A 40,983-nucleotide genomic window follows, 5' to 3' on the forward strand; every position below is an offset into this window, starting at 1 on the left:
ACGGCCCCGCCGGCACCCGCCTCTACCGCACCGGCGACCTCGCCCGCTTCCTCCCCGACGGCACCCTCGAAACCCTCGGCCGCATCGACAACCAGATCAAAATCCGCGGCTACCGCATCGAACTCGGCGAAATCGAAGCCCGCCTGCGCGAACACCCCCACATCACCGACACCGTCGTCACCGTCCGCGAACCCAGCCCCGGCAACAAGCGCCTCACCGCCTACCTCATCACCGACACCACCACCGACACCGCCATCGACACCGCGGCACTGCGCACCCACCTCGCCGACAAACTCCCCGAGTACATGGTCCCGACCGCCTACCTCACGATCGACACCATCCCCCTCACCCCCAACGGCAAGATCGACCACCGCGCCCTCCCCGCCCCCGACCTCGACACCCTCACCACCACCCACTACACCGCCCCCCGCACCCCCCTCGAAGAACGCCTCGCCGCCGTCTGGGCCGAGGTCCTCGGCCTGCCCCAGGTCGGCGTCGAAGACAGCTTCTTCGACCTCGGCGGCGACTCCATCCGCGCCGTCCGCCTCGTCGGAGCCCTCCGCGCCGCCGGCTACGACGTCACCATCCGCGACGTCTTCCAGCAGCGCACCATCACCGCCATGGCCGCCGCCCTCCCCGGCAACGGCACCGGCGAATCCCTCATCACCGCCGTCCAGCCCTTCGCCCTCATCGGCGCCGAGGACCGCGCGGCCCTCCCGGCCGACATCGTCGACGCCTACCCGCTCTCCCAGATCCAGACCGGCATGCTCGTCGAGATGCTCACGGCGGACGGCGGAAACAGCTACCACAACATCAACTCCTTCCGTCTGCCGGACGCGAAGGCCTTCGACGCCGCAGCGATGAGCGAGGCCATCGGCCTGGTCACCGCCCGCCACGAGATCCTTCGGACCTCGGTCGACCTGACCGGCTACAGCCGGCCGCTCCAGCTCGTCCACGCCGACGTCGAGATCCCGTTCGTCGTCGAGGACCTGCGCGGCCTGACCGAGTCCGAGCAGGAAGCCCACGGCCGCGCGTTCGTCGCCGCAGCCCGGACGGCCGGGTTCGACCTGGTGAATGGCCCGCTGCTGCACCTGGCGGTCCACCTCGAGTCGGCCGAGGCCTGGCGCCTGACGGTCAGCCACCTGCACGCGGTGACCGACGGCTGGACGATCAACTCCTTCCTGATGGAGCTGGTCGGCTGCTACCAGGCGCTGCGGGACGGCCGCGAGCCGGCCGCCCACGTGGCCCCGGCGGTCCGCTACGCCGACTACGTCGCCGCCGAGGAGGCCGCGCTGGCGAGCACCGAGGAGCAGGCCTTCTGGCAGGACGTCGTGGACGGGTACACCCCGCTGCGGATCCCGGCCACCTGGGCCGGCGCCGAGGACTCGGAGCAGCGCCACTCGATCGGCGTGCCGTTCGCCGACCTGGAGGAGGGCCTGCACAGGCTGGCGGCCGAGGCGAAGACCTCGCTCAAGAGCGTCATGCTGGCCGCCCACCTCAAGGTGATGGGCAGCCTCACCGCCGAGGACGCCTTCCACACCGGCGTCGTCTACCACGGCCGCCTGGAGGCACCGGGCGCCGACCGGGTGCTCGGCATGCACCTCAACACCCTGCCGTTCCCGACCACCCGGGGCGCGAAGACCTGGCGCGAACTGGTCGAGCGGACCTACGCGACGGAGACCGAGATCTGGTCCCACCGCCGCTACCCGCTGCCCGCCGTCCAGCGCGCCGCCGGGAACACCCGCGACCTGCTCACCGTGCTCTTCGACCACCAGGACTTCCACCAGGTCGACACCGGCACGGTGGACACCGGTGGTGGTCTGAACGACGGCCGCAACGAGTTCGGCCTGATGGCGATCGCCGGGGTCGGCCGGCTCAGCCTCGGGGCCGCGGTCTCGACGATGAGCCGGGAGAACCTGGAGCGGCTGGGCGCGATGTACCGGTCGGTGCTGGAGGCGATGGCCGCCGACGTCGATGGTGACGCCCTGCCCGTCCCGCTCGCCGAGGCCGACCGCCGGCTCGTCCCGGTGCTCCGGGCACCCGTCGAGCAGCAGGCCGCCGGCTGCCTGCACGAGCTGTTCGCCGTCCAGGCCGCCCGCACCCCGGACGCCGTCGCGCTGACCAGTGGCGATCAGAGCCTCACCTACGCCGAGCTGGACGAGCGGGCCAACCGCATCGCCCACCACCTGGTCGCCCTGGGCGCCGGGCCGGAGCGGGTCGTCGGCCTGTCGCTGGAGCGCGGCCCGGACCTCGTCCCCGCCCTGCTGGGCATCCTGAAGTCCGGCGCCGCCTACCTGCCGCTGGACCCGGCCAACCCGGCCGACCGCCTCGCCTACATGCTGGCCGACGCCGAGGCGCCGATCCTGGTGACCCATTCCGCCCTGGAGCCGATCGAGTTCGCGGGCGCCCGGGTGCTGATGGACGCCGACCGGGCCGCGATCGACGCCCGGCCGGCCACCGCCCCGGCCACCGGGGTGCGCCCGGACAACCTGGCGTACGTCATCTACACCTCCGGTTCGACCGGTCTGCCGAAGGGCGTCGGCACCGCGCACGCCAACGTGCCGCGCCTGTTCGGCGCGACCCGTGCGGACTTCCCGTTCGCCGCGGACGACGTGTGGGCGCTGTTCCACTCCTACGCCTTCGACTTCTCGGTCAAGGAGATCTGGGCCCCGCTGCTGCACGGCGGCCGCCTGGTGGTCGTCCCCGCGATGGTCGCCCGGTCGCCGCAGGAGCTGGTCGAGCTGCTGGTGGCCGAGCGGGTCACCGTGCTCTGCCAGACCCCGTCCGCGTTCCGCTCGCTGACCGGGCTGGTGCAGGAGGGCGACCCGCGCGTCGACCGGCTGGGGCTGCGTGCGGTCGTGTTCGGCGGTGAGCGCCTGGACATGTCGCAACTGGCGTCCTGGACGGCGAAGTTCGGCGTGCGGACGGCCCTGATCAACATCTACGGGCCGACCGAGACCACCGTGCACTCGATCTACCACCGGGTGACGGAGTCGGACCTGCCCCGGACGGCGTCCCCGATCGGCCTGCCGGTCGCCGACACCGTGATCCACCTGCTGGACGCCAACGGGCACCTGGTGCCGGACGGCGTGCCGGGCGAGATCCACGTGGGCGGCCCGGGCGTGGCCCGCGGCTACCTGAACCGCCCCGGGCTGACCGCCGAGCGGTTCGTGCCGGACCCGTACGGCCCGGCCGGCTCCCGCCTGTACCGCACCGGCGACCTCGCCTGGCGCCTGCCCGACGGCCGCTACGAGTCGCTGGGCCGGATCGACGGCCAGGTGAAGGTCCGCGGCTTCCGGATCGAGCTGGGCGAGATCGAGGCCCGGTTGCGCGAGCACCCGCTGGTGGACGAGGCGACCGTGATCGTGCACCGGAACGAGGCCGGCGAGAAGTCGCTGGTCGCCTACCTGGTGCCGGCCGGCTCCGCCGCCCCGGACCTCGCGGCGGTGCGGTCGGACCTGGCGGCGGCGCTGCCCGGCTACATGGTGCCGGCGGCGTTCGTCACCCTGGCGGGGATCCCGCTGACCACCAACGGCAAGGTGAACCGCCGGGCGCTGCCCGCGCCGGAGCAGGCGGTGAGCGTCGTGGGCGAGCACCACCTCGCACCGCGCACCGAGCTGGAGGCCGCCCTGGCGGCGGTCTGGGCCGAGGTGCTGGGCCTGGCGCAGGTCGGTGTCGAGGACAGCTTCTTCGACCTCGGCGGCGACTCGATCCGGGCCGTCCGCCTGGTCGGCGCACTGCGCGAGGCCGGCCACGACCTGACCATCCGCGACGTGTTCGAGCGGCGGACCGTCGCCGCCCTGGCCGCGGCCCTGCCCGGCGGCGACGGCCGCTCGCTGATCACCGCCGTCGAGCCGTTCGCGCTGGTCGACGAGGAGGACCGGGCGGCCCTGCCCGCCGACGTCGTCGACGCCTACCCGCTCTCCCAGATCCAGACCGGCATGCTCGTCGAGCTGATGGCGGGCGAGGGCGGCACGGCCTACCACCACATCAACTCCTTCCGGATCCCGGACACCCGGCCGTTCGCCGAAGCGGCGCTGCGGCGGGCCCTGGCACTGCTGGCGGACCGCCACGAGCTGCTGCGCACCTCGGTGCACCTGACCGGGTTCGGCCGGCCGCTCCAGCTGGTGCACGCCACCGCCGAGGTCCCCGTCACCGTGCACGACCTGCGCGGCCTGACCGAGGACGAGCGGGCCGAGCGGGCGCGCGGCTACGTGGCCGAGGAGCGGGCCCGCGGGTTCGAGCTGACGGCCGCGCCGCTGCTGCGGATCGCCGTGCACGTCGAGTCGGACGAGGCCTGGCGGGTCACCGCGAGCCACATCCACGCCGTCACCGACGGCTGGACGCTCAACTCGCTGCTGATGGAGCTGCTCGACACCTACCGGACGCTGCGCGACGGCGGGACGCCGGCCGCCTACCAGGCCCCCGCGGTCCGGTACGCGGACTACGTCGCCGCCGAGCTGACCGCCCTGTCCGACCCGGCCGACCAGGCCTTCTGGCAGGACGTGGTCGACCGGCACAGCCCGCTGGAGCTGCCCGCCACCTGGCGGGACCGGAGCGCCGGGTCGCTGCTGCTCAACGTCGAGTACGCGGACCTGGAGGAGCGGCTGCGGGCGCTCGCCGTCGGCGCGAACACCTCGCTCAAGACCGTGCTGCTCGCCGCGCACCTCACGGTGATGGGCTCGCTGAGCACGGCCCCGGCCTTCCACACGGGCGTGGTCTACCACGGCCGCCTGGAGGCGCCGGGCGCGGAGCGGGTGCTCGGCATGCACCTCAACACCCTGCCCTTCCCGGCCGCCCGGGGCGCGAAGACCTGGCGCGAGCTGGTGGCGCGGGTCTTCGGCACCGAGACCGAGCTCTGGTCGCACCGCCGCTACCCGCTGCCCGCCATCCAGCGGGCGGCCGGCCCCGGCCGGGCGGCGCTGAGCGTGATGTTCGAGTTCCTCGACTTCCACCAGGTCGACCGCGGCGCGGTGGACGTCCGGGCCTCGATGAACGACGGCTCCAACGAGTTCGCCCTGACCGTGATCGCCACCGGCGGCCGGATCGGGCTCAGCACCGGGGCCGGCGCGCTCGGCCGGGCGCAGCTGGCGCAGCTCGTCGCGATGTACCGGCTGGTGCTGGAGGCGATGGCCGCCGACCCGGACGGGGACGCGACCGCCGGCTACCTGCCGGTCCCCACCGCGTCGGCGGGTGCGCCCGCGGCCGAGCTGGAGCAGCCGTTGCCGGTCGGGCTGATCGCCGAGCAGGCGGCCCGCACGCCGAAGGCGGTGGCCGTGGTCGCGTCCGGGCGCACGCTGAGCTACCGCGAGGTGGACGAGTACGCCGACCGGATCGCGCACCACCTGACCGCGCTCGCGGTCGGCCCGGGCGCGGTGGTCGGGGTCGCGCTGGCCCGCCGGGCCGAGCTGGTCCCGGTGCTCCAGGGCGTCTGGCGCGCCGGCGCCGCGTACCAGCTGATCGACCCGGCCGCCGCGGCGGAGCAGGTCGACCCGCGGGTCACCTTCCTGATCACCGATCGGGCGGTGGCCGGGGGCTTCACCGGCGGGGTGCTGCGGCTGGACGACGAGGCGGCGCCGCTCGCCGCCCGGCCGGCCGGGGCGCTGCCGCTCGCGGCCTCGCCGGAGGGGGCGGCCTGCCTGCTGGACGGCGTGCTGGTCGACCACCGTGAGCTGGGACGGCTGCTGGAGAAGGTCCGGGCCGAACTGGGCGGGATCCGGCGCGGCGCCTGGCTGGCGGCCGCTCCGGGGGCCGGCCTGCGGGCGGCGGCGGAGCTGCACCTGCCGCTCACCGGCGGCGCCCGGGTGGTACTGGCGTCCGAGGCCGAGGCCGCGGACCCGGCGGCGCTGGTCGCCCTGGTGGACGCGCAGCGCGTCACCCACGTGCAGGCCACGCCGGAGGACTGGCGGCTGCTGCTGGCGGCGGGCTTCGACAGCCACGCGGTGACCGCCCTGGTGTCCGGCGGGTCGGCGCCGGACTCCGAGGGCGTGCTCGACGAGCTGCGGACCCGCGCCCAGCGGGTGGTGGCCGGCGTCGGCACCGTCCACTAGCGGCGGAACGCCCGAGGGCCCCCGCGGTCGGTACGACCGCGGGGGCCCTCGGGGCGGAACGGGCCCGGGCGAGCCGGACGGCGCGGGGCCCTCGGGGCGGACCGGACCGCGCGGCCCGACCAGGCCCGACCGGGCTCGGGGACCCAGTCCGTCAGCGCCCTTCCAGGAAGCGCAGCACGGCGCGGACCCGGCGGTGGCCGCCGGCGTCCTCGCGGGGCAGGTCGAGCTTGGTGAGGATGCTGTTGATGTGCTTGCCGACGGCGCTGTCGCTGATCACCAGCGCGGCGGCGATGGAGGAATTCGACTGGCCCTCGGCCATCAGCGCGAGCACCTCCCGCTCCCGCTCGGTCAGCCGGTCGAGCGGGCCGCTCTGCCGGCGCAGCAGCAGCTGCGAGACGACCTCGGGGTCGAGCGCGGTGCCGCCGGCGGCGACCTTGCGCAGCGCGTCCACGAACTCCTCGACGTGCGCGACGCGTTCCTTCAGGAGGTAGCCGATGCCGCTGGGGTTGGTGGCGACCAGGTCGGCCGCGTAGCGCTCCTCGACGTACTGGGAGAGCAGCAGCAGGGCGGTCTCCGGCCAGCGACGGCGGATCACCAGCGCGGCCCGCACGCCCTCGTCGGTGTGCGAGGGCGGCATCCGGACGTCGAGGATGGCGACGTCCGGCCGGTGCTCCTCGACGGCGAGGAGCACCTCCTCCGCGTCGCCGACGGCGGCGGCGACCTCGAAGCCCATCGTCTCCAGGACGTTGGTCAGGCCGACTCGCAGGAGGACGGAGTCCTCGGCGATCACGACGCGCACGGCAGCTCCACGGTGATGGTGGTCGGGCCCCCGACGGGGCTGGATATCCGGAAGGTGCCGTCCACCGAGCGGGCGCGACGGCTGAGGCCGGCGATGCCGGTGCCCCGGCTCTGGTCGGCGCCGCCGACACCGTCGTCGGTGACGACGACGCGCAGCAGGTCGGCGACGCGGTCCACCCGCACGGCGGCGCGCTCCGCGCGGGCGTGCTTGGCGACGTTGTTGAGCGCCTCGGCGACGACGAAGTAGGCGACGGACTCGATGGCCGTCGCGGGGCGGCGGTCCACCGTGACCGCCAGGTCGACGGGCAGCGGGGCGCGAGCGGCGACCCCGGACAGCGCGGCGTCCAGGCCGCGGTCGTCCAGGACCGCCGGGTGCAGGCCGCGGACGAGGTGCTTCAGCTCGGCGATGGCCTCCAGCGCCTCCCGGTGCGCCTTGTCGATGACGCCCTTCGCGTTCGGCCCGGCGTCGGTCAGGGTGGCCCGGGCCAGGCCGAGGGTCATCGCCAGGGCGACCAGGCGCTGCTGGGTGCCGTCGTGCAGGTCGCGCTCGATCCGGCGCCGTTCGGCGTCGGCGGCGGCCACCAGGCCGTCCCGGCCCTCGGTCAGGTCGTCGACGCGTTCGGCGAGCCGCTCGGCCCGGCTGGGCCCGAGCAGCCGGCGGGCCAGGTAGCCGTCCGCGCCGACCACCAGCGCCGTCACCCAGGGCATCACGAGGACGAGCAGCAGGCCGCCGGCGGTGAACACGGCGGCGCGCTGGCGGACCTGCTCGGGCAGGGCCCAGATCCAGCCGTAGGCGCCGGCCAGGGCGATGGCGTAGAGCCAGCCGGCCAGCACGGCGAGCCCGGCGAGCCCGAGCACCGGCCCGACCAGGACGTGGTAGCCGAGCTGGCGCCAGGCGGCCTGCGAGCGGACCGAGGTGGCGAGCCCGCGCCAGCTGAGCCGGATCGTGCTGTGGGCGGCACGCGGGATCGACTCGCCGAGCAGGTAGCGGAACCGGCGGTGCTGCGCCTCGTTCAGGGCGGTGACCGAGAGCAGCAGGAAGGCGAGCGGTCCGACCACGGTCAGCATCAGCTGGGTGGTCTCCAGCGGCCAGTAGAGCCAGTCGTCGGCGGGTTCGACGAACAGCAGCCAGGGCACCGCCACCAGGGAGAAGGAGGCCAGCTGGAGCGGGACGCCCAGGCAGAGGAACACGATGTCCCGCCAGACCCGCACCGACCACGGCGCGCGGCGGAGCGCGAGGGTGAGCAGCCGCCGCGGGGCTGTGCCGGTTGTCATGCGCCCACCGTAGTTGGCAGGCCGAAGGAGTGTCATGTCGCGCCCGTTCCGGGGAAAAGGGAAGGTGGCACCCCTTGTCGAGAAGGAGTGCCACCGGTGTGGAGCCCTGTGGTGATCAGGTGATCGGGACCACCTGGGGGCGAGCCAGCCGCAGGTAGTCGGCCGACTTGATCGCGACCGACCGGTCCAGCCGGGCGGCGTTGAAGTACAGCTCCGGCTGGTCGAAGAGGGCCGGGTCGGCGAGGACCTGGAGGTCCGGGTGGAAGGAGAACGGGGTGATCGTCCCGCTCACCGTCGCGCCGAGCGCCTCGGCGACGCCCTGTTCGGCGAACCGCGCCTTGCCGCCGCCGGCCACCCGGGCGACCTGCTTGAGGTCGACCCGGCAGTCGCCGGGTATCACGGCCAGCACGTGGCGGGCGGGCCGGCCGCCCTTGGTGACGGTGACCACCATGCACTTGGCGGCGGCGGAGAGCTCGTGGCCCCGCAGCTCGCTGGCGAGCGTGGTCTGCCCCTCCGGCGGGTGGTCCATCAGCCGGTAGGCGATGTCACCCCGGTGGAACAGGTCGAGGAGTCGTCGGTAGGTGGACGGCGGGGCGAGGTCGGCCGGGTCGGGGCGTTCCAGCAGGCCCACCGCCGCGGACTGTTCGGACGTGTCGACGAGCATTGGTCCTCCACGCTTGGTTGGCTGGGTCAGACGACGAGCCGGTCCAGCGAAGGATCGACGATGATCTTCGCGTGGCGGTCCGGCTCGCCCAGTTCTGCGATCGCCCCGGCCAGTCCGTCCAGGCCGGTCACCCCGGTGATCACGGCGCCGGCGTCGATCCGGCCCTCCGCGATGTCGCGCAGGGTCTGGCGGTACTCGGTCGGGCTGCCACCGAAGGAGCCGCGGATGTCCAGCTCCTTGCCGACGGCCACGCCGGGGTCGAAGGTGTCCGGGCGCAGGCAGACGCCGACGAGCACGATGCGGGCGCCGGCCGGTGCCCCGTCCACGACCCGGGCGAGCATGCCGGGCGTGCCGACGCACTCGAAGATGACGGCGTCCTTGATCCGCACGCCCCGGTACTCGGCGGCCATCCGGTCCATCATTCCGGGGATCACCCCGAGCGAGGTCCAGCGGTCGTACGGGGACTCGACGGCCGGGTCGATCAGGATGTCGGCGCCGAGTCGCTCGGCGAGGGCCCGGCGGCGCGGCGAGAAGTCCACCGCGACGACCGGGCCGAGGCCCCTGGCCTTGAGCACCGCGACGATGCCCAGGCCCACCGGGCCGAGGCCGATCACCACGGCGACCGAGCCGGGGGCCGCCTCGGCCCGCCGGACGGCCCGGGCGGCGATCGAGAACGGCTCGGTGAGCGCGGCGGTCTTCGGGTCGAGCCCGTTGGGCACCGGCATGGTGAAGGCCTCGGAGAGCAGCATGTACTCGCCGAAGCCGCCGGGGAAGGCCGGCGTGTAGCCGATGATCCCGCTGCCCTGCGGTCCGAAGCCGATCGGCGGGCCGCACACCACGGTGCCGGTCGGCAGGGCCCGGACGGTGCCCGGGCCGTAGTCGACGATCTCGGCGGCGAACTCGTGGCCGAGCACGAGGCCCTCGCGGATGTCGTGGGTGCTCCCGCCCGTGCGGCGCATGACGTCGCCGAACGCGTCGGGGTCGTCGAGGGCGTGCAGGTCCGAGCCGCAGATGCCGCAGGCCAGGGTGCGGACCAGCACCTGTCCGGCCTGCGGCACCGGGTCCGGGACCTCCTCGACGACGAGTGCGCCCCCACGGGTGATGGCGGCACGCATGGTCGTCCTCCTCTCTGCCGGTGCGGGGTCAGGCCCGCTCGGCGATCTTCTCGGCGAGCAGTCCGGAGAGGGCGTCGATGGTGGGGTAGTCCCAGGCCAGGGTGGGCTCCAGCTCGACCTCGAACTCGTCCTCCGCGTCGCCGCACAGGGCGAGGGCGTAGACCGACTCCAGGCCGTACTCGACGAGCTTGACGTCGGGCCGGATCTGCTCGACCGGGATCTCCAGGTAGAAGGCCACCCGCTCGGTGAGCCAGGCGCGCAGCTCGGTGAGGTTGTGGGTCTGCTCGATGGACGTGGTCATGGTGGTAACTCCTCGGGAGGGTCGGAAATCGTGGGGGTGGTGACGGGATGCCGGTCAGTCCAGCGAGGCGGCGAACTCGGCCAGCGCGGCGGTGACTTCGGCGGGGCGCTCCTGCTGGGTCCAGTGGCCGCAGCCGGGCAGCAGCACGCTGCGGTGCAGCCGGGGCGCCCAGCGCCGCAGCTCGTCCGCCAGCCGGTCGGGGTCCTGGCCGCGGACCACGAAGTCGTCCGTACCGGCCAGGTAGAGCGCCGGGACCTGGATCGCGGCCTTGTTGAGCGGCGCGGTGAGCTCCCAGTTGCGGTGCAGGTTCCGGTACCAGTTCAGGCCGCCGGTGAAGCCGGTGGCGCCGAGCGCCTCGGCGTAGACGGCGAGGTCCGGCTCGGTCAGCCAGCCGGGCAGCCGGTCGGGCTCCGGGTACAGGTCGAGGAAGCCGCCGCCGTCCGGCACGACCGGGTCGAAGGGCGGCGCGCCGCCGCTGGTGCCGGCCAGCAGCCGGCGCAGTGCGGCGGGCACGTCGCGTTCCAGCTCCCGCTCGGCCGCGCCGGGTTCCTGGAAGTACAGCATGTAGAAGCGTTCGCCCATGGCGCGCCGCATCGCGGGCAGCGGCGGCAGGCCGGCCCGCGGCCGGTAGGGGATGCTCAGCCCGGCCACGCCGCGGACCAGGTCCGGGCGCATCAGCGCGGTGTGCCAGGCGACCTGGGCGCCCCAGTCGTGCCCGGCCACCACCGCCCGGTCCGCGCCGAGCGCGCCGATCAGCGCGACGACGTCGCCGACCAGGTGGTGGATGGTGTACTGGTCGGCCTCGGCGGGGCACTCGCTGAGGCCGTAGCCGCGCATGTCGGGGGCGACCACCCGGTAGCCGGCCTCGGCCAGCCCGTTGAGCTGGTGGCGCCAGGAGTACCAGAGTTCGGGGAAGCCGTGCACCAGCACGATCAGCGGCCCCTCGCCGGCCTCGGCGACGTGCATCCGCCGGCCGGCCACCCGCAGGGTCCGGTGGACGATCTCAGCCAACGCGCCGCCCTCCCCCGCCGGTGGCGAAGCCGAACATCCGGTCCATCGCGGCCGCGTCCACCAGGGTCAGGCGCGCGACGGCGGCGTCCGGGTCGGCCAGGGCCGCGTCGACGGCCCGGACGAAGTAGCCGGCGAACCGCTCGACGGTGGCCTCGTCGAACAGGTCGACGTCGTAGCGGAAGTCGACGGCCAGCGAGTCCACGCTCTGCCGCACATTCACCGCGAGGTCCAACTGGCCTTCGGCCTGAGGGAGTTCGAACGGCGCGATGCGCAGTCCGGCGAACTCGGCCGGTGCGCCGTCGGCGGCGTCCAGGAGCAGCCGCAGCAGCGGGTCGGGGCTGCTGGTGCCGATCATGTTGAAGGTGATCCGGCAGAGCGCGGAGCCGGCGCCGGTCCGCGGCCGGTTGACCGTCCGGGTGAGCAGCTCGAACGGGTAACCGACCCGGCCGAGGCCCGCCTTGACCTGCGCGTCGGCGGCCCGGGCCGCGTCGCGGAAGCTCGCCCCCGGCGCCAGGTCGGCCCGGAACAGCAGGGTGTTGATGAAGTTCCCGACCACCTCGCGGGTCGCCGGGCTCAGCCGGGTGGTGGTCGGCGCGCCGACCAGGAAGGCGTTCTGCCGGGTGTAGCGGTGCAGCAGCCCCTGGAGGATCCCGAGCAGGAGGGAGAACAGCGAGACCCCGTCGGCCAGCGCCAGCTCGCGCAGCCCGGCCACCCGCGGGCCGCTCAGGTCCAGGTGGTGGGTGCTGCCGCGGTAGCCCGGACTCGTCGGCCGGGGGCGGTCGGTGGGGATCTCGGCCGGGATCGCCCCGGCGCAGAAATCGTGCCAGTACTGCTCCATCCGGGCGCCGCGCGGCGAGCCGAGCAGGTCGCGCTCCCGGGCCGTGTAGTCGTCGTAGTCCGCGGTGAGGGGTGCGAGGTCGGGCTCCCGGCCGTCGACCAGCCGCCGGTAGCTCTGCAGCAGGTCGCGCAGGATCAGCCAGTTGGAGGTGGCGTCGGTGCCGATGTGGTGGCCGGCCATCAGCAGGACGGCGTCCTCGGCGCCGCGGCGCAGCAGGACGAAGCGGAACGCGCCGTCGCGCTCCAGCCGGAACGGCTCGCGCAGCGCGTCCCGCACCGCGGTGCGGAACCGCTCGTCGGTCAGCCCCGGCAGCTCGCGCAGTTCCAGGCCCAGCGGGTGCCGGTCGGCGACGGTGCGGGCGGCCCGGCCGTCGTGCTCGGCGAAGAGCGAGCGGAGCATGTCGTGCCGCTCGGCGGTCGCCTCGATCGCCCGCTCCAGGGCGGGCAGGTCGACGGCGGAGCGGACGGTGAGGGCCACCCCGGTGTTGTAGACCGCGGCGTCCGGCGCCAGCCGGTAGAGGAACCAGAGCGACTGCTGCGCGTGGGAGAGGGGGTGCAGGCTGGACATCGACGTCCTTCGTTGCGGTGGGTGGGCGGGTCAGTGGCCGATGAACCGCGGGGGTTCCCCGGCGAGGTGTGCCCGCAGGCCCTCCCGCTGGTCGGCGGTGGCGAACAGGGCGGCGAACCGGTGCCGTTCGAGGTCCAGTCCCTCGGCCAGCGGCCGGCCGAGGCCCTCGTCGACGGCCCGCTTGGCGGCGCCCAGGGCGGCTGTCGGCCCGTCGGCGAACCGCTCCGCCAGCCGCTGGGCCGAGGCGTGCACCTCGGCGTCCGGGACGACCTCGTCGACCAGGCCGAGCTCCAGCGCCTCGGCCGCGTCCAGCTGCCGTCCGGTCATGATCAGCCGCTTGGCCCGTGCCGGGCCGATCAGCCGGGGCAGCCGCTGGGTGCCGCCGGTGCCGGGAATGATCCCCAACCGGATCTCCGGCAGGCCGAGCACGGCCCCGGACCCGGCCACCCGGAAGTCGGCGCAGAGCGCGAGTTCGAGCCCGCCGCCCAGGGCGAAGCCCACGATCGCGGCCACCACCGGCTTGGGGATCGCGGCGATCGCGGCGAACCCGGCGTGCAGCCGGGCGGTGTACGCGTCCACCTCGGCGGGGGTGCGCTCGGCCATCGCCGCGAGGTCCGCGCCGGAGCCGAAGATGCGCCGGCCCCCGGTGAGGATCACGGCCCGGACGGCCGGGTCCGATCCGACCCGCTCGGCGGCCTCGGCCAGCTCCGCGGGCAGCACCGGGTCGGCGCCGCTGATGGTCGGGCGCAGCAGCCGGACGGTCGCCACCGGCCCGGCCTCCTCGACCCGTACGTACTTTCCCATGCTCTCTTCCTGTCACTGGGCGTCATCGGCGGCTCCCGCCGGGAGCCACCGGTCCGCGTGCGCGAGGTGCCGGCCGGTCAGGCGAGGTGCCGGCCGATGAGGTCGAATCCGGCGCCGCTCTCGTAGCGGTCGAGCAGCTCGCGGAAGACCGCCGGACGGACGGCCTCCGCCCCGGGCACCGGCGGGCAGCCGAGCCGGGCGGTGAGCCGGGCCAGCGCCGCGACGACCCACTCGGGCCGGCGCGCGTACGCGCCCGGGTGGTCCGGGTTGTTCAGCCACACGCCCAGGCAGCAGGCGGCGGCCAGCAGCACCGCGTAGCGGTGGGTGAGTTCGAAGCTCACCGGGCCGGCCAGCGGGGTGCGGTCCCGGGGCGCGAGCTCCTGGCAGGCCTGCTTGAGCGCGGTCAGCTCGTCCACCAGCTGGGCGGTGAGCCGGCCCAGCACCGGTTCGTGGCGCACCCGGGCGGCCGCGTCCACCAGGCTCCCCAGCAGCGGGTCGTACCGCCCGGCGGTGGTGCTCAGCCGGTCGAAGTCCAGCTCGGGCAGGTCCCCCGCCAGGTGGAAGACGCCGGCCGGGGCCGGTTCGCCGACCAGCCAGGCGGCGCGGGCCAGCCGGGGCAGCTGCGGGATGACGGTGGCCTGGCAGACCGTGCCGCCGGCGTGCACCAGCGAGGCGACCGGCAGGTCCCGGGCGTGCTTCTGGAACACCGCGTGCGGCCCCTCGCGCAGGAACGAGCGGGCGCCCAGCACCTGGCCCAGGGCGTCGACGGTGTCCTTGAAGAGCAGCGGCACCAGGTACTTGACGGCCGCCGCGTAGACGCTCGTCTGCCCGGGCAGCAGGTGCAGCGCGCGGCAGACCGTGGTGGCGAAGGCGTCGGCCGCCTGGAGGTCCACGAAGGCGTCGGTGAGCACCGAGCGGGCGTGCGGCAGGTCGGCCACCGTGCGGTGGTACAGCCGCCGGCCCAGCGCGAAGCCGGTGACCGTGCGCAGCTGCTGGTCCACCGCGCCGAGCGCGGCGGCGGGCAGCACCGCCCGGGTGACCTGGAAGGACCGCAGGATGGTCTCCATGGCCGCGCCGACCTCGCCGGCCACCGCGGTCACCGGCACCGGGCAGTGGTCGAACTGCAGCCCGCCCAGGTACATCGCGCGCACCCCGACGGTGCGGTAGCGCGGCAGGAAGCGCAGCCGGTCGCGCGGCGCGGTGGCCATGTCGACCAGCACCATCGAGTGGCTGCGGCTGCCGGGCTCCGGGCTGGTGCGGGCCAGCACGGTGACGGCCTCGGCACGGGCCAGGTTGTTGATGATCTCCTTGCGGCCGTCGAGGACGAGGTGGTCCTGCCGCAGGGTGCCGCAGAAGGCGGTGTTCGAGACGTCGTTGCCGGTGGACATGTCGGTGTAGGCGGCGGCGATCCGGCCGTTGCGGCACAGGACGTCCGCGAGCCACCGCTGCTGCTGGTCACCGCCCTGGGCCCACACGTTGACCGCGCCGACCAGGTTGCTGGCGCCGTGGCCGAGGCCGAGCGCGGCGTCGCGGCGGAACAGCGGGCGCAGCACCCGGGCCAGCCGGTCGGCCCGGTCGAGCCGGCCGCCGAGCCGCCGCGGCACGAACTCGGCGCCGAGCCCGTAGGCGTCCAGGACGCGCTCACCGGCCGGGAGCAGGTCGCCGCGCTCGTCGGCGGCCACGAAGGCGGCGAAGCCCAGCGGGTTGTCCTGGTACTCGGGGTCGCCGAACAGGGCCTCCAGCGGCGCCGGGTTGCCGAGGTCGGCGTAGCAGTCGGGGGTGGTGGCCGTGGTCATCGGCTGCTTCCCTTCACCAGGGGGTAGGACAGCAGGGACGGGAGGAGGCCGCTGCGTTGCTGCTCCTCCAGGAAGGGCACCAGGCGCTCCAGCAGGTCGTCGCCGGCCACCGGGCGCCGCGGGCCGTGGCCGAGCCGGGTCAGCACCCGGGCCAGCGCCGCCTCCAGCCAGAGCCCGTCGGCCCACAGGCCGCCCTGGTGTTCGGGTGCCTCGTGGTTGCGCAGCCAGAGCTGGACGGCGGCCGCGCCCGCGTACAGCAGGGCGTACCGCTCGGCCAGGTCGAAGGCCGCGCGCGGCGCCTCGACCGGGACCGGCCGGTGGGCGGCCAGTTCGACCGCCAGGCCGTCGACCGCGGCCAGCAGTGCCTCGGCCCGCCGGCCGAGCGAGGCCGGGACGGCGCCGTGCGCGGCCAGCCGGCCGAGCTCGGCCACGGCGGCGGGCAGCGCCTGCAGCACGCTGGAGCCGCCGCGCGGGAGCAGGCTGAGCCGCTCGCGGTCGAGCGGGGCCAGCGGCGCGGCCAGGTCGGTGGCCGCGGCCAGCCCTGCCCCGTCCACCGTCCGCTTGCGCAACCGGCGGGCCAGCAGGGGGAAGTGGTTGATCAGCGCGTGCAGGTTGACCAGCGCGTTGCCGTCGAAGATGCCGACGATCCGGTGGTCGCGCTGGACCTTCTGGAAGCGGCCGTGCTGGTAGGTCTCGCCGACCAGCAGCGAGCGCGAGCCGAGCACGGTGCCGAGCCGGTCGATCACCTGGTCGACCAGGGTCGGTACCAGGTACTTGGTGACGGCCGAGGAGACGGCCAGCTCGCCGGGCAGCGCGTGGATGCTGCGGACGGCGACCGTGCTCACCGCCTCGGCGAGCAGCACGTCCGCGTACGACTGCGCCAGCAGCCTGCGGGTCTGCGGGAGTTCGGCCAGCAGCCGGCCGTAGGCCCGCCGCTCCAGGGCGTAGCCGGCGGCCAGCGTGAGCGCGTTGTCGGCGGCGCCGAGCGACAGCGCGGCACACATCGTGCGGGTCAGCTGGAGGCTCTTGAGGACGATCTCGGCGCCGTCCCCCTCGCCGCCGACCAGCGCGTCGGCCGGCACCCGGGCGTCGGTGAAGGCCACCCCGCTGATGTCGGCGCCGCGGATGCCGTGCAGCTTCACGGCCGGCAGCGGCCGGTAGCCGGGCGGCGCGACGGCGGACTTGTCGATCATCAGCAGGCTGAAGCCGCGCGCGTCGCCGGCCTCGCCGGTACGGGCCAGCAGGCAGACCGCCCGGCCGCGGTTGGCGTTGTTGATGAGCCACTTCTCGCCGCTCACCCGGTAACCGTCCCCGGTCGGCACGGCGACGACCTCGCCGGCCAGCAGGTCGCTGCCGTGGTCGCGCTCGGTCAGCCCCCAGGAGACCACCGTTCCGTCGAGCACCTGGGCGGCCAGCCGCTCGGCCTGCTCCCGGCTGCCGCCGACCCAGACCGACACCGCGCCGAGGAAGGTCTTGCCGTGCGCGATGGCGACGGTGAGGTCCCGGCGGGCGACCGCGCGCATCAGCTGCAGGACGTGCTCGTAACTCTCCAGCGCCCCGCCGTACTCGGCCGGGACGTAGTGCCGGGGCAGCCCCAGCAGGTCCAGCTCCCGGCAGATCTCGACCGGGAACTCCTCCCGGTCGTCCAGCGCGCCGCAGCGCGCGTAGGAGAACAACCGTCCGCCGTCCTCGGGGTCGCCGAGGGCGCGGTCCAGCTCGCCGGCGATCCGGCGGGAGGGGTGGGTGGCGGCGTGGGTCATCGCGCACCGGCCGCGCTGCGGTAGCGGGCGGCGGTGGCCGGGTCGAGGTCCTCGACCACCGGCTCCAGCGCTCCGGTCATGAACAGCTCGCGCATGAGCGAGCGCTGCACCTTGCCGCTGGTGGTCTTGCGGACCTGGCCGGGCCGCAGCAGCACCAGGTTGGGGATCCGCACGCCGACCCGCTCGGCGAGCCGGCCGCGCAGCTGCCGGGCGAACTCGGCCAGCTCCTCGGGGGCGCCGGGGCGGCGGCGGACCTCGTGCATCACCACGATCTGCTCACCGGTGCCCGGCACCGTGCAGACGCTGCCGCTGAGCCCGTTGAACGCCTCGTCCAGTTCGGCGAGTTCGCGCTCGATGTCGTGCGGGTAGAGGTTGCGGCCGTTGACGATCAGGACTTCCTTGATCCGCCCGGTGACGTACAGCCGGCCCTCGTGCAGGGCGCCGGTGTCGCCGGTGCGCAGGTAGCCCGCCGCGCCCTCCGCCGTGACGGCGCGGAAGGTCGTCGCGGTGGCCTCGGGGTTGCGCCAGTAGCCGGCGGCCACGCTGTCGCCGCGGATCCAGATCTCACCGATCCCGCCGTCCGGGAGGGTGGCGGCGGTGGCCGGGTCGACGATCCGCACGTCGAGGCCGTGGACGGTGCCGCTGCTCACCAGCAGCGGGCCGTCGCCGCCCGGGGCGACCGGACGCAGCTCGTTGGCGGCGAGCGCCTCGGCGTCGACGGCCGTCAGGGCCGGGGTCTCGCCGCGCGGCGTGCCGGAGACCAGCAGGGTGGTCTCGGCCATGCCGTAGCAGGGGTTGAACTGGTCGAGCCGGAAGCCCGCCGGGGCGAACCGCTCGACGAACCGGCGCAGGGTGGCGGCGCTGACCGGCTCCGCGCCGTTGCCCGCGCTGACCAGGCTGCCCAGGTCCAGGCCGGCCAGCTGGGCGTCGGTCACCCGGCGGGCGCACAGGTCGTAGGCGAAGTTCGGGGCCGACGTGTGGGTGGCGCGCCGGCTGCTGATCAGCTCCAGCCACAGGTGCGGGCGGCGCAGGAAGGCCATCGGGGCGAGCTGGTAGCCGAGGGCGCCGACGTACAGCGGTGCGATCAGGGCGCCGATCAGGCCCATGTCGTGGTGCTGGGGCAGCCAGCAGGCGCCGCGGCTGTCGTACTCCAGCGCGAAGGCCCGCGCGATCAGGCCGATGTTGTGGCGCAGCGAGCGCTGGGTGACCATCACGCCCTTGGGCGCGCTGGTGGAGCCCGACGTGTACTGGATGAACACCAGGTCGTCGTCGGCGGTCGGCGGCACCTGCCAGTCGGGTGCGGGCGCCAGGTCCAGCAGGTCGGTGGCCACGCAGGGCAGCTCGGTGACACCGGCCTGCTCCAGCATGGCGACGGCCGTGCCGTGGTTGGCCGAGTCGGTCAGCACCAGGCGGATGTCGGCGTCCCGCACGATGCCGTCGACGCGGGAGCTGTGGCCGCGCTGGGTGCTGGGCTGGGGCGCCGGAACGGCCACCACGCCCGCGTACAGGCAGCCGGCCAGCGCGGTCACGAACTCGGGTCCGGCCCCGTACAGCAGCATCACGCGCTCGCCGACGGCGCACCGCTCGCGCAGCCAGGAGGCGACCGAGCGGGCCGCGCGGTCGAGGTCACCGAAGCTCAGCGGCTGCTCCGACCAGCCGTCGGAGGCGGCCTCGACGAAGACCAGGGCGGTGCGGTCGGGGGTTTCGCGGCCGTGCCGCTCCAGTCGGGTCACCAGGTGATCGGCCATCAGCACGGCCTCTTTTCGGTCAGGGGTGGACGGTGGCGGGGCGGGACGCCGGCGCCCGCGGGGACGGCGACGGGCGGGAGCGGCGCGGGCGGGGCGGGGCGGAGCGGGGAGGGGTTCAGGCGCGACCGGTGCCGAGCACCTGGCGCAGCCGCAGGTCGGACTGCAGGTGCCCGGCGATGTGGGCGAGCAGCTGCTTCTCCTGGGCCTGGAGGTAGAAGTGGTCGCCGGGGAAGATCCGCAGCTCGAAGCCGGCGCTGGTGGTGTCCGACCAGGCGGCGACGTTGTCGGGCGCGCACTCGGCGTCCCGGGCCCCCACGTAGGCGACGACCGGCACCCGGTGGCGTCCGGCCGCGGGGTCGGGCCGGTAGGCGGCCGACAGCCGGTAGTCGGCCCGGATGCTGGGGAGCACCAGCTCCAGGAGGCCCGGGTCCATGTCGGCCAGCGAGCTGTGGCCGAGCTGGCGCAGCTCGGCCAGGAAGTCGGCGTCGTCCGCGGCCGCCGACTCCTCGCGCTCACGGCGGTGCGGGGCCTCGGAGCCCGAGACGAACAGCCGCACCGGGCGCACGCCGTGCTCGGCGCCGAGGCGCAGCGTCACCTCGTGCGCCACCACGGAGCCCATGCTGTGGCCGAACAGGGCCAGCGGCACCCCGTCGGCGGCCAGAACGGCCAGGGCGGCGGCGATCTCGTCCGCCATCGCGTGGACGGAGGGCGCGTAGGGGTCGCCGAGGCGGTCCTGCCGCCCCGGGTAGCAGGCCGACAGCACCTCGATGTCCTCGGGCAGTTCGCGGGCCCAGGACCAGTAGGCGGTGGGTGCTCCGCCGGCGTGCGGGAAGCAGACCAGCCGCAGCCGCGGGGCCGGAGCCGTGTGGTAGGTGCGGAACCACAGCGCCACGGAGTCGGTCATGAGCGTCCTTCGGGGGAGGGGTGCGGCCATGGAGATGCCGATCTATCAGCACCGCCACGGTGCCGCCCGCTCCTATACCGCGCCCATATCGGGCGGTCGGCCGCGCAAGTCCGCCGCTCCCGCCCGGTCCGCTACAGCAGCGCGTAGAGGGCCGAGGCGTCGTCGTGCGCCTTGCCGCGGGGCCACCGCTCGCAGGCCGCGTCCGACCGCTCGACCGCCCGCACCTGGGCGATCAGCTCGCCCGGCCCCGACTCGGCGAGCAGTCGCAGGGCGTCCGCCCAGCTGCCCAGTCCGAAGCGCTCGGTGTAGCGCGAGGCGCCGTCGCTCAGCGCGGCCACCGCGTGCAGCCGCTCCAGCTCGACGAAGCCGGTCTCGGCGTGCTGCGCGGCCTTGGGGCTGGCGGCCGCGATCCACGGGCCGGCGCCGGAGTTCCGGGCGGCCCGGACGGCCAGCGCGTACTCCAGGTGCAGCGCGGCGCGCTCGGTGGAGCCCGGCACCGTCGACCAGACCTGGCGGCGCACCTCCTCACCGGCGGGGAAGCGCTGGTTGTCGCCGATCACCTTGAGCGGCCCGTCCTTGTACTGCAGCACCAGCAGCGAGTCCCCGAGCACCAGGTACTCCAGCGCACTACCGTGCCGCCGGGCGGCGACCACCATGGCGGCGGGCGTGTTGGGGTGGGCGAGGTCGCAGCGGCCCCCGTGCAGCGCCGCCGTCTCCACGATGGCGTCGGCCAGGCACTCGGCGATCGAGCGGTCCGCCCGGTCGGTCAGCCGGGCCAGCAGGTGCACCCCCAACCGCCGTACGTACCAGGGGGTGCCGTGCCGGCACCCCGACTCCAGCCCGGTCGGCGAGCTCGCGCCGTCGAGCAGTACGAGCGCCTCCGGCGAGGCCGCCGCGAAGTCCTCGCTCTCGCGGTCCGGCCGCCGTGCTTCCCCTGCCAGCTGTACCTGCATCCCGACAGTGTGGACGCCGGGTGGGGCGCGCGCCCAGACCCGTGCACGCGGTGCGCGCCGCCGGCGCCGGACCGTCCGGTGGCAGCGGGGGCAATTCGGCCATACCGTCGGATATCGAGTGGACAATTCGGCCAATCAGGGCCTGTCAGGTTTCACGGCCTCCTTCGAGGGGCCGGGCCGCACGGGACTGACGAGGACGAGGAGCGACGGATGTTCTGGCAGTTCATCGTGCTGGTGGCCGCGTCGATCGGCTTTCCGACCGCGGCCCTGCTGTTCCTGATCGGCGGCCCCCGCTTCCCCGACGAGCAGCGCGACAGGCGCTGACCCCGCCCGCCGCGCCGCTCAGCGGGCCGGGCCGCCCAGGGCCCGCTCCAGCGGCGCGGCCAGAGCCAGCAGCGACTCGTCCGCACCGGCCGCGCCGACCACCTGGAGCCCGAGCGGCAGGCCGTCCGCGCTCACCCCGGCGGGCAGGCTGACGGCGGGCAGCCCGGCGTAGCTCCACGGCAGGGACATCACCGCGTCCCCGGTGCTGCCCAGCCCGGACGGGGCCGGCCCGGTGGCGGCGGGCGCGACCACCAGGTCCACCCCCGCGGCCGCCCAGGCCTCGGCGAGGCGGGCGCGGACGTGCGCGCGAACGCCGAGCGCCGTCTCGTGCTCCTCCGGCCGGACGGCCTGGCCGTGCCGGATGCCGGCCGCCGTCTCCGGCCGGTAGAGGCCGCCGAACCGGGCGAACCAGTCGGCGTGGCCGCGGGCCTGCTCGAAGCGGTTGATCGTCCGCACCTGCCGCACCAGCCACGCGAAGTCGGGCAGCAGTTCGATCTCGCGCACCGTCGACCCCGCGGCGGCCAGCCGGTCCAGCTGCGCCCGGAAGGCCGCCAGCGCCGCCGGTCCGGCCTGCTCCAGGTACGGCCCGGCGGGCACCCCGAGGACGGGCGGCCCGTCGCCGGGCGGACCGCCCTGCCGCTCGCCCCGCCAGTCGTCGCAGAGCAGCGGCGCCGCCAGCGCCGCCCCGGCGAGGTCGGCGGTGAACAGGCCGACGGTGTCGAAGCTCGGCGCGTTGGGGATCACCCCGTCGATCGGGATCCGCCCGTACGTCGGCCGGAAGCCCACCACTCCGCAGTAGGCGGCGGGCCGGACCACCGAGCCGATCGTCTGGGTGCCGATCGCCAGCGGCACCAGCCCGGCCGCGACCGCCGCCGCCGAGCCGCTGCTGGAGCCGCCCGGCGTGTGCCCGGGGTGGTGCGGGTTCCGGGTCGGGCCCGGAGCGCTGCCGGCGAACTCGGCGGTCACCGTCTTGCCCGCCACCAGCGCGCCCGCGGCCCGCAGCCGGTCCACCACGGCGGCCTGCGGACCGGCCAGCACGCCCGGCGGCAGCGCCGATCCGGCGTGCGTGGGCAGGCCGTCGACGTGGACGATGTCCTTGATCCCGACCGCCACCCCGTACAGCGGCGGGGCGGTGGCCGGGTCGGGGTGGCGCGCGGCCAGCGCGCGGGCCTCGGCGTGCAGCCGCTCCGGCCGACCGGCCTCGGGCACGAAGGTGTGCAGCAGCGGGTCCAGCCGCTCGATCCGGCCGCAGAGCCGGTCGACCCGCCCGGCGAGGTCGGCGTCACCGCCGCGCGACCGCGCGACCTCGTCGGCCAGCGACCGCGGACGGACCAGGGACTTCTCCATGCCGACCACGCTAGGGCCCGCCCGGCGGTTCGCGCCGCATCAGCGCGCGGCCGGAGCCGCCGGACGCGCCACGGGCCGCCGCCGCCGGGCTACGGGTGCTCGGTCGCCAGGTACGGGGTCTCGCGCAGGAAGTACGCGCCGCAGGTGTGGCAGCAGAGTTCGGGCGTCTTGCCCCAGTCCGCCGGATCCCGCAGCTGCGCCCCCTCGTCCAGCTCCCGGCCGCACATGGCGACGGCTTCGGAGCCGCGGACCATGTGCCAGAGCCTCACCCCGGCGGACGGACCGCCGTCACCGTACTCGGCGCGCATCTGGTGCATCATTCCCCCATCGTCCGGCGGCCCTCCGGCCCCGGCAACCGGGGGCCGACGGCGCCGCCCGCCCCGGCCGTACCCGGTCAGACCAGGCTGCCGTGCAGCCGCAGCCGGGCGATGCCGCCGTCGGGGAAGACGTCGAGCCGGACGTGGGTGGCGGGCCGGGGCGCGTCCAGCACCAGGCGGTGGACGGCGTCGGGCTGGAGCCGGGTGCGGGGCACCAGCTCGAACCACTCCTGCGGGTCGGCGGCCCGCTCGTCCCGCCCGTGGAGCGCGGCCCAGCCGGCCGCGTTGCCGACGTAGTAGCCGGTGTCGATCTCCACCGCGCGGATCGCGCCGCGCCCGGCGAGGCGCAGCAGGACCCAGTCGTGGCCGGCGTCCCGGCGCCGGCGGTTCTCCCAGCCGTCGCCCATCGCCCGGGACCGGCCGGGCAGCGCGAGGTTGGCCGGGGGCGAGAAGAAGCGGTCGGAGGCGTCCTCGACCGCGCCGCCGTGCTCGATCGCGGCCAGGTCGAAGGTGCCGAGAGCGGCCAGCCAGGCGGTGTCCGGCCGGGCCTCGCCGTGCACCCGCAGCCGGGCGATGCCGCCGTCGGGGTACTGGCTGAGCCGCAGGTGGGTGAAGCGGCGGCCGTCCTCGACGGCGAAGCCGTTGGCGGCGTGGCCGCGCACCGGCGAGGCGGGCACCAGCGGGTGCCAGACGGTGGAGTCGGCGAGCAGCTCCTCCGGGCCCGGGGTGCCGGGGAGTTCGGCGCCCTCCAGGGCGATCCGCTGCGGGTAGTTGCCGCGGAAGTGCGCGGTGTCGACGATCACGCCGTGCACGACCCCCGGCACTCCCAGGCGGATCAGCGCCCAGTCGTGGTCCTCGGCGGTCGGGTGCGGACGGTCGGTGCCGGCGCCGCGGCGGCGGCGGGTCTCCCAGCCGTCCATGAGCTGGCCCTTGTTGCCGAAGGTGTGCGGGCGGAACTCGGCGAGCTCGGGCAGCAGCAGGTTCTCCCGCTCGGCGAACAGCTCGTCGTTGGCGGCGATCACGGCGCCGCCGAGCCGGCGGTCGGCCAGGTCGGTGAGGGCGGTGAAGGCGAAGCTGGCGGAGCGGTAGTCGGCGTAGGGGTTGCCGCCCGCGTAGGGCAGCGCGTCGGCGGTCTCGGTGGCGGCGGTCTCGGTGGCGGTCGCGTCGGTGGTCATGCCTCCACGGTCACCCCGGCACACCCGTCAGGTCCATCACAAAGATCTGACCAGAACGTTCAGCCGGACTGAACGTCCCGGGCGGCCTCGGCCAGGGCCGCGAGCACCCGGCGCAGCGGCGGCGTCCCCTCCGTCCCGGCGCGGACCGCGGCGACCACCCGGCGGGTCGGCAGGTCGGCGGGCAGCGCCCGGACCACCGCCCCGCCGACCCGCCCCGCCGAGGCCAGCCGGGGCACCAGCGCCACCCCGAGACCGGCCGCGACCATCGCCAGGATCGCCGACCAGTCCGCGGCGGTGTGCGCGCGCTCGGGCACGAACCCGGCGTCCGCGCACGCCGTCAGGGTGATCTCCCGCCAGGGGCCGGCGGCGCCGTAGATCCACGGCTCGTCGGCGAGGTCCGCGAGCCGCAGGTCCGGGGCGTCGGCCCACGGGTGCCCGGGCGGCAGCGCCACGTCCAGCGGGTCGCTGAGCAGGACGGACTCGACGAAGCGGGGATCGCCGCCGGCCGGCCGCACCGCGAGCGAGAGCGCCAGGTCGACGTCCCCCGCCGCCAGCAGCCCGTAGGCCCCGGCCGCCTCCGACTCCGCCACCCGCACCGCCAGCCGCGGCGCGTCCGCCCGCAGCCGGGCGATCGCCGGGACGAGCAGCCCGCCGATCGCGGTGGCGAAGGCGCCCACCCGCACCTCGCCCGCCTCGCCGTGCAGGTACCCCGCCAGCTCCGCCTCGGCCCGCTCCAGCTGCCCGAACACCACCTCGGCGTGGCGCAGCACCAGCCGCGCCGCACTGGTCAGCCGGACCCGCCGCCCGTACGGCTCCAGCATCGGCGTGCCCACCTGCCTGGCCAGCGCCGACACCTGCTGCGAGACCGCCGACGGCGAGAGCCGCAGCCGCTCCGCCGCGGCCGTCACCGTCCCGCACTCACCGACCGCCCACAGCACCCGCAGCCGCCGCAGATCCCACTCGCCCACCGCACCCATCGCGCCAGCGTAGTTCCGCGCTGCGCGGGGTGTCCGCCGTGGTCAGCAGGCGCGGAGCAGGGCGTCGTCCTGCCATTTGAGGATCTTGTCGAAGCTGACGATCGCGCCGCGCAGGGGGTGGTTGCGGAGCTGGACGTGGTCGGTCAGGGCGTGGATCAGGAAGAGGCCGCGGCCGGACTCGGCGGTGAGGTCGGGGAGGGTGTCCAGGTCGACCGGGCGCAGGGTGGGGGCGGGGGCCCCGGCGTGACAGGGGGGCAGCACGTGGGTGTCGTAGGGGCGGTCGTCGCGGCGGGGGCGGCGGGTGGTCAGGACCGGGCCGGGGACGCTGGCGCGGCCGCGCCGGGGGCGGCGGGCGCCGCGGCCGGTCGCGGCCGGGCGGGCCGGCGGGGCGGCCGGCCGGCGCGGCGGGAACGGGGCGGGGGCGGCGGGCGCGGCGAGGCCGGGGCCGGAGTCCGTGACCTCGATCCGCAGGAGGTCCCCGCTGATCGACGCGGTGACCTGGAAGCCGTCGTCCGACCGGCCGCAGGCGCCGTGCTCCACGGCGTTGGCGCAGGCCTCGCTGAGGGCGACCCCGAGGTCGTCGGCGATCTGCGGGTCGACGCCCGCCGTCGCCATGGCACCGAGCAGGATGCGCCGGGCCAGCGGAACGCTGGCCGGGTCGCGCTTGAGGTGCAGAGTCCACCAGATGTCCACGGGAGGTCCCTCCTGGCTGCGGCTCCACATAAAACTAGGTATCTCCGGGCGATCATGCGGTGAACCGTGCAGGGGGTCGGCTACCGCCCGTTCGGCGGATGGACTGGGGCCGGGGTGTGTGCCGAGCGGCGCACACCGGGGGCCGCACGCCGGGCCGAACGGGGCATTCGTAGGGATTTCCCACCCTGCCCTCGGCGGGGCGGGGGGCGATGAGATGATGGCCCGGCCATGACTGCCCTCGCCGCCGCCCCGCACCCGGGCGCCCCCGCACCGGACGCGCCGGTGGGGGCCGCCGCCTGGGACCTGCGGCTTGCGCGGGCCGTCCCGTTCGCCCTGGTCTGCGCGCTGATCGCGGCCGCCGGGCACGCCCTGGCCGGCGGCGGGAACGTGGCCCTGCCCGCGCTCGCGACCGGCTTCGCGGCCGTCCTGGTGCTCGCGGTGGCCTTCGGCGGGCGGGAGCGCTCGCTCGGTGCCATCGCCGGCGCGCTCGGGGCGGGCCAGCTCGGGCTGCACTGCCTGTTCCACGCCTTCGGCGGGCACGCCACCGCGGTGGCCGGCGCGATGGCCGGGATGCACCACGGCGGCTCCGGCCCGCTGACGCTGCCCCAGGTGGCCGGCCGGCTGATCTGCAACGAGGCCAGTCCGGGCACGCTGGTCGGCCTGCCCGGCAGCCCGTCGGCCGAGCAGCTGGTCGCCGGCGCGGGCCTGGACCCGCGGGCGTTCGCCGTCGCGCCCTGGTGGCAGGACGGCCTGTTCGGGATGACGCCGTCGATGCTCGCGGGCCACCTGGCCGCCGCCCTGGTGGCCGGCTGGTGGCTGCGGCGCGGCGAGGCGGCGCTCTGGCGGCTGGTCAGGATCACCGCCACGGCCGCCCGGGAGCACTGGACCACCCCGCTGCGGACGGCGTTCGCGCTGGCCGCGGCGCTGCTGCGCGGCCTGCTCGGCACGCCCGCCGGTCCCGCCCGCCGCTCCGGCGCGCGGGCCGGGGACAGCCGGCCGCCGGCCCGTGCCGCACTGCGGCACAGCGTGGTGCGGCGCGGCCCCCCGTTCGGGGCCCTCGCGTACTGACCCGCCCCCCGACGGAGTGCCGGCAAGGCCCCGTACCGGGTCCGGGTGTACGCGGCGACCGCGCCGTACCCGCCGCACCCCCGCGGCGTGCGGCTCCCACTCGTCCCCACGCCGCGCGGCCCCGCCGAGGCACGGATCACCGTGTCCGGGAGCGGTCCTGCCGCCGAGCCTCCGAACGGAGACCCGAATCATGCGTTCCCTCCCCACCCGCCGTATCGCCGCCGTCGCCCTCACCGCCGCCGCGTCGGTCGTGGCGCTGGCCGGCCCCGCCTTCGCGCACGTCACCGTGAACCCGGGCAACGCCCAGCAGGGCGGCTACACCGCCGTGGACTTCCGGGTGCCGAACGAGAACGACAACGCGTCCACGGTGAAGCTGGAGGTCAACCTCCCGCTGGACCACCCGCTGGCCTCCGTCCGCACCCTGCCGATGCCGGGCTGGACCACGACCGTCGAGAAGTCCAAGCTCGACAAGCCGATCAAGGTGCACGGCAACGACGTCAACGAGGCCGTCTCCAAGATCACCTGGACCGCCGACGCGGGCACCAAGATCGCCCCCGGCCAGTTCCAGGAGTTCCGCGTCTCGATCGGCCCGCTGCCGACCGACACCGACAAGCTGGTCTTCAAGGCGCTGCAGAGCTACGACAACGGCGACGTCGTGCGCTGGATCGACGAGGCCAAGGACGGCCAGCCCGAGCCCGCCAAGCCCGCCCCCGTGCTGGCCCTCGACAAGGCCGCGGCCGGCGGCGACCACGGCGCGACCGCCGCCCCCACGGCCACCGCCGACGGCCACGGGCACGGCGACGCCACCACCCAGGCCGCCGCCTCCTCGGACAAGGGCAGCGACTCCACCGCCCGCGTCCTCGCCGTGGTCGGCATCGTCGTCGGCCTGGTCGGCGCGGCGTTCGGCGTGCTCGGCCTGCGCCGCAAGAACGGCGGCTCCGCCTCCTGACCCCCGCACCGGCGGGGCCGCGCCCGTACCGCACCCGGGCGCGGGCGCGGCCCCGCCGGTGATCCACCGCGCACGATCGGATCCCCCATGTCCCGCACCCTCCGCACCGCCCGGCTGGCCGGCGCCGCCGCCGTCGCGCTCGCCGCGGCCCTCACCCTGACCGCCTGCGGCTCCGACGGCTCCACCGGCCCCGCCAAGGTCACCCAGCAGAAGGCCGACTCCCCGTACCAGGGCACCGTGCTCGGCAAGCACTTCGACAAGCCCGACCTGCAGCTGACCGACACCGCCGGCCAGCCCTTCGACCTGCGGCAGAAGACCAACGGCCGGAGCACCCTGCTGTTCTTCGGCTACACCAGCTGCCCGGACGTCTGCCCGACCACGATGGGCGACATCGGCGTGGCGATGACCAAGCTCTCCCCCGAGGAGCGCCAGAAGGTCGACATCGTCTTCGTCTCCACCGACCCCCAGCGCGACACCCCGCAGGTGCTGCGCACCTGGCTGGACTCGATGGGCAAGGACTTCATAGGCCTCACCGGGGACCTGGCCAAGGTGAAGGCCGCGGCCAAGTCCCTCGGCATCCTGATCGAGGACCCGGTGGTCAACGCGGACGGCACGGTCACCTCCACCCACGGCGCGCAGGTGCTGGCGTTCCTGCCCTCGGACGACAAGGCGCACGTCCTCTACCTCAGCGGCACCGAGGAGAAGACCTACGAGCACGACCTCCCGCTGCTCGCCCAGGGGGTCGCGGCATGAAGGGCGCCGGCGGGCCGCGCGGGTTCCGGCGGACCGCGCTCGCGGGGGCGGTGCTGGCGACGGCACTGGGCGCCGGCGCCATCCTGGTCGCCTGCGGCGCGGGCGACGGCGAGGCCCGGGCCGACGGTCCGGCCCTGCTGAGCGTCGCCGACTCCTACATCCCGCTGCCCCCGGCGGGCGGGATGGCGGCCGGCTACCTCACCGTGCGCAACGACGGCGGCGAGGACCAGCTGGTCAAGGTCTCCAGCCCGGCCGCGCAGTCGGTCACCATGCACCGCTCCACCGCCTCCACCATGGAGCAGGTCGAGCGGCTGGACGTCCCCGCGCACGGCGCGTTGGAGCTCGCCCGGGGCGGCAACCACCTCATGATCATGGGATGGCGGAAGGCCCCCGCCCTCGGTGACGAGCTCGAACTCGACCTGACCTTCGCCCGGACCGGCACCGTCTCGGTCAAGGTGCCGGTCCGGGAACTCACCTACCGCCCCGGCCAGCAGTAAGGGATCCAGGAGATGCTGACGGCCGCGTTGCCGAACCCCACCACCCGCCGCCGGATCGTCGGGCTGCTGGGCCTGCTCGGCGCGGTGCTCGCGCTGCTGCTCGCCGGCGCCGGCCCCGCCTCCGCGCACGCCACCCTGCAGTCCACCGACCCCGCGCAGAACTCGGTCGTCGCGACCGCGCCGCCGGCCGTCACGCTGACCTTCAGCGAGTCGGTGTCGCTCTCCGGGGACTCGGTCCGGGTCCTCGACCCGGCCGGCAAGGCGGTCGACGGCGGCAACCCCGCGCACGCGGACGGCAAGGACAACACCGCCCGGGTCGGGCTGAACAGCGGCCTGGCCAACGGCACCTACACGGTGGCCTGGCGCGCGGTCTCCGAGGACTCGCACCCGATCGGCGGGGCGTTCACCTTCTCGATCGGCGCGCCCTCGGACACCTCCGTCTCCACCACCGCGCTGAGCGGCGCCGAGGCCGACGGCGTGGTCGCCGCGCTGTACGGCACCGGCCGGACCGTCGCCTACGGGGCGTTCGCGCTGCTCGTCGGCGCGGCTGCGTTCGTGCTGGCCTGCTGGCCGGCCGGGGCGGCGCAGCGCGCCGTGCAGCGGCTGCTGATGACCGGGTGGGTGGCGCTGCTGGTCTCCACCGTCGCGGTGCTGATGCTGCGCGGCCCGTACGAGCGCGGTTCGGGCGTCGGGCAGGCCTTCGACCTGTCGCTGGTGCGCGCGACCCTCGACGAGCGGATCGGCACCGCGCTGGCCGCCCGGCTGCTGCTGCTCGCGGCGAGCGGGGTCTTCCTGTCGTTGCTGGTCGGCCAGCTCGGACAGCCCGCGCCGGCCGCCCGCCCGGAGGAGGGGGACGACGCGCGGGCGAGCGGCGACGCACGGACCGCCGAGGAGGCGGAGGAGGCCGAGCTGCGGCAGCTGGAGCGGCGCGCCGCCGAGCGCCCGCAGCACGAGACCCGGCTGGGCCTCGGGGTGGCCGGACTGGTGCTGGCCATCGCCCTCTCGGCGACCTGGGTGGGCGCCGACCACGCCTCGGTCGGCATCCAGGTCTGGCTGGCACTGCCGCTCGGCATGCTGCACCTGATCGCGATGGCGCTCTGGCTCGGCGGCCTGGCCGCGATGGCGGTCGGGCTGCGGCACGGGATCGGCGCGGCGGCCGCCGAGCGGTTCTCCAAGGTCGCCTTCGGCTCGGTGGCGGTGCTCACCGCCACCGGGATCTACCAGTCCTGGCGCGGCCTCGGCAGCTGGAGCGCGCTGACCGACACCGAGTACGGGCGACTGCTGCTGGTGAAGACCGGCTGCGTGGTCGCGATGCTCGGCGTCGCCTGGATCTCCCGGGCCTGGCTGGCCCGGCTGCGGGCCGCTCCGGCGGAGGCCGAGGCGGCCCGGCCGGTCGAGGCACCGGAGCCGGTCGCCGTCGCGGCCCACTCCGACGACCCGGTCCGGCAGGCCCAGCTGGACCGCCAGCGGGCCGCCCGGGCGAGCGCCGGCCGCGACCGCGGGCTCACCCCGACCCGGGCCGGGCTGCGCCGCTCGGTGCTGATCGAGTCGGTGGCGGCGGTGGCCGTGCTGGTGGTCACCACGATGCTGACCAACTCCCCGCCCGGCCGGGTGGCGAGCGAGATCGCGGCGGCCGGCACCGCCAACGGCGCCACCGCGCCCGCGCCGGGCGTGCCCGCCCCGCAGACGGTGCCCGGCCAGACCATGGAGCTCAAGCTCCCGTACGACACCAAGGGCCGGACGCCGAACGCCAAGGGCACCGCGACCGTCACCCTCAACCCGGCCCGGACCGGGCCCAACGAAGTCCACCTGAGCCTGGACGGGGCGGACGGCAAGCCGGTCGAGGTCCCCGAGGTGGAGCTCGCCTTCACCCTGCCGGACCGCGACCTCGGCCCGCTGCCGGTGCCGCTGACCGCCGAGGGCCCGGGCCGCTGGAGCGGTACCGCGCAGCTCCCGCTGGCCGGGAACTGGGTGGTGTCGGTGCAGGTCCGCTCCTCGGAGATCGACCAGACCACCGAGATCAAGCAGCTGAAGATCGGGTGAGCGCGATGGGCAGCACCACGGACACCGGCCGGCCGCCCGGCGGCGCGGAGCCCGGCCCGCGCGCCGGCGTCACCCGGCGGGCCCTGCTGGGCACCGCCGGGGCCGGGCTGGTGGCGGGTGCGAGCGCGGGCGCGGCCGGGGCGGTCGCCCTGGACCGGGCGCCCGCGGCCGTACCCGCCGCCGGGCCGAGCGGCGCGCTCGGCGCCGGACGGGTGCCGTTCCACGGCGAGCACCAGGCCGGCATCCTCGAACCGCAGCAGGCCCGGGTCCAGCTGGCCGCCTTCGACCTGGCCGCCGGCGTCGGCCGGGACGGGCTGCGGACGCTGCTGCGCGACTGGTCCCGGACGGCCGCGCTGCTGGCCGCCGGCGAGCCGGCCGACGCCTTCGAGAACCAGGTGGCGCTGGACGCCGGCCCCTGCTCGCTGACCGTCACCTTCGGCTTCGGCGCCACCCTGTTCGACCGGGCCGGACTGGCCGACCGCCGCCCGGCGGCGCTGGAGCCGCTGCCCGCCTTCCCGGCGGACGCGCTGGACCCGGCCCGCGGTGACGGCGACCTCTTCGTCCAGATCGGCGCCGACGACGCACTGGTCGCCGTGCACGCCCTGCGGGTGCTCCAGCGCCGGGCGGCCGGCACCGCGGCGCTGCGCTGGCAGGCGGCCGGCTTCGCCCGGACACCCGGCGCCACCGCGCGGCCGATGACCGGGCGCAACCTGATGGGCCAGATCGACGGCACCAACAACCCCCGGCCCGGTGAGGACGGCTTCGCCGGCAAGGTGTTCTGCGCCGCCGGTGACGAGCGGAGCGCCTGGCTGAACGGCGGCTCGTACCTGGTGTTCCGGCGGATCCGGATGCTGCTGGACTCCTGGGAGGCACTGCCGGTGGACCGCCAGGAGCGGGTGATCGGCCGCCGCAAGACGGACGGCGCGCCGCTCTCCGCGCCCGCCTCCGCCGGCGAGACCACGCCGGTGGACCTGACGGCGCAGACGGCGGACGGCACCCTGGCCGTCCCCGCCGACGCGCACATCCGGGTCGCCGCACCGGCCGCCAACGGCGGGGCGGCGATGCTGCGGCGGGGCTTCTCCTACCACGACGGCCTGCTGGCCGACGGCTCGCCGGACGCCGGGCTGCTCTTCCTCGCGTTCCAGGCCGACCCGGGCCGGGGCTTCACCCCGGTGCAGCGCAAACTCTCCCGGGGCGACGGCCTCTCCCGCTTCCTGCGGCACGAGGCGAGCGGGCTGTACGCCGTGCCGCCCGGCGCGCCGGAGGGCGGCTACGTGGGGCAGACGCTGCTGGAGTAGCGGCCGGCCGGGGGCCGGGGCACCTCCCCGCGCCCGGGCCGGCCGCCCGCCCGGGATTCCCACGGACCGGAACGCGGCGGTGGGAGGCGGGCGAAGTGACTAAGGTGATCTGCTCGGTAACCCTTTCGCATGGAGGCGGCATGTCGGCCACCCGCTACACCTACCTCGGCCCGGCGGGCACCTTCACGGAGGCGGCCCTGCGCACCCTGCCGGAGGCGGCGACCCGGGAGCTGGTGCCGCTGGCCTCGGTGCCGCTGGTGCTGGACGCGGTGCGCGCGGGCGAGGCCTCGGGCGCGTTCGTGCCGATCGAGAACTCCGTCGAGGGCGCCGTCACCGCGACCAACGACGAGCTGGCCGCCGGCACCCCGCTGATGATCTACCGGGAGGTGCTGCTGCCGATCTCCTTCGCGCTGCTGGTGCGGCCCGGCACCGGACTGGGCGACATCAAGACCGTCACCAGCCACCCCGTCGCCCAGCCGCAGGTGCGCCGCTGGCTGGCCGCCAACCTGCCGGACGCCCGCTGGGAGTCCTCGGCCTCCAACGCCGACGGCGCCCGGCTGGTCGCCGAGGAGCGGTTCGACGGCGCCTTCGCGGGCGAGTTCGCGGCGCCGATCTACGGCCTGGACCCGCTGGTCAAGGACATCGCCGACGCGCAGAACGCGACCACCCGCTTCATCCTGGTGGGCCGGCCGGGTCGGGTCTCCTCGCCGACCGGGGCGGACAAGACCTCGATGGTGGTCTGGCTGCCGGACGACCACCCGGGCGCGCTGCTGGAGCTGCTCCAGGAGTTCGCGGTGCGCGGGGTCAACCTGATGCGGATCGAGTCCCGCCCGACCGGTGAGGGACTCGGCAGCTACTGCTTCCTGATCGACTGCGAGGGCCACCTCGCCGACCGCCGGGTGAGCGAGGCGCTGATGGGCCTCAAGCGGATCTGCCCGCAGGTGCGCTTCCTCGGCTCCTATCCGCGCGCCGACCGGCAGGTCACCAAGCACCGGCGGCCGGGCACCTCGGACGCCGACTTCGGCGCGGCGGCCGACTGGCTCTCCCGCTGCCTCGACGGGCGCGGCGACATCTGAGGCGCGCGGGGCCGCCGGGGCGAAGGGGGTGACCGGGGTACCCGGCTCCGGGTGTCCCGGGCCTGCGGGGCGGCGCGGCCGGCTGCGGCATCCGGGTGACCCCGGCCGCCCGGACATTTGATCGCCGGCTTTCGTTTTCCTGTTCTTTCTTGACTGTTTTCGACTGAACTCAGCCACCGGGGCAGGTGACCGCACCCGTCGTCCACAGGCTCCGCAGCGGCGGAACCGGCTGTCCACAGGCCCGGCGGCTGTCCACAGCCGAAAGTTATCCACAGACCTGGGGACGAGTCGACAAACCGGTATAGCCATCGGCCGTTTCGGTCGGAACACCGGTTAGCGGCGCAGAGATGACTAATCGGACCAGAGTCACCCGTGTGCCAGCAAATCACCCGTCTGAGTGCTTCAATTCCCTCACCCGGGAAGGTCAAATGAGGTTTGAAGCCTCAATTCCTAGGTTGTGGCCACTCTCCCCACCCGGATCCCGGCCATCCACAGCCCACCCGATCCACCTGTGGATAACTCACCCCCCGGCGCTTGCCCACAGGAGTTATCCACAGGAAAGGGCGAGTTATCCCCAGGGGAAATCCGCTACCGGTGGACGGGCCCCCGCCCGGTAGGCTTGGCCCCGTGATTGACCTTCGCCTGCTCCGTGAGGACCCTGACCGAGTGCGCGCCTCGCAGCGCGTCCGTGGCGAGGACGTCGACCTGGTCGACGCCCTCCTCTCCGCCGACGAACGGCGGCGGTCCTCGGGCAGTCGCTTCGACGAGCTCCGCAACGAGCAGAAGACGCTCGGCAAGCAGGTCGCCAAGGCCCAGGGCGAGGAGAAGACCGCCCTGCTGCAGCGCACCAAGGCGCTCGCCGAGGAGGTCAAGGCCGCCGACGCCGAACAGGGCGTGGCCAAGGAGGAGGCCGAGCGCCTGCTCCGCTCGCTGGCGAACCTCATCGACCCGGCCGCCCCGGTCGGCGGCGAGGAGGACTTCGTCACGCTGGAGGAGATCGGCACTCCGCGCGACTTCGCCGCCGAGGGCTTCGAGCCCCGTGACCACGTCGAGCTGGGGCAGATCCTCGGCGCGATCGACACCGAGCGCGGCGCCAAGGTCGCCGGCGCTCGGTCCTACTACCTGACCGGTGTCGGCGCGCTGCTGGAGCTCGCCCTGGTCAACATGGCGATCACCCAGGCCACCGCGGCCGGCTTCACCCCGATGATCACCCCGGCCCTGGTCCGCCCGGCCGCCATGGACGGCACCGGCTTCCTCGGCCAGGCCGCCGAGAACGTGTACTTCCTCGAAGAGGAGGAGCGCTACCTCGTCGGCACCAGCGAGGTCCCGCTCGCGGCGTACCACATGGACGAGATCATCGACGCGGACAAGCTGCCGCTGCGCTACGCCGGCTACTCGTCCTGCTTCCGCCGCGAGGCCGGCACCTACGGCAAGGACACCCGCGGCATCATCCGCGTCCACCAGTTCGAGAAGGTGGAGATGTTCGTCTTCACCGCGCCCGAGGACGCCGAGCAGGAGCACCGCCGGCTGCTCCAGTGGGAGAAGGACTTCCTGAACGCCCTGGAGCTGCCCTACCGGGTGATCGACGTCGCCTCCGGCGACCTCGGCTCCTCGGCCGCGCGCAAGTTCGACATCGAGGCGTGGATCCCGACCCAGGGCAAGTACCGCGAGGTCACCTCGACCTCCAACACGACCGAGTACCAGTCGCGCCGGCTCTCCATCCGGATGCGCGAGGAGGGCAAGGTCCGCCCGCTGGCCACGCTGAACGGCACCCTGGTCGCCGTTCCGCGCACCATCGTGGCGATCCTGGAGAACCACCAGCAGGCCGACGGCTCGGTGGTGGTCCCGGAGGCGCTGCGGCCGTTCCTCGGCGGGCGTTCTGTCCTGCCCCCGGTCAAGTAACGCCCACCGCACCACCGCCCGAATGCAACTCCCGGGAGACGCACGGCCCATGAGCAGTACCAGCCCCAGCCCCGTCTCCCCCGGCGCCGGTGGCGACCTGCCCTTCCGGCTGGTCGCCACCGACCTCGACGGCACCCTGCTCACCAGCGAGGAGACCGTCTCCGCGCGCACCCGCACCGCGCTGGCCGCCGCCACCGGCGCCGGAGCGGTGCACATCGTCGTCACCGGCCGCTCGGCCGCCTGGGCCCGGCCGGTCTTCGACGAGATCGGCTACCGGGGCATAGCGGTCTGCGGCCAGGGCGCGCAGGTCTACGACGCGGGGGCGCACAAGCTGCTCACCTCGCTCACCCTGGACCGCAGGCTGGCCGCGCTGGCGATCGCCAAGATAGAGGCGGAGACCGGCCCGCTGGCCGTCGCCGCCAACCAGGACGGCCTGGAGGGCGACGTCCTGGCCGGTCCCGGCTACGAACTCCTGATCGGCTCCGACCTGCCGGTGGTCCGGGTCGACAAGGGCGAGCTGCTCGCCGCCCCGCTCAGCAAGCTCTACATCCAGTGCCGCGGGCTCACCGACGACGCGCTCGCCGAGACCGCCCGCCGGGTCGCCGGCGACCTGGTCGGCGTGGTGATGTCCGGCGCCGGCATCGTCGAACTGCTCCCGCTGGGCCTCTCCAAGGCCACCGGCCTGGCCGTCGCCGCCCGCCGCCTGGGCCTGCGGGCCGCCGACACCATCGCCTTCGGCGACATGCCCAATGACGTGCCGATGTTCGGCTGGGCCGCGCACGGCGTCGCGATGGCCAACGCGCACCCGGAGCTGCTGGCGGTCGCCGACGAGGTCACCGTCGGCAACGACGAGGACGGCGTCGCCGTCGTCCTGGAGCGGCTCTACCCACGGCACTGAGCACCGGACGGGCCGCCCGACGGCACCCGGATGCTGACCGTGAAAGAAAGAGTTTGTATGCTCCGCTGAAGCTCCGCGTCTCCCGGTGCGGTGCTCCTGTGCGGTTGTCCCGGCCCACCCGGGCCGTGCCCGCCGGACACGTACAGGATTGCTGCTTCCGCCGCTGAGAGGTACGCGCATGTCAGGCCAGTGGGACGAGAGCACGTCGGGGGCGGAAGGCCGGCGGCGCGCCGCGAACGGCCCCCGCGGCACCGGCGCCGCACGCGCGGCCGGCACCCCGCGGACCGGCGGTTCACGCGGCGGCGCCGCCACCGACGGCCCGGCGGACGACGCCCGGGTGCCCGCGCCCCGGCCCGGCGGCCGGGCGGAGGCCCGGCGGGCCGCCCAGGGCAAGGGCGGCGGCCGCGGCAAGGGCGACGGCGGGCGGTCCGAGGACGGGAAGGCCGACGGCACCGCGACGGGCGGCCGCGCGGCCGCGCGCAACAGCCGCAAGCCGAAGCGGAACACCAAGAAGATCGTGGCCTGGTCGGTGGCCGGCGTCCTGGTGGCGCTGGCGGGCACCGGCGGCGCGATCTACTACAAGCTGAACGGCAACATCAAGTCCTTCGACGCGGACGCGATCGCCACCGACCGCCCGCCCGAGGCGGTCGCCGACGCCAACGGCAACAAGCCCGTCAACATCCTGCTGATCGGCTCCGACTCGCGGGCCGGCAAGAACAGCGACCTCGGCGGCGGCAACGAGGGCGGTGCCCGCTCGGACACCACGATCCTGTTGCACGTCTACGCGGACCACAAGCACGCGGTGGGCATCTCGATCCCGCGCGACGCGCTGGTGACCATCCCGGCCTGCAAGCTGCCGAACGGCAAGTGGACCAAGGAGTCGCCGGGGCAGATGTTCAACTCGGCGTTCTCGGTGGGCAACAGCGAGGCCGGCAACCCGGCCTGCACCCAGAACACCGTGGAGAAGCTCACCGGCATCCGGGTCGACCACACCATCGAGGTGAACTTCGAGGGCTTCGCGGCGATGACCGAGGCCGTCGGCGGCGTCGACGTCTGCCTGCCGAACGACATCTACGAGGGGCACCTGAACCCCAACCTGGGCAAGAAGGGCAAGGTCGTCCTGCCCAAGGGGAAGCAGAAGCTCTCCGGCCAGAAGGCGCTGGACTACGTACGGCTGCGGCACGGCATCGGCGACGAGTCCGACGTCGGCCGGATGAAGCGCCAGCAGGCCTTCCTGTCCTCGCTGATGGCCAAGGTCAAGGGCGAGGGCCTGAACCCGACCACGCTGCTGCCGCTGGCCGACGCGGCCACCAAGTCGATGACGGTCGACCCCGGGCTGGACTCGGCCAAGAAGCTGATGGACTTCGCGCTGTCGATGAAGAACATCGACCTGCACGACGTCAAGTTCCTGACCACGCCGTGGCGCTACAACGGCCCCCGGATCGACCTGGTCCACCCCGCCGTCGACAACCTCTGGAAGACCCTCCAGGCCGACCGCACCATCGACGGCGAGGACGCCACCGGCAAGCAGGAGGACGCGCCGCAGACCCCGGCCCCCGCCGAGACCACGCCGGCCGCGCCCTCGCCGACCGCCGTGGACGGCCCGCCGGTGAAGGTCGCGGTCTACAACGGCACCACCGTCACCGGGCTGGCCGCCAAGGCGGCCGAGACGCTCAAGACCAACAAGGTCACCGTCACCGGCACCACCACCGCCAAGAACACCAACAAGGCGACCACCACGGTGGAGTACGGCTCCGGGCAGAAGGCCAACGCGGAGCGGATCGCGGCGATGTTCCCGGGCGCCCAGCTGACGCCCACCTCGGCGGCCGGCATCAGCCTCGTCCTCGGCAAGGACTACGCAGCGGCCAACCCGGCCGCGACCGGCGCCACGCCCAACGTGCCGGCCCCGCTGCCCACCGAGGTGGTCAACGAGGCCCGCTCGGCCGACGACGACATCTGCAGCAACGTCTCCTACGGCTAGCCGCCGGCGGGTCCGTCAGAGCGCGGCCCGGATCCAGCCGTCGACCAACGCGGTGAGGTCCTGGTCGGCCTGGCCGTGCTCGACCACGTGGGTGCGGATGACGTCGCCGCCGCCGTGGCCGAAGAGGCCGCCGCGCTTGTCCGCCTCCAGCACCACCTCGACCCGCTGCGCGGTGGTGACGAAGCTGACCTCCAGCGAGTTGCAGGCGTGCGCGTACTGCGGCGCGGCGGAGAACTCGATCTCCTGGTAGAACGGCAGCGTCTGGCCGGTGCCCCGGATGTGGCCGGCCTCCAGGTCGGCCGAGCGGAACCGGAAGCCGAGCTGCAGCAGCGAGTCCAGGATCCGGCGCTGCACCGCCAGCGGCTCGATCTCCAGCGGGTCGGAGTCGCCCTTGTCGAGCGCGCCCGCGATGTCGACCTCCGTCCGCACGCCGAGCTGCATGCCGTGCAGGTGCTGCCCGGCGACGACGGTGACCGGGGCCTCGAACGGCACCTGGACGGCGAACGGGATCGACCGGTTCTCGCCGGGCGCCAGCACCAGCGGCGCGGTGACGGAGAACCGCGCGAACGGGTAGAGGCCGGTGCTCTCCCCCTCCTCGTGCTCGATCTCCACCCGGGCGACCAGGGTCAGCGTGATCCCCCGGATGTCCGCCTCGACCGTCCCGCCGGTCAGCTCGACCGTTCCGTGCAGGGTGCCGCCGGGCTGCACGACCGGCGTGGTCAGGACGGTGTCGACGCCGGGACCGCCGACGCCCAGGGCACCGAGCAGCTTCTTGAACACCATGGGGGCGCTCTCCTCGAAATAGGGGTGGACCGAAGTCGTCGGGAGGAACGCCAGGACGGCCCGGACGGTTCCCCCGCGCAGGTGCGAGCCGGTTGTAGGATGACCGGGCAAGCGGTTGTAGGATGACCGATGACCGCAGATCGACGCGCAGAGGGGAGCTCCGCCATGACCGCATCCGGCCACAGCGAGGACACCTTGCAGGCCGCCGGCCGGCGCTCCCTGGTGGACACCGCCATCGACCAGCTGCGCGAGCAGCTCGCCGCCGGCAGCTGGCCGGTCGGCTCGCGGATCCCCACCGAGCACGAGCTGGCCGAGCGGCTGCAGGTCGGACGGAACACCGTGCGGGAGGCCGTCCGGGTGCTGGTGCACGCCGGGATGCTGGCCACCCGGCAGGGTGAGGGCACCTTCGTGCGCAGCACCAGCGACCCGGCCTCCGTCCTGCGGGGCGTGCAGCGCTCCGGCGTCCGGGACGTCCTGGAGGTCCGGGCGGCGCTGGAGGCCGAGGGCGCCCGGCTGGCGGCGCTGCGGCACACGCCCGAGGACATCGTCCGGATGCGGGCCGCGCTGGCCCGCGAGGCGGAGGTGATCGCGGCGCACCCGGAGCGGGCCGGCCGCGAGGCGACCGTCGAGCACGACCTGGAGTTCCACACCGCCGTGGTCGAGGCCGCGCACAACCCCGCGCTGACCGAGGTGTACCGCTACTTCGGCGCCTCGGTGCGGGAGTCGATGCGGACGGCCTTCGGGGACCACGAGATGCCCGAGGTGGTCGTGGCCACCCACGCGGCGCTGGTGGACGCGATCGAGAGCGGTGACCCGGACCGCGCCGAGGCCGCGTGTCGGACGCTGCTCGCCGAGCCGACCGCGGCCGTCGAGCAGCTCCTCGCCGCCATCGCGGCCCGGAAGTAGGCGGCACCCGCCGCCGCCCTCCCGCGTCCGTCCCCCGTTTCCACGAAAGAGCAGCACGTCCCATGGCCGTCACCCGTGCCCAGCAGCCGGTCCTCGTTCCCGCCCCGCTCCCCGTCCGCACCCGGCTGGCCCACCCCGCCCTGCTGCTGACCGGCATCGTGCTGGTCGCCCTCAACATGCGGGCCTGCCTGGCGGCGATCTCGCCGATGGTCGGCGAGATCCAGCACACCTTCGGGCTCTCCGCGACGGCGAGCGGTCTGATCACCACCGTCCCGGTGCTCTTCCAGGGCGCCGGCGCCCCGCTCACCCCCCGGCTGACCAGGCGGTTCGGCACCGAGCGGGTGGTGCTGGGCGCGGTGCTGGTGCTCGGCGCGGGCGTGCTGCTGCGGGTGCTGCCCTCGGTGGCCGCGCTGTACGCCGGCTGCGTGGTGATCGGGGTCGCGATCGCGGTGCTGAACGTCTCGATGCCGGGCCTGGTCAAGCGCGAGTTCCCGGGCCGGGCGGCGACCATGACCGGCGTCTACTCGACCACCATGCTGGTCGGCGCCACCCTCGCGGCGGGCACCTCGGTGCCCCTGGAGCACGCCCTCGGCGGCGGCTGGCGGGCCTCGCTGGGCGCCTGGTCGCTGCTGGCCCTGATCGCCGCCGTCGCCTGGCTGCCGCAGGTGCTGCGCTCGCGCCAGGAGAAGGCGGCGGTGGCGGCGGCTCCCGCCGGCCGGCCGATCGAGGGGGTCTGGCGCTCGCCGCTGGCCTGGCAGATCAGCCTCTTCATGGGCATCTCGTCGCTGCTGGTCTACACCCTGGTGGCCTGGATGCCGACCATCCTGGCCGACCACGGGATGGACCGGAGCGAGGCCGGTCTGGTCTTCGCCTTCTCCAACCTGGTCCAGGTGGCCGGGGCCTTCCTGGTGCCGCTGATGGCCGGCCGGATGACCCGGCAGCGGACGCTGGCCGTGGTGATGGCCGTGCTGAACGCGGTCGGCATCACGATCCTGCTGGTCTCGCCGGTGCCCGGGGCCTGGGTGTCGGCCACCATCCTGGGCATCGCCCAGGGCGGCTCGCTCGGCCTCGCGCTCGCCTTCATCGTGCTGCGCACCGACAGCGCGGCCGGCGCCGCCCAGCTGGGCGGCATGTCGCAGGCGGTCGGCTACCTGGTGGCCGCGGCCGGACCGGTCGGCGCCGGGGCCCTGCACCAGCTGACCGGCGGCTGGAACGTCCCGCTGCTGCTGATGCTGGTGCTGGCGGCGGTCGCCGCCGTGGCCGGCTGGGGCGCGGGCCGCGACCGGACGCTCTGAGGCCCGGCCGGCCGCGGGGACAGCCCACAGACGAGCAGAACCACCACCCCCCAGAGGACAAGGGACAACAAAGCAACCCCACACAAGAGGAAAAAGCCCCACCACCAGTGGGGAAAA

Annotated in this window: 32 protein-coding genes; 13 read left to right on the forward strand and 19 right to left on the reverse strand. The window is 74.9% G+C overall.

Annotation, left to right across the window (positions count from 1 at the left end; all coding sequences use genetic code 11):
- A partial coding sequence (locus ACZ4UX_RS32615) for an amino acid adenylation domain-containing protein (protein WP_465709280.1) occupies positions 1-6,050 on the forward strand: 6,050 nt, incomplete at its 5' end.
- Positions 6,051-6,201: 151 nt separating this feature from the next.
- Here the strand turns inward: ACZ4UX_RS32615 and ACZ4UX_RS32620 are convergent.
- The 18 genes from ACZ4UX_RS32620 to ACZ4UX_RS32705 form a co-directional block, all read right to left on the reverse strand.
- On the reverse strand, positions 6,202-6,849 hold the full coding sequence (locus ACZ4UX_RS32620; RefSeq protein WP_329488963.1) for a response regulator transcription factor: 648 nt from the start codon (positions 6,847-6,849) through the stop codon (positions 6,202-6,204).
- Entirely contained in the window at positions 6,837-8,123 is a 1,287-nt protein-coding gene (locus tag ACZ4UX_RS32625) for a sensor histidine kinase (RefSeq protein ID WP_380391090.1), read from the reverse strand. Before ACZ4UX_RS32625 ends, ACZ4UX_RS32620 begins: the two co-directional genes overlap by 13 nt.
- A gap of 115 nt (positions 8,124-8,238) precedes the next feature.
- Entirely contained in the window at positions 8,239-8,787 is a 549-nt protein-coding gene (locus ACZ4UX_RS32630; protein WP_465709281.1) for a YbaK/EbsC family protein, read from the reverse strand.
- 26 nt (positions 8,788-8,813) lie between these two features.
- On the reverse strand, positions 8,814-9,902 hold the full coding sequence (locus ACZ4UX_RS32635) for a zinc-binding dehydrogenase (RefSeq protein WP_352296458.1): 1,089 nt from the start codon (positions 9,900-9,902) through the stop codon (positions 8,814-8,816).
- Positions 9,903-9,930: 28 nt separating this feature from the next.
- Positions 9,931-10,203, reverse strand: a complete 273-nt coding sequence (locus ACZ4UX_RS32640) for an acyl carrier protein (protein ID WP_465709282.1) — start codon at positions 10,201-10,203, stop codon at positions 9,931-9,933.
- A 54-nt stretch (positions 10,204-10,257) separates the two neighbouring features.
- Positions 10,258-11,169: an alpha/beta fold hydrolase gene (locus tag ACZ4UX_RS32645; RefSeq protein WP_465709328.1), complete on the reverse strand. Its 912-nt coding sequence runs from the start codon at positions 11,167-11,169 to the stop codon at positions 10,258-10,260.
- A gap of 37 nt (positions 11,170-11,206) precedes the next feature.
- Positions 11,207-12,619, reverse strand: coding sequence for a condensation domain-containing protein (locus ACZ4UX_RS32650; protein ID WP_465709283.1), 1,413 nt, complete (start codon positions 12,617-12,619; stop codon positions 11,207-11,209).
- Between the two features lie 30 nt (positions 12,620-12,649).
- On the reverse strand, positions 12,650-13,423 hold the full coding sequence (locus ACZ4UX_RS32655; RefSeq protein WP_465709284.1) for an enoyl-CoA hydratase/isomerase family protein: 774 nt from the start codon (positions 13,421-13,423) through the stop codon (positions 12,650-12,652).
- 77 nt (positions 13,424-13,500) lie between these two features.
- A complete protein-coding gene (locus tag ACZ4UX_RS32660) occupies positions 13,501-15,219 on the reverse strand; it encodes an acyl-CoA dehydrogenase (RefSeq protein ID WP_465709285.1) in 1,719 nt (572 codons plus the stop codon).
- Positions 15,216-16,979, reverse strand: a complete 1,764-nt coding sequence (locus ACZ4UX_RS32665) for an acyl-CoA dehydrogenase family protein (RefSeq protein ID WP_465709286.1) — start codon at positions 16,977-16,979, stop codon at positions 15,216-15,218. The genes ACZ4UX_RS32660 and ACZ4UX_RS32665 overlap by 4 nt, the downstream gene beginning before the upstream one ends.
- Entirely contained in the window at positions 16,976-18,727 is a 1,752-nt protein-coding gene (locus tag ACZ4UX_RS32670) for a fatty acyl-AMP ligase (protein WP_465709287.1), read from the reverse strand. The genes ACZ4UX_RS32665 and ACZ4UX_RS32670 overlap by 4 nt, the downstream gene beginning before the upstream one ends.
- Positions 18,728-18,842: 115 nt before the next feature.
- On the reverse strand, positions 18,843-19,631 hold the full coding sequence (locus ACZ4UX_RS32675; RefSeq protein ID WP_352296441.1) for a thioesterase II family protein: 789 nt from the start codon (positions 19,629-19,631) through the stop codon (positions 18,843-18,845).
- Positions 19,632-19,762: 131 nt separating this feature from the next.
- Positions 19,763-20,584: a protein phosphatase 2C domain-containing protein gene (locus tag ACZ4UX_RS32680; RefSeq protein ID WP_465709288.1), complete on the reverse strand. Its 822-nt coding sequence runs from the start codon at positions 20,582-20,584 to the stop codon at positions 19,763-19,765.
- A gap of 342 nt (positions 20,585-20,926) precedes the next feature.
- Positions 20,927-22,255 (reverse strand): amidase, encoded by a 1,329-nt coding sequence (locus ACZ4UX_RS32685; protein ID WP_465709289.1) that lies wholly within the window; start codon positions 22,253-22,255, stop codon positions 20,927-20,929.
- Positions 22,256-22,344: 89 nt separating this feature from the next.
- Positions 22,345-22,575, reverse strand: a complete 231-nt coding sequence (locus tag ACZ4UX_RS32690) for a hypothetical protein (RefSeq protein WP_329488950.1) — start codon at positions 22,573-22,575, stop codon at positions 22,345-22,347.
- A gap of 74 nt (positions 22,576-22,649) precedes the next feature.
- Positions 22,650-23,747, reverse strand: coding sequence for an allantoicase (alc, locus tag ACZ4UX_RS32695; RefSeq protein WP_465709290.1), 1,098 nt, complete (start codon positions 23,745-23,747; stop codon positions 22,650-22,652).
- A gap of 59 nt (positions 23,748-23,806) precedes the next feature.
- Positions 23,807-24,715, reverse strand: a complete 909-nt coding sequence (locus ACZ4UX_RS32700) for a LysR family transcriptional regulator (protein ID WP_465709329.1) — start codon at positions 24,713-24,715, stop codon at positions 23,807-23,809.
- 51 nt (positions 24,716-24,766) lie between these two features.
- Positions 24,767-25,417 carry an ATP-binding protein gene (locus tag ACZ4UX_RS32705; protein ID WP_359808246.1) on the reverse strand — a complete coding sequence of 217 codons (651 nt, stop codon included), beginning with the start codon at positions 25,415-25,417 and terminating at the stop codon, positions 24,767-24,769.
- Between the two features lie 228 nt (positions 25,418-25,645).
- On the opposite strand from ACZ4UX_RS32705, the gene ACZ4UX_RS32710 reads away from it, so the two are divergent.
- The 10 genes from ACZ4UX_RS32710 (at position 25,646) to ACZ4UX_RS32755 (ending at position 37,882) form a co-directional block, all read left to right on the forward strand.
- Positions 25,646-26,485, forward strand: a complete 840-nt coding sequence (locus ACZ4UX_RS32710; RefSeq protein ID WP_465709291.1) for a hypothetical protein — start codon at positions 25,646-25,648, stop codon at positions 26,483-26,485.
- A 190-nt stretch (positions 26,486-26,675) separates the two neighbouring features.
- Positions 26,676-27,434, forward strand: coding sequence for a YcnI family copper-binding membrane protein (locus tag ACZ4UX_RS32715; protein ID WP_465709292.1), 759 nt, complete (start codon positions 26,676-26,678; stop codon positions 27,432-27,434).
- Positions 27,435-27,521: 87 nt separating this feature from the next.
- Entirely contained in the window at positions 27,522-28,187 is a 666-nt protein-coding gene (locus tag ACZ4UX_RS32720) for an SCO family protein (RefSeq protein ID WP_329488945.1), read from the forward strand.
- Positions 28,184-28,684 (forward strand): copper chaperone PCu(A)C, encoded by a 501-nt coding sequence (locus ACZ4UX_RS32725; RefSeq protein ID WP_465709293.1) that lies wholly within the window; start codon positions 28,184-28,186, stop codon positions 28,682-28,684. Before ACZ4UX_RS32720 ends, ACZ4UX_RS32725 begins: the two co-directional genes overlap by 4 nt.
- A gap of 12 nt (positions 28,685-28,696) precedes the next feature.
- Positions 28,697-30,727: a copper resistance CopC/CopD family protein gene (locus ACZ4UX_RS32730; RefSeq protein ID WP_465709294.1), complete on the forward strand. Its 2,031-nt coding sequence runs from the start codon at positions 28,697-28,699 to the stop codon at positions 30,725-30,727.
- 5 nt (positions 30,728-30,732) lie between these two features.
- On the forward strand, positions 30,733-32,025 hold the full coding sequence (efeB, locus tag ACZ4UX_RS32735) for an iron uptake transporter deferrochelatase/peroxidase subunit (protein ID WP_465709295.1): 1,293 nt from the start codon (positions 30,733-30,735) through the stop codon (positions 32,023-32,025).
- A 140-nt stretch (positions 32,026-32,165) separates the two neighbouring features.
- Entirely contained in the window at positions 32,166-33,101 is a 936-nt protein-coding gene (pheA, locus tag ACZ4UX_RS32740) for a prephenate dehydratase (protein WP_465709296.1), read from the forward strand.
- Positions 33,102-33,728: 627 nt separating this feature from the next.
- Positions 33,729-35,003: a serine--tRNA ligase gene (gene serS / locus ACZ4UX_RS32745; protein WP_465709297.1), complete on the forward strand. Its 1,275-nt coding sequence runs from the start codon at positions 33,729-33,731 to the stop codon at positions 35,001-35,003.
- Positions 35,004-35,052: 49 nt separating this feature from the next.
- On the forward strand, positions 35,053-35,901 hold the full coding sequence (locus ACZ4UX_RS32750) for an HAD family hydrolase (protein WP_329488939.1): 849 nt from the start codon (positions 35,053-35,055) through the stop codon (positions 35,899-35,901).
- Between the two features lie 178 nt (positions 35,902-36,079).
- Positions 36,080-37,882: an LCP family protein gene (locus ACZ4UX_RS32755; RefSeq protein ID WP_465709298.1), complete on the forward strand. Its 1,803-nt coding sequence runs from the start codon at positions 36,080-36,082 to the stop codon at positions 37,880-37,882.
- A gap of 15 nt (positions 37,883-37,897) precedes the next feature.
- Here the strand turns inward: ACZ4UX_RS32755 and ACZ4UX_RS32760 are convergent, their stop codons facing one another.
- The gene (locus ACZ4UX_RS32760) at positions 37,898-38,665 is read right to left on the reverse strand and encodes a sporulation protein (RefSeq protein ID WP_352297729.1); all 768 of its coding nucleotides are present in this window, start codon (positions 38,663-38,665) and stop codon (positions 37,898-37,900) included.
- A 165-nt stretch (positions 38,666-38,830) separates the two neighbouring features.
- Between ACZ4UX_RS32760 and ACZ4UX_RS32765 the strand changes: the two genes are divergently transcribed.
- Positions 38,831-39,571, forward strand: coding sequence for a FadR/GntR family transcriptional regulator (locus ACZ4UX_RS32765; protein ID WP_465709299.1), 741 nt, complete (start codon positions 38,831-38,833; stop codon positions 39,569-39,571).
- Positions 39,572-39,633: 62 nt separating this feature from the next.
- Positions 39,634-40,866, forward strand: coding sequence for a CynX/NimT family MFS transporter (locus tag ACZ4UX_RS32770; protein WP_329488935.1), 1,233 nt, complete (start codon positions 39,634-39,636; stop codon positions 40,864-40,866).
- Positions 40,867-40,983: the final 117 nt, after the last annotated feature.

It is taken from the genome of Kitasatospora sp. NPDC028961 (genome assembly GCF_055564815.1).

Bases quoted from the DNA above. Each gene is read 5' to 3' on its own strand.
- ACZ4UX_RS32625 (WP_380391090.1), bottom strand. From the start codon at position 8,123: ATGACAACCGGCACAGCCCCGCGGCGGCTGCTCACCCTCGCGCTCCGC.
- ACZ4UX_RS32630 (WP_465709281.1), bottom strand. From the start codon at position 8,787: ATGCTCGTCGACACGTCCGAACAGTCCGCGGCGGTGGGCCTGCTGGAA.
- ACZ4UX_RS32635 (WP_352296458.1), bottom strand. From the start codon at position 9,902: ATGCGTGCCGCCATCACCCGTGGGGGCGCACTCGTCGTCGAGGAGGTC.
- ACZ4UX_RS32640 (WP_465709282.1), bottom strand. From the start codon at position 10,203: ATGACCACGTCCATCGAGCAGACCCACAACCTCACCGAGCTGCGCGCC.
- ACZ4UX_RS32645 (WP_465709328.1), bottom strand. From the start codon at position 11,169: ATGCACGTCGCCGAGGCCGGCGAGGGGCCGCTGATCGTGCTGGTGCAC.
- ACZ4UX_RS32650 (WP_465709283.1), bottom strand. From the start codon at position 12,619: ATGTCCAGCCTGCACCCCCTCTCCCACGCGCAGCAGTCGCTCTGGTTC.
- ACZ4UX_RS32655 (WP_465709284.1), bottom strand. From the start codon at position 13,423: ATGGGAAAGTACGTACGGGTCGAGGAGGCCGGGCCGGTGGCGACCGTC.
- ACZ4UX_RS32660 (WP_465709285.1), bottom strand. From the start codon at position 15,219: ATGACCACGGCCACCACCCCCGACTGCTACGCCGACCTCGGCAACCCG.
- ACZ4UX_RS32665 (WP_465709286.1), bottom strand. From the start codon at position 16,979: ATGACCCACGCCGCCACCCACCCCTCCCGCCGGATCGCCGGCGAGCTG.
- ACZ4UX_RS32670 (WP_465709287.1), bottom strand. From the start codon at position 18,727: ATGGCCGATCACCTGGTGACCCGACTGGAGCGGCACGGCCGCGAAACC.
- ACZ4UX_RS32675 (WP_352296441.1), bottom strand. From the start codon at position 19,631: ATGACCGACTCCGTGGCGCTGTGGTTCCGCACCTACCACACGGCTCCG.
- ACZ4UX_RS32680 (WP_465709288.1), bottom strand. From the start codon at position 20,584: ATGCAGGTACAGCTGGCAGGGGAAGCACGGCGGCCGGACCGCGAGAGC.
- ACZ4UX_RS32685 (WP_465709289.1), bottom strand. From the start codon at position 22,255: ATGGAGAAGTCCCTGGTCCGTCCGCGGTCGCTGGCCGACGAGGTCGCG.
- ACZ4UX_RS32690 (WP_329488950.1), bottom strand. From the start codon at position 22,575: ATGATGCACCAGATGCGCGCCGAGTACGGTGACGGCGGTCCGTCCGCC.
- alc (WP_465709290.1), bottom strand. From the start codon at position 23,747: ATGACCACCGACGCGACCGCCACCGAGACCGCCGCCACCGAGACCGCC.
- ACZ4UX_RS32710 (WP_465709291.1), top strand. From the start codon at position 25,646: ATGACTGCCCTCGCCGCCGCCCCGCACCCGGGCGCCCCCGCACCGGAC.
- ACZ4UX_RS32715 (WP_465709292.1), top strand. From the start codon at position 26,676: ATGCGTTCCCTCCCCACCCGCCGTATCGCCGCCGTCGCCCTCACCGCC.
- ACZ4UX_RS32720 (WP_329488945.1), top strand. From the start codon at position 27,522: ATGTCCCGCACCCTCCGCACCGCCCGGCTGGCCGGCGCCGCCGCCGTC.
- ACZ4UX_RS32725 (WP_465709293.1), top strand. From the start codon at position 28,184: ATGAAGGGCGCCGGCGGGCCGCGCGGGTTCCGGCGGACCGCGCTCGCG.
- ACZ4UX_RS32730 (WP_465709294.1), top strand. From the start codon at position 28,697: ATGCTGACGGCCGCGTTGCCGAACCCCACCACCCGCCGCCGGATCGTC.
- efeB (WP_465709295.1), top strand. From the start codon at position 30,733: ATGGGCAGCACCACGGACACCGGCCGGCCGCCCGGCGGCGCGGAGCCC.
- pheA (WP_465709296.1), top strand. From the start codon at position 32,166: ATGTCGGCCACCCGCTACACCTACCTCGGCCCGGCGGGCACCTTCACG.
- ACZ4UX_RS32750 (WP_329488939.1), top strand. From the start codon at position 35,053: ATGAGCAGTACCAGCCCCAGCCCCGTCTCCCCCGGCGCCGGTGGCGAC.
- ACZ4UX_RS32755 (WP_465709298.1), top strand. From the start codon at position 36,080: ATGTCAGGCCAGTGGGACGAGAGCACGTCGGGGGCGGAAGGCCGGCGG.
- ACZ4UX_RS32760 (WP_352297729.1), bottom strand. From the start codon at position 38,665: ATGGTGTTCAAGAAGCTGCTCGGTGCCCTGGGCGTCGGCGGTCCCGGC.
- ACZ4UX_RS32765 (WP_465709299.1), top strand. From the start codon at position 38,831: ATGACCGCATCCGGCCACAGCGAGGACACCTTGCAGGCCGCCGGCCGG.
- ACZ4UX_RS32770 (WP_329488935.1), top strand. From the start codon at position 39,634: ATGGCCGTCACCCGTGCCCAGCAGCCGGTCCTCGTTCCCGCCCCGCTC.